Source organism: Bradyrhizobium sp. Kon56, assembly GCF_055807635.1.
Map to the genome: position 1 here is coordinate 1 of NZ_JBVVOU010000001.1, position 57671 is coordinate 57671.

Genomic DNA, 57671 nt, shown 5'->3' on the forward strand with positions numbered 1-57671 from the left:
TTCACCGCCGTCTCCTCCGACGGCACCGCCAGCCAGACCGTCACCGTCACCATCAACGGCACCAACGACGTGCCGGTGATCGGCGGCGTCTCCACCGGTTCGGTCACCGAGGACGTCTCGGTTGTCGCCGGCAACATTTCGACCAGCGGCGCGCTCACCATTGCCGACGTCGACCAGGGCCAGTCCAACTTCACCGCGCAAGCCAGCACCGCCGGCAGCAACGGCTACGGCACCTTCACGCTCGCCGCCGACGGCAGCTGGACCTACAGCGCCGACGACAGCCAGACCGCGATCCAGCAGCTCGGCGCCGGCCAGTCGATCACCGACTCGTTCACCGCCGTCTCCTCCGACGGCACCGCCAGCCAGACCGTCACCGTCACCATCAACGGCACCAACGACGTGCCGGTTGCGGACCTCAATGGGCCGACGCCGGGAAATGACACGACCGCTTCATTTACCGAGCAGACGCCCCTGGTGGTTGCGCCTTCGGCGACGATCATTGACATCGACTCGGCGAACCTGACCTCATTGACAGCTACCTTGACGACGCGACCCGACGGCAACACGACCGAAGCGTTATCCTTGACTGCGGCGGCGACGGCGGCCGCCGCTGGTCTGACCGTGAGCTATACCCAGACCACCGGGCTACTGTCGGTTACCGGCTCGGCTTCAAAGGCTACCTACCAGACCATCCTGGACGGCATCGTATACAGCAACACCAGCGATACGCCGACCAGCACGTCGCGCACAGTGAACGTGGTGGTCAGCGACGGGATTGACTCCAGCGTCTCGCACAGCATCGCCATCAGCGTCGCCGCCGTAAATGACGTCCCGGTCGTGGACCTCAACGGGGCAGGAGCCGGCAACGACGCCACGGCAGCCTTCACCGAGCAGACGCCCCTGGTGGTTGCGCCGTCGGCGACCATCACCGATGTCGACTCGGCCAATCTGACCTCAATGACGGCCACCCTGACGACACGGCCCGACGGCAACACGGTCGAATCGCTGTCCCTGACTGCGGCGGCAGCGGCGGCCGCGGCAGGTCTGACCGTGAGCTATACCCAGACCACAGGGGTACTGTCGGTTACCGGCCCGGCTTCAAAGGCCACTTACCAGACGATCCTGGACGGCATCGTCTACAGCAACACCAGCGACGCGCCAATCACGACCAGCCGCACGGTGAACGTGGTGGTCAATGACGGCACCGACTCCGGCGTCTCGCACAGTGTCACCATCAGCGTCGCCGCCATCAACGACGCCCCCATCGCGGTGAGCGACAACTATATCCTGGATACCAGCGTCGGTAACACGTTGACTGTGCCCGCAGCCGGTGTCCTTGCCAATGACAGCGATCCCGACAGCACGATCACGGCGGTGAAAGACACAAACCCGACCCACGGAACGGTGACGTTGAGTGCAAATGGCTCGTTTACATATACGCGAACCGACACCTCTTTCTTGGGCACGGACAGCTTTACTTACCACGCGACGGACGGCTCGCTTTCCAGCAATCTGGTGACTGTAACAATCACGCTTGCAGGGAGCGTGAGTGGGCATACGATCAATTTCGCAAACGGTGCTGACGATGCGAACTTCGCCAACACTACTTTCGACTTTAACGCACCGTCGGCACCCGGCAATTGGTCGATATTGATGGGCAATGGCGGCGATACTCTGGTCACGGCGTGGAATCACATTAACGGGACCACAACTTACGACGGCGGGAACGGATCTGACACCGCTACGCTGGTTTTTTCTTCGAGCCAACTCGAGCAGATCCTGTCCGATACAACCAATCGTGGACTGGATGGAACTGCAGGTAGCTTCGAAAGTGAACTTCAAGATTATCTCGACGGAAATGTGGGGTCGGGGTCAGCGTCCAACCAGACCCTCACATTGGGCGCTTCGAGTTGGGCGGCGAATGTAACCAACACATTCGAAAATGCCGCCTTAGCTATCGCAGTCGCCAGCGGTGGATTCGTCACCTACTCGGCGATTGGATCGAATCTTCCCGATCTCAACGCCGGGGGAGCGAGTGACAAGACCTTGGTAGGAAGCTCGGCCGGAGAAGCTCTTTCCGGCAACACTGGTAATGACATTCTCGTTGGCCTCGGCGGCGACGATACCTTGAATGGCGGAAATGGCTCCGATCTGCTTCTCGGAGGTTCTGGGAACGATACGCTGACGGGTGGAGCTGGCATTGACGTTCTGTCGGGCGGCACTGGCAACGACACGTTCAGATATACGGTCGCCACCGATTCAAACCATGCCGGCTTCGATACGATCACCGATTTTGCGTCGGGATCCGATAAAATCGCGGCCACCTCAGGGTTTGCGGTCACATCGATTGGCACATCATTGGCCACGGCGACGAGCTCGGTCGCGGCGCATACGTTCGCCTGGTTCGTCGATACCGCAAACAACCAGACGATCGTCTACGGGAACGCCACGAATGGCGCTGTCGCCGGCGGCAGCGCCACCCTGCTGGAAATACACCTCGCAGGGGTGACGTCATTGCCTGCCACCGATTTTGCGACGGGAGTAGCTCCGGCCGGCATCGCCGGCGAGCAGATCAACCTTGGTCTGACCGATCCCTCGTCGGACCTGAACGACCTGATAACGGTCACAGTCAGCGGTGTTCCGTTGGGGTGGAGTTTGAACGCGGGGACGAACGAAGGCAACGGCACCTGGACGGTGCAAACAAATGATGTCCGGTCGCTAGCAGTTACCACGCTCACCGACTTCGCGGGTGCGGTTGTCCTGAACGTTGCCGAAACGTGGACGGAGGCAGACGGCAGCACGGGAACCAGGGTTGTTTTCGACAATATTGAAGCTTACGCGGCCGGTTCACCAATCTTCGCCATTTCGGGCGACGACAACCTGACCGCTTCGAGCGGCAACGACTTGCTCGTTTTCGCTCAACCGATTGGCCGGGATACGATCTACAATTTTGACACCGCGCACGACCAGATCGATCTGGTCGGTTATGCCGAGTTCACCGGCTTTGGCGACATTCAGGCGCACACGGCCAATGACAGTAACGGCAACGCGGTGATCTCAGCGGGAGAGGGGCAGTCGATCACGCTGCATGGCATCGATGCGAATTCGCTCACCGCGAGCGACTTCATCTTCGATCAAACGCCGGTCACTGAAAACGCAGGCCACATGGTGATCGCCGATGGTGCAATCCTGCCGCTCTCCGGCATCATCGACAATACCGGCACGATCGAGTTGAAATCGACCGGAAGCGGGACGGAGCTTGAGCTGATCGAACACGGCATCACGCTCCAAGGTCATGGGCAGGTCATTCTGTCCGACGATAGCGAGAACGTGATCACCGGAACGGTCTCCGACGTCACGCTGACGAACGTGGACAACACGATCTCCGGTGCCGGCCACCTCGGCGATGGGGTGATGGTGCTGGTCAATGAAGGCACGATCATCGCCACCGGCACCAATGCGCTCGACATCGATACCGGAGCTAACGCCGTCACCAACACCGGCACGATCGAGGCAACCGGAACCGGTGGACTGGAGGTCCACAGCGACCTCATCAACACCGGCGTGTTGTGGGCCAATGGCGGCAACGTCACAATCGATGGCAATGTCAGCGGTAACGGAACGGCTCAGATTAGCGGTTCGGCCACACTCGAATTCGGAGCGGCCTCATCTGCGCATGTCACGCTTGATGCCCAAGCGACCGGGACAATCGTGCTCCATGACTCCTTCGACTTTAGCGGGGTCGTGTCCGGATTTAACGGGGATGACCACCTGGATCTCCTCGATGTGGCATTCGGGGCCGGCACGACCGCGAGCTATGTCGCAAATCAGGCTGGTGCTGGAGGAACCCTGTCGGTGACCGACGGAGTCCATACCGCCAATATTACCCTGTTGGGCCAGTACGACCCCGCGGGCTTCCAAACCGAGGCAGACAAGAACACGGGAACGCTCATCAGCTACCACGACCATCTGGCCTGATGCGCTGCGGGGAAATGGGTCGGGGCCAATGTTGCGGCCCCGACTTTGGATTACGGTGTGATTTTGAAGAGGGGCGGATTTTCCGCTGATCTGTGTGAGTACTCCGTTCAAAAGACCCGACGAACTCCGGCGTTTGCTGCAAAGCTGCCGGGGCTATTTCGTCACTGCCGCGGTCTTCAGCTTGGCGATCAATCTGCTTTACCTGGCCGGGCCGCTCTACATGCTGCAGGTCTATGACCGGGTGATCTCAAGCGCCAGCGAGATCACGCTGCTGATGCTCACGATCGCGCTGTTGATGGCGTTTCTGGCGCTGGCAGGGCTGGATGCCGTACGCGCCCGCGTGCTGACCCGCGCCAGCATTCGCCTCGACCAGACGATCGCGGCGCGCGTGATGACGGCGATCATTCATCGCTCCGCTGGCGCCGGCGGCGCACGCAGCCAGCTGCTGCGCGATTTCGACACCTTCCGCCAGTTCGTCACCGGCATGGGGATCCATGCGATCTTCGATCTGCCCTGGGCGCCGATCTACATTGCCGTGATTTTTGTGCTGCACCCGTTCCTGGGGGCGTTCGCATTGGGCTGCTCCATCCTGCTGATTCTTATGGCCCTGTTTAACGAGTGGCGGGTCAAGCTGCCGTTGACGGAGGCCGGCGAGGCGGCTTCCCGGAGCTACAGCTTTACCGAGATGAGCCTGCGCAATACCGAAGTGGTGCGGGCAATGGGCATGACCGAAGGGCTGCTGAGGCGTTGGGCCCGTGATCGCACCCGCATGCTTGAACGGCAGGTCTCTGCGAGCGATCGCGCCGCCACCATGCAGAGCATCATCCGTTTTCTGCGGCTTGCCATGCAGTCGATGATACTTGGCCTGGGCGCCTATCTCGTGATCGAGCGACTTGCAACCGTCGGCGCCATGTTCGCCGCGAGCATTCTGCTCGGAAGAGCCCTGCAGCCGGTAGAGCAGATCGTTGGATCCTGGCGCAATCTTGTATCTGCTCGTGGAGCATTCCTGCGCATCCGCGAGCTCTTGAAAGCCGATCCCCAACGGGAGATCGGTTTGACGCTGCCGCGCCCGCAGGGCCGACTCTCGGTCGAGGGGCTCTCCTATGTGCCGCCGTTTGGTTCGAAGCCCATCCTGCGCGGGGTATCGTTCGCAATCGAGCCGGGCGAAGTACTGGGCATCATTGGTCCTTCGGGCGCCGGGAAATCCACGCTTTCGCGTCATCTGGTCGGTGTGCTTGCGCCATCTGCTGGCGCGGTGCGACTGGACGGGGCGGACGTCTCGAGCTGGATCAAGACGTCACTCGGCCAGCATATCGGTTATCTCCCCCAGGATATTGAGCTGTTTGCTGACACTGTTGCCGTCAACATCAGCCGATTCCAGGAGGGCGAAGATAGGGAGGTGATTCTGGCGGCGCGGATGGCGGACGTGCACGAGATGATCCTGCGCCTGCCGGATGGCTATGATACGCAGGTGGGAGAAGGCGGCGCCATACTCTCGGGCGGTTATCGTCAGCGTATTGGTCTTGCCCGCGCCATCTTCGCCAATCCGAGCCTTCTCGTGCTCGACGAGCCGAGCTCCAATCTCGACGCCGAAGGAGACGCCGCGCTCGCCGATTGCATTCTTCAACTCAAGAAGCGCGGCACGACGGTGGTGATTATCTCCCATCGGCCGGCCACCATCGGCGTGGCTGACAAGATCCTGGTGCTGCGTGAAGGCGTCGTCGAGATGTTCGGACCGCGCGCCGAGATCCTGGCCCGTCTGACGAGGCCCGTACCGATCCACACGGTCCGCGAGACGACGGGTTAGGACATGGTCATGGCGCTGATGGAGTTTACAAGCCGGTCGAAACCACGCGCATTAGCGCCGAGCTCGACGATTGATCAATTCAGGAGCGGTGCACCGAGCGACTCGATTCGTCGCGTAGCACTCGCGGGATGGCTGATCATCGCCATCTTTTTCGGCGGATTCGGCACCTGGGCGCTGACGGCACCACTCAACGGCGCCGTGGTTGCAAATGCTATCGTAAAGGTCGACGGCAACCGCAAGAGCGTTCAGCACCTCGATGGCGGCATTGTCAGGGAACTGCATGTCCGAGAAGGGGAGCGGGTGCTGGCAGGCGATCTCCTGATCGTTCTGGACGATACGCAGGTCCGTGCCGAGTATGAGGTGCTCACACAACAATATGCCGTGCTTCGTGCGACGGAAGTACGGCTCCTGACGGAGCTCGATCATGGATCCGAGCTGACCATGCCGGCCGATTTGAGGGCGCGCTCTGATGACCGCTACTTTAAGAGCGTATGGACCGGTCAGCTCAATCAGTTCGACAGTCGGCGAGCATCGCTTGACGGGCAACGAAGCGTCATTCGCGAGAAGATCAACCAGCTTGGCTCGCAGATTGTGGGCGCCGAGGCACAGGTCAAGGCCTTCACCGATCAGATCAACTCGGTCCGCAACGAGGCAAAGGATCTTGCGCCGTTGGTCGAACGGGGCCTGATTGCGCGTCCGCGAATTCTCCAGCTGGAGCGGACGGCGTACGGTTTGGAAGGCCAGATCGCCGATACAAAAGCTAGTATCGCGAAGGCCCGCCAGGCCATCGCCGAGCAGGAGCAGCAGATCGCCCAACTCGATAATGATCGGATGACAGATGTCACCAAGGACTTGCGTGACACGCAGGCCAGATTGCTCGAGGTCATTCCGAAGGCGCTGAGTGCAAAGTCGGTCCTGGGTCGCATGGAAATTCGGGCGCCCTATACCGGCCGGGTGGTGGGATTGACCGTGTTCGCCGTCGGCGGCGTCATCCAGCGCGGCGACAAGATCCTCGACATCGTACCGGCCGAGGACGCACTCACGATCGAAGCCCAGGTTGCGGTGGAGGACATCAGCGACGTACATCCCAATATGCGCGCCGAAGTCCATCTCACCGCCTACAAGCAGCGCATCGTCCCGATCATTCACGGCGACGTCATTCAGGTTTCGGCTGACCGTCTCACTGATCCCAAGACAAATGCGCCGTACTACACGGCCTTTGTCCGGATTGATCAAGGTGAGTTGGCGGACATGCCGAACATTCGCCTGTATCCTGGGATGCCGGCGACCGTCATGATCCCGACCGTTCAGCGAACTGCGTTTGATTACATCGTCGGGCCGCTCGCAATGTCATTCAATCAGTCGTTTCGGCAGAAATGAAGGAGAGAAGGCAAGTGATAGAAGAGGCATTAGCAACGGCGCCGATCCGCGTAGGGAGGGACACATGCCTCATCCCGAAAGCCAAGCTCGCTCATCCACACAAATGGCGGCGAAAACCAAAGGGCGAACGAGAGGCGCGCTATGAAAGGTATAATGTTTTTAGAGCCATCGACAGCGCTTACCGCGTGGGCAACCTCAACGTTTGTTGATGGGGCCAGTGCATCCCTTCGGGTTTCCGAAATAGTCCGCATCCCGTGATCTCGGCTTGACCGAATTTCCGCTCGAGTAATGTGATCTATTGGAGTCCGCTCCATTTCATCGGCACGTTGCTGGATAGCGGCTGCAATAAATATCGTGATGGTCCGGTTTTCCCTCGCTGATCGCCAGATTTCCACGTTGCGTGCGGATCGAATGGCCTTCTGCGCCTGTTGCTCGCGCTAGGTGCCGACGCGCAGCAACGCGGATTGAGCGACTGGACGCCGCCGCATTACGCTGTAAGTCTTGATGACGGCGACGCAGTCGAGCCTCTGTTTGAAAACGGCCCAGACGTCGAGGCGCGAATCCGAATTGATGATTGCGTCAGGCCAGTGCAACTGACGGAATCATGCGGCTGCAAGGCAGCGATCAGTGCGATCGGAATCTTCGGAGGGATCACCTCGCCCGTCGTGGACAGACGTGTTGCGTCGCGCGCACGCACGTCGCGAAATCTGCTCCCTGCGCGCTGGCCTGGTCGCAGAATCGCTCGATCATATGTGGGTGGATCGACAGGTTGATGCAGCGCCATAGCTGATCATCATCAAGATTAAAAATTTCCGAATAATCAAATTATACCATCGGTCGCCCGTACTATTCCGGTGAATTTTACCGACTCTCAGCCGGCGCTCTGCCTGGGATTAGATCGGGGGCGCAGCTATCATCCTTGTATCACAACGTTTTTGCCGGTTTTTGATTTTCATGACGGCTCGTTTCGTGTCCGGTTAATTCAAAATGGCATTATATATTAAATGTTGACGATAATAAACGTTTAATGGATAGTTTATCGCTGGCGGGGCCGGACATAAATCCGCGGCCGCTGGAAAGTTGCCGAGGTGTCTGCAAATTCATCTTTGAAAGAAGGGATTCTTCCAATGCTGCGTTATTTCATCAAGACCACGGAAGCCTTGAAGCGTCTGCGCACGGACCAGGACGGCGTCGTGTCGTTCGAGTACATCATCGTCGCGGCTTGCATCATCGGCGCAGTGGCTGCGGCGTTCGGTACCGGAGCTACGGGTGCCATCGGGACGGCACTGTCCGGCGGGATCAGCGCTATCGTCACCAAGTTCAATGCGGCCGTGTAATACGGCTATCTGACTAGGAGGGGGGCATCGGAATGTGCCTCCCGCTTCAGTTACACCCCGGTAGCAGCACCGCAATGACTGCCAGGGTTAGCAGTTGTGGTTCAGTCGAGAGAAGGAGTGTTCCATGTTGAAATATTACAATAGGACCACGGAAGCCCTGAAGAACCTGCGCACGGATCAGGACGGCGTGGTGTCGTTCGAGTACATTATCGTCGCGGCTTGTATCATCGGCGCAGTGGCTGCGGCGTTCGGTACGGGAGCTACTGGTGCCATCGGGACGGCGCTGTCTGGCGGGATCTCCGCTATCGTCACCACTTTCAATGCGGCCGTGTAATACGGCTATCTGACGCCGGAGGGGCATACGGAGTGTGCCCTCCGCTTCTTAATGTCTTCATGTGACCCACTTTAAGTTTGTTGATGTGTCCTCGCTTTTTGAGGCGTGCGTTTGATGAGCTGGATTGTTGCGGTAACTTCGTTTCTCGAAATCCTGTTGTTGCTCTATGTCGCAACGATCGATGTCGCGACACGATTGATCCGAAATGAGATCTGTCTGGTGCTGGCGCTCCTCGGGATTGTCAGCCAACTTGCCGTCCCGATGCAACTCGTCGAATCAGTGATCGCCGCGACGATCCTGTTCCTGCTGCTGTTTATGATTTACCAGTGGGGATGGATCGGCGGCGGCGACGTCAAGTTGCTGGTCGCGTTGGCGATCGGTCTCCCGCTGACCGGCGTGATTCAGTTGCTGACTGTGACCGCGCTGGCGGGCGGCGTTCTTGCCCTGGTGCATCTGGTCATGCGCCTCCTGCCATATCCCAACCTGGCGCCCGCCGGATCCTCGCTCGCCCGCCGCGTCTACGCCATAGAGCGTTGGCGCCACTTGCGACATGCGCCGCTGCCCTACGGGGTTGCCATCGCGTGCGGGGGAATCTGGACCGTTTTGAGCAAAGGACTTTGACATGTCATCCGCTTTGCGTCTCTCGATCATCATGGTGTTCTTCTTCGCGGCGGTCGCGCTCGGGCTCATCGCCTACAACATGAACCTGCCGAAAGCACAGGCCCCGGTCGCAGTCACGGAGAACACTCCGCCGCCGCCGCCTCCGACTGTCGGATACTTTGTCGCGGTACACCCGCTGCCGAGAGGGACGCTGGCCCGCGACGAAGATTTCAACATACGAGCGGTGTCGCCGGACAGCGTTCCGGCGGGGGCAATCCTCGATACGCCCGATGCCAGGATCGGACTTCGCGGATCCCTGGTTCGTAACTTCCTCGACACCGGCGCGCCCGTTACATCAAAGGACGTACTGCGTCCGCGCGAACGGGGTTTCCTCGCCAGCGTCCTGGCGCCGGATAGCCGCGCCATCAGCATCAACGTTGACGCCGCGTCCGGTGTCTCGGGCCTGATCTCGCCGGGTGACTATGTGGATGTTGTGTTGACCCAGCAGCCGACGACGCCAACAGGCGAGAAGCAAGATCCGGATCACCACCACGGCGCGCTGAGCGAAACCGTTGCTCATAATGTTCGAATTGTCGCGATTGACCAGGAGATCGTGCAAGGCGGCTCGGCCAGCAACTCCACGGCCGGCAAGGTCGCGCGCACCGTATCGCTGCAGCTTGCGCCCGAGCAGGTCAAGAAAGTCGTCATCGCCGCACAGCTCGGAAAGCTTTCCCTGGCCGTACGGTCAGCGGTCGATCGACAGGATACAGGGGAGACGGACGCGACGGTCGTGATCTATTCACGCAATAACAGCACGAAATACTCGGTCAGGAAAGACGATGCGGGGAATACGCGCACGGCGTTGGTTGGCGATGCGTCGCTGGCAATTGCTCCGTCAGCGTCGGTCGCGTCGGCCGTGTCGTCGCGTCAGTAAGGGGAGGCAGTGGTGATCGCTAACATAGCAGTAGTCAGTCCGCCTGAAGAAGCTGCGTCTGTTGTAACGCGCAACCGGATCGTCTGTTTCGTCAATGACGAGCTTAGCGCAGCGGCTCTGCGCAAAGGCCTCGAGGGTAGCAATTTATCGATCAGGCGCGGCACGATCCGTCATGCCATACGGATGCTCGAAACCGACACCGAGCTATCCGCGTTGGTGGCGGACATCAGTGGAATCGATGATCCATTTTCCGAACTGGAAAGGTTGGCCGCCGTCTGCCCACCCGATGTCCGGGTGGCTCTGATCGGCGAGAGCAGGGAGATAACCTTCTACCGCGAGCTCATGGAAATCGGTTTGAGCGAGTACCTTCCGAGGCCACTCACGCGCGATCTGGTGTTGCACCAGCTACGTCCGAAACTGCTTGGCGACGTGGCGCCCGGTGCGGCCGATCGTGGCGGGCATGTGATCTCGATCTGCGGCGCTCAGGGGGGCGCCGGCGCAACGAGCATCGCGATCAATCTCGCGCTGCAGCTGGCCGAGACCACCAAGGCCAAGGTCGCGCTGCTCGACCTTCATCTACAAAACGGCGAAACAGCCGTGATGCTGGGTGTTCGGCCTGGGCCAGGGCTGCGCATCGCTCTGGAAAACCCGATGCGGGCGGATACGTTGTTCCTCGAACGCGCGGCGATTGATATCAACGAACGAGTTTGCCTGATTTCCGCCGATGAGGAGTTGGACGCGCAGCTCGACATCACTGAAGCGGGAGTGAGACACGTGTTGGGTCTGCTCCGTCAACGGTTCAACTACATCGTTGTCGATATACCAGTCCCGTTTCCGCCATCCATCCATCCGGTGATCACTCTTTCCCGGCACGTGCTGGTGCTGCTGGAAGCGGAGGTGACCGGACTTCGCAATGCCCGTGCACTCCGCACTGCCGTCACCAACATCGCCGGTAAGGATCGCGTGTTTACTTTGCTCAATCGTGCCGATCGTCCCGGCGGCCTTCCCAGGGCGACGATTGTCAAGGCCCTGGGCGCAGAACCCGACATGGTGATTCCCGATCTCGGGAAGGGGATGACCCAGGCGGTCAATCTCGGAATTCCGGCTCTCAAGCACGTACGAGGATTGCGACGTCACCTCGTCCCAATCGTCCGGGAGATCGCAGGCGTCGGTGCCGAACGGAAGGGATGGTTGAGGAGGCTGCTCGGGTGACGAAAAAATTTGGTAGGCGCGAAGACGACACGCCAGCTCGTTTGCCTGCATTGCCACTAAGCTTGCCTGCATTGGCGCCGAGCATGCCTGCTCCGAGCTCGCCTGCAGCTGCGCCAAGGCACGACGAACCTTCTACCCAGCGGCCGGCGATGCCGGCTTTGCTGCGTGAACGGGTCATAGAGCAGATTGAGCCATCGGTGGCCGCAACGGTTTCGCGTGATGTTCTTCGGCGGCAGATTGAGGAAATCATCCATGGAATCGCCAACGAGGAGCGGCTCGAACTGTCAGGTCGCGAGCAGTTTCAGCTAGCGGACGAGATTGCGGACGACATGACCGGCTACGGGCCGCTCCGTCCGCTTCTGCTGGATCAATCAATCAACGATATCATGGTCAACGGACCGAGTAACGTTTACGTCGAGCGACACGGCAAACTGGAACGGATCGCGGTACGATTCCGCGACAATGATCACATCGCATCCGTAGCACAGAAGATTGCAGCGCAAGTCGGCCGGCGCGTCGACGAATCCAGTCCGATGGTGGATTGCCGCCTGCCGGACGGCAGCCGGGTCAACATCATCTTCCCGCCGCTAGCGATCCACAGCCCCTGCATCTCCATCCGAAAATTCCCAAGCCGCCGTTTAGACATGGCCGGGATGATCCAGAACGGCTCAATGACCGCGGCCATGGGACAATTGCTGGAGATTGCCGGTCGGTCCCGGCTCAATATTCTGGTCTCTGGCGGTACCGGTTCCGGCAAGACGACGCTGTTGAACGCCATGAGCCAATTCATTGATCACAGCGAACGCATCGTCACCATTGAGGATGCGGCGGAGTTGCAGCTTCAACAGCCGCACGTGATCAGCCTGGAGACCCGGCCTCCCAGCCTCGAAGGCACAGGGCAGGTGACACAACGCGATCTGGTGTGGAACGCCCTGCGCATGCGTCCCGACCGAATCGTCGTCGGCGAGGTGCGCGGCGCCGAAGCGTTTGACATGCTGCAAGCGATGAACACCGGCCATGACGGTTCGATCTCCACGGTGCATGCCAACAGCGCCCGCGACGCACTGACGCGCATCGAAAACATGGTGCAGATGGGGCAGCCAAATCTGCCGCTGCGGGCGATCAGATCTCAGATCGTGGCTGCGCTGGATATCGTCGTGCAAGTAGAACGCATGCGGGATGGACAGCGTCGCGTTATCCAGATCAGCGAGGTGATCGGGCTGGAAGGCGAGGTGATCACCACCAACGACATCGCGGCATTCGAGTACGAACACGAGGATATTCACGGACGGATATCGGGCACCTACAGGTCCACCAACGCAGTCCCAAAATTCAAAAGCCGTCTTTCCTATTACGGGCTTGATCGAGCCTGGGCCGAAGCCATGAGGCAGCTGTAATGCCGGAGTTCCTGACCACAATTGACCTGGTGTTCCTGGTCGGCGCGGCAGCCGTTGCGCTGTGGCTCGACGCGGCACAGCGACGCATGGATCGGCAGGTAGCAAAAGCTCTGCCGGTTTCAGATACGGCGACAATGCCCTCCATTCGTCGTTTGGAGGCCGGGTCCCGATGGTCGTTTCTCTTCCGCCTGATCGATTACAAGCCCGGGATCGCCTATGTCTGGCACCCCGCGTATGTGCTGCTTGCCGGCGTGATCGCCGCGGCAGCAATCCTGTATGCCAATAGCGTGCTGCAATTCTCCAACGTCTATGCGTATCCGGCGGCGGCAATTGTAGGGCTCCTGATGGTGCGGGGCCTGTTCGGCTGGCAACGACGTCGTCTCGCCAATCAACTGTTTCGACAGCTGCCCGACACGATCCAGCTGGTGACAAGTACCGTTCGATCCGGGCTGCCCGTGACCGAAGCATTTCGCACGATCGCGCGCGAGATGCCGCAACCGACGGCTGGACAGTTTGCCATCGTATGCACCGAGGTGAGTCTGGGAAGACCTCCCGAGGAGGCTGTCGAAGCCATCTACCGGCGAACGCAAGTGACGGAGTATGGGATCTTTGCGGTCACACTTGCGGTGCAGCTGAAGGCAGGTGGCAGTTTGACCGAAACCTTGCAGACACTGGGAGATACGGTGCGGCAGCGCGTCGCGCTGGCTGCTCGCGCGAAGGCGCTGGCCGGCGAGGTGATCTTTTCCTCACGCGCGCTTTCGCTATCGCCCGTTGTCGTGGGTGGATTGCTATACTTGATCAATCCGCAAACAGTCGATCTGCTGATCTACGATCCGACGGGAAACAGGCTTCTGGCTTACGCCGCAGCCTCGGTGATTATCGGGTCCCTTGTGATCCGCTGGATGGTCAGAAGGGAAACAGAACTATGATCCTTGGTCTCAGTCTGGTGGCCCTTGCCATAGCGCTTGCGACCGTCACCGCGGTCCTGATGATCCACGAGCTACACATTCATGCGTTGAACGTGCGGGTGTCAAACGCCGTGCTCGGCGTTCCCAGTCGGTCGGCGCCGTTCAGGGATGTGACCGGCTGGCTTTCGTCACTCGGTATGCGGTATCGGCGCTTCTACTCCGCGGAAAATCTGGACCAGCTCCGGACGATCGTTCAATCGTCGGGTTTGAATCCTCATCGCACAATGTCGATCTGGATCGGCCTCAAAACCGTGAGCATGTTCCTGTTTCCGATCACTGCCTTGCTCGTTGGGCAGCTTTTCGGCAAGCCGCTGACCGATGTGCTGGTCTTCAGTCTCATCGGCGTGGTGATCGGCATCATGGGGCCGCGGTTGATCCTTTTGGTGCTGAGGCGGCGCTTCAATGCCGCCATCCGGCTAGGCACGCCCGACATGATCGACTTGCTGGTTGTGTGCAGCGAAGCGGGAATGGGTCTGGAGAGCGCGCTGGAACGCGTGGCGGACGAAATGAACCAGACCAATCCTGCCATGGCCCGGGTCCTGTACGGACTTCTTGATGATCTCAGGATACTGCCAAATCGCAGCGAGGCTTTCGAGAAGCTGGCATCGACCTCGGAGGGCCTTCGCCGGTTCGGCACCATGGTCAGCCAAAGCCTGCAATACGGCACGCCGCTGGCCCAGGCTCTGCGCAGTATCGCGATCGACCTCCGGCGTGAACGTATCACCAATTTGGAGGAACGGGCACACAAGCTGGGCGCCAAGCTGACCATTCCGATGGTGTTGTTCATGCTTCCCGCGATGTTCATTATACTAGGCGGAAGTCCGTTTCTGCACCTGATCCGTACATTCTCCAGCTTCGGGATGTAGTAAGCCATGAGCACGGTTGCCCTGTCGACAAACTGGTCTTACGAGCGGATGATGCAGCTGCTCGGCAGCATGTGGTTCATGTTGCTTGCACTCTGTGCCGCCATCAGAGTTGGGTCATTGACCGATCCCTGGCCATCGCTTGTGTCAAGTTTTTGGCTTGCCATCTTCTACATGCTCGTGGCGGTGTTGATCATGACCAGGCCACCGGCGAAGGCGCGCGCAGATGGGGTGCTGCCTGGAATAGCCGCATTCGTCGGCTCCTATTTGCCATGGACGATCACCTTCTTCGGCAAAACCGAGCAGGCGTTGCCAAATTTGGTGGCCACCGCTTGCGTGCTGATCGGCATGATCATGATGCTTGTCACCATCCGACACCTGGGGCGGTCGTTCAGCCTGGTGCCACAGGCGCGTTCAGTGGTGCAAAGCGGTCCCTATCGGTGGATCAAGCATCCGCTCTACCTCGCAGAAGAGATCGCGATTCTGGGTGTCGTGCTGCAATATCTGACACCACTCACGGTGATCGTACTGGTCCTGCATATCGGCGTTCAGGTCTGCCGAATTCTCTACGAGGAAGACCTGCTTCGGCGCACTTGCCCGGAGTATTCCAGTTACGAAGCGACGCGTTGGAGATTGGTCCCTTATGTTTGGTGAGCGGCCATGCGTGGCCGAATTGTCATGGACATCGTTCAAATTGCTCGTGCTCGGAGCAGGCATCGGGACCTGGTAAGTGTCCCTCAAGGCGGGCGCGTGCGCCGTCGAAAGTCCTTCGTCGCGGATCGGCGCGGCGCCGCCGCGTTTGAAATGCTGATCGTTTTCCTTTTCCTCGGTGTGAGCCTGCTTCTGCCGCTCGCCGACGTTGCGGCCGCCGGCTTTCAGTTTGTATCCGCTTGGGAGGCGGTGCGCGCCTTCGGGCAGAGGATCCAGTACGACCCGCCACCGGACGTTACGAACTGGGCGAGCTGGAAGTCGGCACTCCCGACGTCGGTTGCTGGTTATCCCATCAACAATCTCCAGGTCCTCTGCGGTGATACGATGACTGCCTGCACCGCAGCCAACTCTGGTTCGCCCAAGTACTATTCATACACGACGACCGTCACCGTGGCGCCCATCATCCTGACCACGGTGTTGTGCGCGAATTCCTGTTCATACACACTGCCTTACTCGCAACGATTTCAATAGGAGTGGTCGATGCGTAGCTTGCTTCGCTCTCGCCGTGGCTCCGTCGCCTTCGCAACCGTAATCGCCCTGGTGCCGCTGATCGGAGTGGTCGCACTCGGGGGTGAGGCGGGATCCTGGTACGTTACCAAGCAACACGCGCAGAATGCCGCCGATGCGGCAGCGGTTTCGGGCGCCATGCAGCAACTATGCATATCGAACGCACCTTGCGCGGTTACACAGACAGTGGACTATCGCGCCAAGCAATCCGCAGCAGCCAACGCGTTCTGCAATGCGGGCAGCACTGCCTATCCCGGCTCCCAATGTAGCACCAGCCTTCCGGTGGGAGTCTCGCAGACCGTCCAGATTGCTTCGCTCACGTCATGGAACGGGTCGGCTGGAACTTACGTTCAGGCCACTGTGAGCCAGCAACAGCCCGCATACCTGGCCAAAGTGCTTGGGTTGACCACTGTCAATATACCCGCGACAGCCGTGGCCTCAGTAAAGAGCGTGCTGTTTCCGCCCTGCGTTCTGACATTGAAGGGCTCCATCAGTTTCCAAGGCAGTCCGAACATCAATGCGCCGAATTGCGGCATGGCCTCTAACAGTACGGCCAAGGATGCAATAAACTTCACCGGCGGCGGGATGACCATGAATCTCGGTTCGCTATCGACCGTCGGCGGCTGCACAGGTGCCGCGTCGTTCTGTAACACGGCGTTGAAGTATTTGCCGGCCCCGACAACCAATCCCTTCTCTGCTCTCGACGACGCCCTCACCACGTTGTGCGGGGCGAACCCGACCCTCCCTGCCAAATGCGGTCTACCGAAATGCTCAGGATCGGATCTGGTCGCTTACACGGCTGCCACCCCGTGCACGAATGACAATACCTCGACGAAGGGCAATACCGCTTTCAACTTGGTTTCAGGGGTCTCGGTGTACTTCATATCCGGTACTCTGTCCCTCAAAGGCGGCTCCTCGATCACCTGCAACAGTCCATGCACAGGAGTGACCTTCATTCTGCTGCCGGGTGCTTCGATTGACACGAAGGGCGGCGGGACGCTCACCCTCAAGGGGCCGGCAACTGCCCCGAGTGCCTCGTCGCTTCCCGCGGCCCTTCAGTCCAGCGCTGCATTATTCCAGTACATGTCCATGTACGATGTTTCAGCGTCGCCGGTGCAATTCGGTGGAAACAGCAACATCACTCTCACGGGAAACATCTACGCGCCGAACGCAGATGTGACGTTTCAGGGCAATCCGACGATTGCCGTAGGTGGCACAGGCGACAGTTGTGGCCAGTTGATCGCCAAGTCAATCGCGTTCAACGGCAATGCGACCTTTGACACCACAGGGTGCCCATCGCAGACAAAGCTGCCTAAGAGCCAGTATGTCCAGTTGGTGCAGTGATGAGAAAGCTCGATCAGCGTGGCGTGGGGGCGATGGAGTTCTGTCTCGTCGCTCTGCCTCTCTTCATCTTGATGTTCACCATTTTCGACCTGGGGCGATACGCAATCACGATGCAGTCGTTGCGGGCGCTCGCGAATGCCGGAGCTCGGACCTGGATGATCAACGATTGCTACGTGAGTAGTGCGATCAGCAAGACGACACCAACCTGTGCCGGTGATCCCCTGCCATCCGCAGCGGCAAAGCAAACCGTTGCCCCAATGATCGGCGGTCTCTCGCCGACGTTGAGCACGACCGCGGGAGCCAACGTACTTACCGTTACGGCATCTGTATCGAGTTTCAACATGATCATGCCGATCTGGGGCACAGCATTGAACGCGCCGAGCGCGTCGACGACCATCCCGTTCTAGCACTTTCCCAGGCATAAAGCCGATGAACACTCGACGAGCCCACAGCGATGGCGATCGTGGTCGCGATGATGGCGGATGTGAAACCGCGACAAATGCCACCATGACAGCATCGTTGCCGCAGGCGGTGATGCCGGCCCAATATTTGGCACTGGTCGCGATCTTCCAGTGGCCCTTGGCTTGGGCAATCATTTGCCTTCTGCTTGCAGTCGATCTTGTGTGGGCCTCGCAGGTTGGGTTGACAATGGGTGGGGGCGAAATCAAGGCCGGCCTGATTGGTGCCTTGCTCGCGCTCTCCGTTGCATTCCGTCGCCGTGATCGCGGTATAGCGAAACTGTTCGAGGCAATTGCTTTGTACCTCGTTTCCGCCGCCGCGGGTTCAACACTGATGTACCTCGCTGCTAGTTGCGCATTCCCTCTGCAAGACGTGATGATGGAGCGGCTGGACCGAGCGATTGGCTTCGACTGGTTAGCTTGGCGCCAAGCATTGCTCGACCAACCGATCCTAAGCGGTCTGCTGGTAGTGGCCTACAACAGCATGTTTCCGCAACTCGTTCTTTTGTTATTCTGCTTTTCTCCAACGGGCAGGTCCGCACGTATCGGAGAGCTGCTGCTTTTGGCGGGCGCGACCATGGTGCCGACGGCGCTGATCTCGGCGATTTGGCCCACGCTGGGACCGTTCGCCGTGCACGGCGTTGGCGACGTTACTTATTTGCGAGATCTGCTGGCACTGCGTGCATCAGGACCTTGGCATTTTGAGTCGGTGGTGATGCAAGGCATCGTGACGATGCCATCGTATCACACGGTTATGGCCGTGCTGCTCACCTACGCCTTTCGCCGCACCGGCCTGGTCGGATATGGGATAGCAACGCTGAATCTGGTGATGCTGCTTTCGATCCCCCCGATCGGCGGGCATTATCTGGTCGATGTGCTCGCCGGCGGGGCACTGGGGCTCGGGGCGATCGCCGTCCAGCGGGCGACTCGGCATGCAATGAAGCGAAATCTGTTCGGCCTTTGGCGCGAGACATTGTTCGGAAGGTCCTCGATTTGGTCCGCGGTTCCGTTCAAGCCTGCACGAATTTCTGCGCAAACACTCGCCGTAAAATCCGGGCGCCTGCATGACGCGCGAGATGAAACCTGATGGGCAACATGCATTTCATCGGGAATATAGCGGGCGCGACTGCGTGTTGCCGCGGGGCGCTGTTGACGGAGCAGTCGCTGATTATCCATGTCCGGCCACCCGCAATGAGCAAGACGACCCCAACCTGTAGCGGTGACCCGCCACCATCCGCGGCGGCAAAAAAAGCGTCGGCCCAATGCTCGGCGGTCTCGCGCCGATCGCCGAGCACGACTGCGGGAGCCAACGCACTTACCGTTGCGGCATCAGATCCGGGCTTCAGCATGATCATGCCGTTCTGGGGCACAACACCGAACGCGCCGAGCGCTTCCACGACCATTCCCTTCTAGTGGGTCACGATTCGGGAATGCAATCAAGCGGTAGGGAGGGGGACCTGCCCTTCTGAGGGATTGCCGAAAATCGAGAAGGGTGATTGGCAGGCGGGAGCGGCGGGAACCCTCCCGAAGCGCCTGCGCCGCAGAGTAGTTCCGCGGGGATGGGAAAAAGTGGTGCACGCTGGCAACATCGGATGGTTTTCTCTGCTGTTGCGGCAGTGCGATAAGGCTCTCTCCTTGCAAGCAGGCGGCATGAGGGAAATGATCTTGAACCGCATCTTGCGGCCGGCGGAAAACGGGGCGTGTCCTTGGTGAACTGAAGCCGGACAGTAACGGATTTGTAGTGGGACGGATTGTAAGCTCTACGGCGTGTTGCGCGACGGAGAGTGTCAATACACCGCAGACGTAGATTTACGGGGATAGTCGCGGGTCGCGGCGAGGGGGAATCGAAATGGGATTCGGTCGCATTTCGAACGGGGAAGGGCGCAGGCTTGTCGCCTCGAGCGTGATCGCACTCGGTGCTGCGCTTGTCCTTTTCAATTCCGTTGACCGCGCCGCGGCAGCAGATCGGAAGGGCACCTCCGGCGGCGTCTTCGTCAGCGAGATGAACGACGTCCAGCGGGTCAAGGTGGTCGTCAACAAGTCACGCACCTTCAAGGTTGACACGGCTTTTGCGACGATCGTCGCGGGTTCGCCTGATATCGTCGATGTGAAGTCGCTGAGCGACCACATGATCTATGTCCAGGGCAAGCAGACCGGCACCACCAACGTCATTCTATTCGACAGCTCGATGAAGCAGATCGGGATCCTCGACGTCGAGGTCGTGATCGATACCGGAAATCTGCAGCAGAACATCCGGTCCAGCACCGGCGGGCAGGGTATTCGTGTCTCTGCCTCCGAGGGGCAGGTGGTGCTCAGCGGAACCGCCGCCGACGCGGTGGTGGCTGAGCGGGCCATGGCCATCGCCACCAGCACCGTGGCGAAAGGGGGCGTGGTCGTCAACGCCATGAGCGTCGCTGCGCCGCAACAGGTGATGCTCGAGGTGCGCTTTCTCGAGGTCAATCGAGATGCCGGTCGTAATCTGGGCGTCAACCTTTATGCGGCGAATGCCAATGGTACAAATGTAGGGAATACGGGTCTAGGCGCGGCGACGGCAGGTCGGCAGCCAATTGGTGGCGTCAATGGCGCGGTCGGCTCTCCTCCGACCGGCAGCCTTCCGGTCCTCGGAACGATCGGAACGCTCGTCGGCACCGCAGGTGGTGTATCACCTACGCCGTTCGGAAGCTTGTTGACCAGCATCATTCGGACATCCAACGGCGGCTCGGTCGACCTGCTGATCTCTGCGTTGGAAACCAAAGGATTGGCTCGCCGGCTCGCGGAGCCGAACCTGACCACGCTGTCCGGCGATTCCGCGCGTTTCCTGGCTGGCGGGGAATTCCCGGTGCCGGTGGCGTCTACGGCCGGGACCGCAGGATTGGTTCCAACCGTGACCATCGAATTCAAGAAATTCGGCGTCGAGCTGGCGTTCGTTCCGACCGTGTTGTCGCGCGGCGTGATCAACCTTCGAGTCGAGCCGTCGGTCAGCGAGCTTGATTTCTCCAATGCGGTGCAGATTGCGGGGACGGTCATTCCGGCGTTGAGCCGACGCGACGCGCGCACCACGGTCGAGCTGCGCGACGGCCAGAGTTTTGCCATCGCCGGCCTGCTCCAGACCCGCAACCGGCAGGACGTTTCGCAGTTGCCGTGGATCGGCTCGGTGCCCGTGATCGGAAGTTTGTTCAGCAGCAAGTCGTACCAGCAGCAGGAAACGGACCTCGTCATCATCGTTACGCCGCGCCTGGTTGCGCCGGCGGCACCCGGTCAGCAATTGGCGTCTCCGCTCGACTCGCGCCTTCCGGCCAACGACGTCGATTTCTTTCTCAATGGCCAGATGGAAGTCCGCAAGCGCTACAATGACTACGTCAATTCCGGCGGCGACGTGAAGGGTCCGTACGGCCACATCATCGCTCCTGAAGTCAGGGCGCCCATTCCGGCGCCGGCCGCTGCTGCCGACCAGCCGGTCGTTAAGACCCTCAACTAGCGGAGCGAGAGATGGCCATAAGGTATCTGGTTCTGTTCGCGCCCTTTCTGCTCGGGGGATGTTACGGCCTCGCAGGTCATGACGAGATGGACCGCTACTTCCAGCGTTCGGATACCATCACGATGACCGCCGGCGATGCCAAACAGGTCAACGCCGTCACCCACACCATCCATCCCTGGCCGCGAAACGTGGGTGATCGCAGGATTGCATACGACGCTCGGCGGGTGGGTGCCGCCGTCACGCGCTACGGCAAGACGCAACAGCCGGTGGATCAGCTTCCTGATATCTCGCCTGCGACGAAACTGCTGGGCCAGCAGCCTCCGATCACCCAGAATGTCAATATCGACGGATTGCCGCCTGGATCGAACGCTGGAGTATCGGTGCCGGTCGGCGGCGGGCTAGGAACCAGGTGAAGGAGCCAAAGGGGCTTAGCTTTGGACAATTCGACCAGGATATTTCAACGAGTGCGCCGGGCCAGGCGGGGACAAGGGTTATGCGGCGCATCATCTTAATGCTGATCTATTGCTGCTTGGGGACCGCGCTTGCGGGGTGCGACCAAACATTGAGGGAGGCCGCCATCGTGGCTCCTGTGGATGCGCCGGGCGGAGACCCCGTGCAGGAGCCGACCGACGTCAAATATTACCCCTCGGACGAACCGGTTCGGCTGGGATTAGAGCATTTCAACCGCGGCAGTTACGGGATCTCCCAGCGCTATTTCAAGGACGCCGTCGAGAAATCGCCGAAGGATTTGACGGCCTGGATTGGGCTCGCAGCGAGCTATGACCGGTTGCGTCGTTTTGACCTGGCTGATCAGGCCTATGCTCATGCGATCCGGCTGGGAGGCGAAACTGTTCAGCTACTGAATGATCAGGGATATTCGTACATGCTGCGCGGCAATCTGAACGCGGCGCGGCGAAAGTTCGAGAAGGCTTATTCGCTCGATCCCGGCAATCCGGTCATCGCCAATAACCTCGAGCTTCTCAATGGCAGCCGGCGGTTCATTGAAAGACCACCAAACAACCAGCCATAAGCAATCGACCGGATACTGCGATCACGGCCAGTTCTCGTCAATTTGGCCCAATCACAGCATCAGCGTGACGGCTGCCGCTGCGGATGATGACAATGATGCCATTGCGAACGGTAAATCGCGCGCCGAGCAGTTTCCGCACCTTCTCCGTGATCGGAAAAGGAAAGGGCACGGCTTCTCCTCCGACGGGATCGCCGACCTTGATCGTCTCAGTTGCGGAGCCTGCAACTGGTGCAGGCTTGATATAGTCTCGGATAAGCTGAATCTCTTCACGTGATAGGATGAGCGGAGCCTGGTCAGGACGGGTCTCCGACGGCGGCTTGGATGTTTCACTGCTTGCTTTTTCACGTATCTCATTGGTGCTTGCGATCTGATCGAGCCTGGCTACGCGTAGCTTGAGCGCGATGATGTCACGTTGCAGTGCTGCGATCTCCAATTTGCGCGCGTTGGCCTGCATGAAGACAATGATCGCGCAAACGCAGCTGACGACAAAGCCGACGCTCAGCAATGCGATCAACCACCGCTCAAAGTTTCCCATCGACCGTCCGGCCGTCCGGGGGAGTTGTTCGCGCTGGAGATGGCTCCGCCAGATGCGGCGTGCTCGGTGCATCCAGTCGGTAGAGCCCGTTACGCTTGCCGCCGGCCGGCCTGACCCAAAATGCGCGGGCGACGAGGCGGCTTCCTCTCGAGCCGGATCAACTAACGACGCCGTGTCGACTTGCTCAAGCTCTAGATCCTCGGGGACGCGATCCTCCGTAGGCAGATGAGCGGCAGGGTGGAAGGGATCCATCTGCTTATCGAGCCGGCCCATCTCCATTCTCCGTGGAGCCATCTATCAACTTCAGCAGTTCCGCCGACGCGGATAGAATAGGGTACACGAGGATTGGGTCAATCGGAACGAAAAAGGCGCCAGGCCGCGCCGTGAACCGTTCTGAGGATAGCTTCAGGAGATAGGGCACCAACAGATGCCAAGGTTCGCCCCGCGAATGCACGTTCCGACCACGCGGACCATAGACAGTGCAATGAGGCACCATGTCGTGCGACGAATGCCCAATTTCAGCTGGTTAAGCCCAGGGTGCGACCGGTACGTTATTGGTTGTTCTACCGCTGTGGCTGTCTCTTAATGAGCCGCTTTATCGGGTTCTTCAGACGCTTACGCCAAGGCGCTTGCATGCGTGATAGCGCGCGCCATGACTAAGCGAATCTGAAGGGCAGCTGCGTTGCTCGATCGATCGCTAGCTGGCCCCTTTTCATTTGGAAACACTAGCCAACCTACTGAAATTACTGGAGCGTGTTTCGACCATTTTTTCCAATGCGCCTTGAAATCACTATATAATCGAGCAGGTTTTGATTCCGCCATTCGGAGGTTCGATCCCTCCCGCCCCAGCCAGCGCTTAGCTCTCGGCGCTTACTCGGTCGCTTCCATATGGTTTTGGTCCACGACCCGCAGCGTCCGTCGCACCATGCCCTCGACAATGACCGCCGATTCGCTTGGACGCAGATGGATCGCCGTGGACCTGAGCAGCCATGGCAACACCGCCTGCTCAAGCCGCTCCTCATAGGCGTGGCGCATCATGTCGAATGCCATCAGGCCCGGACCCGCCAGGATGACATGGTGCGGCCGCAGCACGGATATCGTTGCTGCGACCGCCTCGGCGAGCGCGCGACCCGCCTGCAGGAATAGGTGCTCGAGACGCGGATCGCCGCCCAGCGCGCGCTCGCGCAACAGGGCCATCTGTCCCTCCGATGGCTGCTGCGAGTCCGCCGGCGGCAGATCGAGAAAGGTGCGGGCGTCGCGGTAGAGCGCGTAATCGGCAAGATAAGCCTCGATGCAGCCGCGCTGGCCGCAGCGGCATTGCGGCCCGTCCGGCGCCAGCTTGACATGGCCGATCTCGCTGCCGGCGCCCCAGCGTGCTTCACCATCGGCAACGACGCCCATCCCGATGCCGTGACCGACCATGATCGTGGCCGAGAGGCCTTGCGCCAATGCCGGTTCGGCGGCCGTGAGGGCGAGCGCGACCGCGACAGCGTCGTTCGCCATGACGACATCGACGCCGAACGCCTGACGTATCGGCGTCGCCAGATCGACTTCGGTGATCGACAGCGCGGGACTCCACAGTGTCGTGCCGGTGTCGACGTTCACGATGCCTTGCAGCGCAATCCCGATTCCCAACAGCCGATGGCGCGGCGTCGCCGTCGCATCGAGCAGCGCATTGATCTGCGCAATCACGAGATCGCGCAGCGCGCCTGCATCGAGCGCGCGCGTCGACAGTGCAAGTCGCGACTGCGCGACGCCGGAGCCCCGGAAATCCGCGATCAGCGTCTCGATCAGGTTCATGCGCACGGAGACCGCGGCGATGCGCCCGAACTCCGGATTCAGGGTCAGCAGCACGGCCGGCCGGCCGCGGCGGCGGCCATTCAGCCCGTCCGCATCTTCTTCCTCGCCGTCCTCGGACCACGGCGTTGCCGCCGTCTCGCTCTCACAGAGTAGCTCTTCTGCGATCAGCCGCGACGTCAGGCCGGAAACGGCCGGGAAGCTCAGCCCTGTACTCCGGGCGAGCGCCACGCGCGGCAGCGGCCCTTGGCGTCGCAAGACATCGACGAGACGGCCGCGGTTGGATTCACGGGCGGTGTTTGACACGCGTCTGGACGGCTCAATTTGGTCAACCATGCTGCCTCTTTAATTCATCAGGTAAATTTAATTGAGGGATGGGATGCGTGTGTGACCGGAAAAGCACAATCGGATTCGGTTTTCAGCAGCCATATTTACTATTATCGTACCATCTGTACTATTTAGACTTGAAGAAGGGGCAAGTACATCCTGATCCGGCTGGTTTGCCCTGCGACATTTGTTCGCGACGTAAATAAAAGATAGCGCATAAGCGCTGTGAAACCCTGAACGGGGTGGCCCAAGGGAGGTGTACATGAACGAATCGCTGAAAAAACTAATGGTGTCGCTGTTTGCGACCGCAGCTGCGCTGGCCATCGCCACGGGGGCGGCGCAGGCCCAGCAGAAAAAGACCATCGCGCTGGTCACCAATGCCGCGGCCGATTTCTGGACGATCGCCGGCCGCGGGCTCGAAAAGGCTCAGAAGGAGCACCCGGAATACGACATCCAGTTGATCGTCACGAACGAAGCGACGGCGGCGGGCCAGCGGCGCGAGCTGGATGACCTGCTGGTGCGCGGCGTCGCCGGCATCTCCATCTCGGTCGACGATGCGCCGCACGCAACCGAAGAGCTCAACAAGGTTGCGGCCAAGACCGTGTTGATCACGACGGATAGCGACGCGCCGCAGAGCAAGCGTCTCGCCTATATCGGCACCGACAACGTCGCGGCCGGGCGCCAGGCAGGCGAGGAGATCAAGAAGGCGTTGCCGAACGGTGGCAAGATCGCGCTGTTCGTCGGCACGATGGACGCGGACAACGCCCGCGAGCGGGTGCAGGGTATCAAGGACGCGATCGCCGGCACCAAGGTCGAGCTGGTCGACGTGTTCACCGACCAGGTGGACTTCGCCAAGGCCAAGGCGAACATGGAGAACGTGCTGGTCAAATATCCCGACATCGCGCTGTTGTCCGGCCTCTGGAGCTACGAGACTCCGCTGATCTATGACGCAGTCAAGGCGGCGGGCAAGGCCGGCAAGGTGAAGATCGTCGGCTTCGACGAGGATCAGCGCACGCTGCGGGGAATATCCGACGGGACGATCGAGTCCACTGTCGTGCAGCAGCCGTACGAGTTCGGGTATCTCTCCGCCATCAACATCATCAAGACGCTGAACGGCGACAAGTCCTGGATTCCGGCTGATAGCAAGCTGATCGTGCCGACCCAGGTGGTCAGCAAGTCCAACGTTGCGGAGTTTACCGCTCATCTGAAGGAGCTGCTGAAGAAGTGACTTCAGCGTGCTTCACGGCCCGGCCGCCGCGGTGGCCGGGCTTTGGGCGGGAGGGAAGCGGAGACATGGCAGAGACACTGCTGGAGCTCAGCGGGATCAGCAAGACCTATCCCGGGGTCAGGGCGCTCGACGACGTCAATCTGCGCGTCTATCGCGGCGAAGTGTTGGGTTTGATCGGCGAGAACGGCGCCGGCAAATCGACGCTGATGCGCGTGCTGGGTGGCGTGATCGCGCCGAGCGAAGGCGTGATCCGCATCGGCACCAGCGAGTATGCCCGAACCACGGTGACCGAGGCGACGCGGGCCGGCATCGCCTTCGTGCACCAGGAGCTGAACTTGTTCGAGAATCTCGACGTCGCAGCCAACGTGTTCATCGGGCGCGAGAAGCTGATGGGCGGGCCGCTGAAGCTGGTGGACAATGCCGAGATGCGTGCTCGGGTGACCCCGCTGCTGGAGCGGCTGGGTGCCGATTTCGCGCCGGATACGCTGGTCGAAGACCTCTCCATCGCCGAGCGGCAAATGGTGGAGATCGCCAAGGCGCTCTCGATCGACGCCCGCGTGATCATCATGGACGAGCCGACCTCCAGCCTGACGATCTCGGAGACCGAACGGTTGCTGGAGGTGATTGCCGATCTGAAGGCGCACGGCATTTCGGTGATCTATATCTCTCACCGGCTCGGAGAGATCATGACCTGCGCCGACCGCGTCGTGGTGCTGCGTGACGGTCGCACCGTGGGAGAACTGGCCCGGAACGAGCTAAGCCATGCCGCGATGATCCGGTTGATGATCGGTCGCGACCTCAAAGCGCTGCATACCCCGCCGAAACAGGCGCCGCAGCCGGGCGGCTGCGATATCGTCGGCGTCGTGACGTCGGCCTTTCCCGACCGGCAGGTTGATCTTTCCGTGCGGCATGGCGAGATCCTGGGACTGGCGGGGCTCGTGGGCGCTGGCCGCACTTCTCTTGCCCGCGCCGCCTTCGGCATTGACCCGCTGCTGGGCGGCGAGATCAGGATCGACAACGCACCGGTCGCTGTCGCATCGCCGCGCGACGCGATCAGCCAAGGCATCTATCTGGTGCCGGAGGACCGCAAGAAATCCGGGCTCGTGCTGGAGCTGCCTATCCGCGAGAACGTGACGCTGGCGAGCCTGCTGGATCATGCGCGGATGTGGCTGGTCAGCGGCGCGGCCGAGCGCAAGGTCGCGAAAGAGCAGGTGAGGCGCCTCTCCATCAAGGCGCCAAGCATCGATATGGAGGCCGTGACGCTCTCCGGCGGCAACCAGCAGAAGGTCGTGCTCGGCAAATGGCTGTCCATGCAGCCGCGCGTGATGTTCTTCGACGAGCCGACCCGCGGCATCGACGTCGGCGCCAAGGGCGAGATCTACGCGTTGATGCGCGAGCTTGCCGACCAGGGCGTCGCGATCGTGATGATCTCCTCAGACATGGAGGAGGTCATCGGCGTCTCCGACCGCGTGGCGGTCATGCATGAAGGCGGCGTCAGCGGCGTGCTCGAGCGGGAGCAGTTCAGCGAATACAACGTGTTGCGACTGGCCATGGGCCAGGCGCTGGAAACCGCGGAAGCGGCCGCGCCATGATCAGGAAAGAGCTCGGTCTGGCATTGCTGCTGGTGGTGATCGCCGCCATCACGGGCGCGATCAATCCCGCCTTCCTGTCGCTGGTGAACCTCTTGAACATGGCCAATCTGATCGGCCTCTTCGGTGTGTTCGCGCTCGGCGAAGGGCTCGTGATCATCACCGGCGGCATCGACCTGTCGCTCGGCTCGATGTTTGCGCTGCTCGGCGTCGTGTTCGTCGATCTTCTGACGACCTACCAGGTGCCGTGGCCCCTGGCGCTGCTGGCAGTGCTGCTGGGCGGGCTGGTGCTCGGCGGCATCCAGGGGTTCCTGATCACCCGCCTGAAGATGCAGCCCTTCATCGTGACGCTGTGTGGGTTGCTGATCTATCGCGGCGCCGCGCGCTATTACACGAGCGATTCGACCCGTGGCTTCGGTTACGGCGACGAGGCGGCGACACTGAGCAACATCGCCTCGGGCAATTTGGCGGGAATCCCGAACACCTTCATCCTCCTGATCATCCTTGCGCTGATCCTTGGCGTGCTGCTGCACCGCTCGGTCTACGGGCGCTGGCTTTATGCCGTCGGCAAGAACGAGGAGGCGGCACGCTTCTCGGGCATCAACACCAATATCGTGATCGCAACCGCCTATATCATCAGCGGCGGACTCGCCGGAGTTTCGACGGTCTTGTTCGTGTTCTACACGAACTCGGTGTCGCCGAGCTCCTTCGGAAATTTCTACGAGCTCTACGCGATTGCGGCCGCCGTGCTGGGCGGGTGCAGCCTGCGCGGCGGCGAGGGGTCCATTCTCGGTATCGTGCTGGGCACGGCGCTGCTGCAGGTGCTGCAGAACCTGGTGAATATCCTGGGCATCCCGAATTCGCTGAACTTCGCGGTGATGGGCACGGTCATTCTGATCGGCGTGTTGGCGGATCAGCAATTGCAGGCGCGACGGCGGCGCAAGCTGGCACTGACCGGCGTCGCCCGCACCGCGCCGAAATCGACATTGGCGGAGCAAGTCCAGGGCGCGTCACCGCGCCCCGCGGATGCATTGCCGGCGAGAACGGTTGATCGGGCATGACAGATCCACGCTCCAGTTGACACAAGGCTGCCTGGTCGGCGGCCGCTGGGGGAGGGAGCGCGTTCCAGGCTCGAGGGCTTTGGGCAGGGGCGTGAGGCGAAACAAGCAAAGCCTGAGACGGCGGGAGGACGAGTAAAATGTTGCGCAGGTTTATGAACACCGCAGGGGTGTGCGGTGTGGGGATTGCTTTCTCATCGCTGTTTTGCGGTGGAGTGTATGCGGCCGACTTTTCGACGAAAGCTGCGCCTGTTCCGTATGCTACGGCTGACGACTTCTGGACGAGACCGTATCTGTTCGGCGATCTCGGCAGGACCAGGCTGAAGGAGCAGGGCATCGACATCGGCCTGACGCTCGGCAACGAATCCGTCGGCAACGTCTCGGGTGGAAGCAGGAACACCGCAGCCAACGCCGGCCAGTTGTGGTTCGGCGCGAAGCTGGACATGGGAAAACTCGCCGGCATTCCCGGCGGCACCGTCGGTCTCACGCTGGTCGACCGCTTCGGCAAGAATCTGAATACCGAAGCGGACATTCCCGCCCTGCAGCTGACCAACGAAGTGTTCGGCCGCGGCAATATTCTGCGCCTGACGCAGCTCTATTACTCGCAGAAGCTTTTCGATGACCGCCTTGAACTCAAGGGCGGCCGTCTTCCGGTCGGCTCCGACTTCTTCTTCGGCCTGTGCGAGTTCATCAACCTGACCTTCTGCGGCGGTCAGCCCGGCAACATCCAGGGCGGCTACATCTACAATTGGCCGGTGAGCCAGTGGGCCGGTGTCGTCCACTACAAGATCGCGCCGGAATTCACGGTGTCGGTCGGTGTCTACGATGCCAATCCGGGTTACCTGACGACGTCAGACCCGGGCGTCTACTTCTTGCCCGGCATTCCCGCCCCGAACCCCGCCAGTGGCGTGATGGTGCCGGTGGAGTTGGTCTGGACGCCGAAGGGCCCCTTGACCGGGACCTGGAGACTCGGCGGCTGGTACGACAGCGCCTCGTCCATTGATGGCGGCCTTCCGGGTGTTATCGGCACCATCCCGGGCGTCGGTGGTGTGCCCGATCAAAATATCAGCGATCAACGCGGCCGCTACGGTGTCTACGAATCGATCCTGCAACGATTGACCGTTGACGGTCCCGGTGCGGTAGGTTGGTACACATTCCTCAATACGACCGTCGCCGATCACCGGACCTCGTACCAGGATTACCAGATCGCCCTGGGCTTCAGGCATACCGGAACGTTCTCCTGGCGTCCCCAGGACGAAGTCGGCTTCGCGGTCGGCACGACGCACGTGAACACGGCTGCCCTCAGTCCGAACGCCGGCGGCAACGAAGTGCCGCTTGAAGTCTGGTACGGATGGCAGGCGACCGGCTGGCTGAACCTCAAGTTCGACGCTCAGTATGTCATCAATCCCGGTGGGCGCGGCTATAACGCGGCGGGCGTGAAGACCGACAACGCCGTCGTTCTTGGCATGCGCACCGAGGTCCACTTCTGACGGGACGCTCACCCGTCTGATGCGAAAGGTGGGGCATGCCCGTCCCACCGGAGCGCACGCAACGTGTGGCGGCTCCACTCAGCGGAGCCGCCCGGGACTTGGTTATCACCTATCCCTCGTATTGATCCGGTCCCATCGCCCAAGACGCCTGATCGTGACCGAACGCGTAATTGCGGTTGTTGATCGCCGGATTGCGATTGACCATCGGCCGCATGAACATCGGGTGGGTGGCGCTGCGCACCTCGTGCTCGACCGTGAACAGCGGCTTGCCGCTGTCGAGATCGACGATGTCGCAGAAGCGGTACTGGTACTGATTGTCCTCGCGCGAGATCAAATCGCGCGCCAGCAGCTTGCGGTAAGGGCCGGAAAAATCGGTGATGTACATCTGCACATGGTGGCCGTCATAGTCGCCTTGCGGCCGATCGGTCTCGCGAAACAACAGATGCTGGTCGCGGCCGGTCTTCACGGCGGCAACCGTACCGTCGCCGTTCCGTAACTCGGATGGCATGCCCATGATCTCGGGGTAGAAGGCGCAGATGCGAGCGGCCGATCCCACCGGCACGTCGAACTCGACATAGGGAACGCCGAGCGCGACACGGCCGAAGCGCGCGGCGTCGGGCTCGTAGCAGCGCAGGCGGTTGCCCCACGGACAAATCGCCTCGACATGGTCGTTATGCTCGGCGAAGGCGAACGCGGTGCCCTCGAGCTTATTGGCGACCGACGCCAATCGGGCCAGCAGCGCCTCGCGGCCCGCGATGACGAGTCCGACATGACCGCGCAGCACCTGCGGCCGGCCGCTCGGCAAATGAAACTGGCTCCGTCCGGCGTTGATCCACATGTTGGTGTCGGACACCATCAGATACGGATCGCGGGTGAGCCCGAGACCTGCGACATAGAACAGCGTGGCGAGGCGCTGGTCCGGGACCTGGATGTTGACGTGCTCGAAATGGATCGCGTTGCCGAGATCTTCTTTGGATCGATCGAATTGTTGCGGCATGGACGGGGCTCTGATGGGGGAGGGACAGGTCCATACTAGAGCACAATTTCCGCCAGTCGAAATGATTCGCCGATCACATCTCGAGGGTGGGGCATGGCGTCCATTGCCACCTTGCCGCAAATGCCAATCCCTGTAAGCTGACAAAAAGCACAAAGGAAAGAGATCGATGGGAGGGGTTCTGGCGGGCGTCCGCGTTCTTGATTTCGGGCGCTATATCGCGGGGCCCTATTGCGCGACCTTGCTGGCCGAATTCGGCGCCGAGGTCATTCGCGTGGAGAAGCGCGACGGCAGCGAGGATCGTTTCGTGGCGCCGGTCGGCGAAACTGGCGAAGGCGCGCTGTTTCTTCAAGTCAACCGCAACAAGAAGTGCCTCACGCTCGATCCGATGAAGCCGGAAGGACAGGAGGTGATGCGCCGCCTGATTGCGACCGCGGACGTGGTCGTCGCCAATTTGCCGCCGCAGACCTTGGGCGCGATGAAGCTCGACTACGATTCGCTCAAGGCGATCAAGCCGGACATCATCCTGACGACGGCCACCGCGTTTGGCGGGCCGGGGCCATGGTCCGACCGTGTCGGCTTCGACGGTGTCGGCCAGGTCATGTCGGGCTCGGTGTACATGACGGGCGCCGGCGATCCACCCTACCGGGCCGCGGTCAACTGGGTCGATTTCGGGACCGCGCTACATTGCGCGTTCGGCACGCTCGCCGCACTGATCGAGCGCGGCAAATCCGGGCGCGGGCAGATCGTCGAGGGCGCGTTGCTCGCAACCGCCTTGTCCTTCACCAACGCGACGCTGATCGAGCAGGCCGTCATCAACGTCAATCGCGTGCCGACAGGCAATCTCGGCCAGACCGCGGCGCCCGCCGACATCTACCGCACCAGGGACGGCTGGGTGCTGTGCCAGGTCACGGGGCATCCGCTGTTCAAGCGCTGGGCGAAACTGATGGGCGAGGAGGAGGTCTGGCTGAACGATCCGCGCTTTGCCGACGACATCAGCCGCGGCAACAATGGCCCTGTCATCAGCGAGCGCATGGCGCGCTGGTGCGCCGAGCGCACCACGCAGGAAGCCGTCGACACCCTGGGCAAGGCCATGATTCCGACCGGCCCCGTGCTGAGCCCGCAGCAGGCGCTGGATCATCCGCACGTCCGCGCCGCCGGATTCATGCAGGACGTCGACTATCCAGGTCTGCCGAAGCCCGCACCGGTGGCACGCGCCGCCGTCCGCCTGTCGGAAACGCCCGGCGAAATCGCGATGCGCCCGCCCACGCTCGGCGAGCATACCGATCTTATCCTGACCGAGCTCGGCTACGACAAGGCCGCGATCGCGGCGCTCCGGCAAGGCGGCATCGTCTAGCGGTGAACAACGGCACCTGCACGGCGGCTTGCCGTCGTGATCGCCGCGCGTTGCCGCACGCTGAGCAATTGCTTCAACGCCTGTGCATCGGCCGGCGCCGCGCTCTTCTGGTCGTTGTCGAAATAGACGTAGACGTCGCAGCCCTGCCGCTTCCAGGATTTGATGCGCCGCGCCCATTGCGCCAGCGTGGGTTTCGTATAGTGCCCGTGATAGCGCCCGCTGGGCCCGTGCCCGCGCACATAGACGAAATCCGCCGTGCGCTTCCATGGCGCGGGCGCGTCGTGATGATCGGACAGGCACAGCGAGATGTTCTCGTCGGCCAGCATCCGCAAGATGCGCGGCTGATACCAGCTCGGATGACGGAATTCGAAACTGTAACGCCGCTTCCGCGACAACAGCTTGAAGAAGCCGGCGAGGCGGTCCGCGTCGGCCTCGAATTGCGGCGGGAGCTGGAACAGGATCGGGCCGGCCTTGCCGCCGAGCCGTGAGATGCGATCCTCCAGCAGTTCGAGGCTGTTCACCGAGCGATCCGACAGGCGCTTCCAGTGCGTGATGAATTTCGAGGCCTTCCAGGCAAAGACGAAATCGCGGCCGGTCTGCTCCCGCCAACCCTCGACGGCCTCCGGCGTCGGGGTGCGGTAGAACACCCCGTTCAGCTCGGTGGTGTCGAACTGTCCGGCGTAGTAGCTCAGCTGCTGCTTCAGCGTCACGCCCTTGGGAAAGAACGGGCCTCGCCAGGAGGCGTAATGCCAGCCGGAAGTTCCGATCAGAACGCGCGCCATGTTCGACGTGTCCATCCATTGCGATTTGCCGGATGGGAACGTCCGTGCGGCCGATACGTTGCTCGTGAGCTTGATCAACGCAGGACCGGAACCGATGTACGCGCTGTTCGAAGGCAACAAGCAGATCGGCGATCCCTTTCCGACGGAGAAGGAGGTGTGGGAAGCCGCCTTGATCGAGGGGCTGGTAACCGACGTACCGGTCGCGGACGAGGAGGGCGGCCGCCTTCTGCCCGCCGGCTATCACGTCGCGCAGGTCGAGGAGACGTTCGAGCCGAAGCCCGGCTGGAAGTTGCCGCGCGAGATATCGTGAGCGGGCCTAGTTCGAGGCCAGCGCCGCCTTGGCGACTTCCGCCATCCAGCTCGATGCCACCGGCAGGATCGCGTCGTTGAAATCATAGCGCGGGCCGTGCAGCTCGGCGCCATCCCGCAATTCGCCATTGCCGATCCAGACGAAGGCGCCCGGACGCCGCGAGAGATAGTGGGCAAAATCCTCGCCGGCCATGCTGGGCGCGAGGTCGCGCCGCAACTCGGCCCGTACCGTGTCCGCCGCGAGGCGCGCGAGATCCGCTTCTGCCGGCGTGTTGATGACCACGCCGACGCCAATGACGATCTCGGGCGTGACCTTGACGCCGAAGCTCGTGGCAATCCCGGCGCAGATCTGTTCGATCCGCGCCAAAACGGTGTCCTTCACCGCATCGCGATGGTAGCGCAGCGTGCCGCCGATCGAGACGCGTCCGGCGATTTGGTTGCGTGCCGTGCCGCCTTCGAGCGTGCAGAGCGAGAGCACGGCGGTGTCGAGCGGATCGACGCTGCGCGAGACGATCGATTGCAGCGCCACGATCAAATGGCCGGCCGCCATCACCGGATCGCGCGTCAGATGCGGCATGCCGGCGTGACCGGCATGGCCATCGATGGTGATGGTGATGCGCCCGCCGGAGGCCATGACGACGCCGTCATGGACCGCGATGGTGCCGGCGGCGAGCCCCGGCCAGTTGTGAAAGCCGAACACCCGTTGCATCGGAAAGCGGTCGAACAGCCCGGCCGCGACCATCGCGCGCGAGCCGCCATAACCTTCCTCGGCCGGCTGGAAGATGAAATCGACCGTCCCGCTCCAGCTGGTGTCGGCGGCGAGCAGCGCGGCCGCGCCGAGCAGCGAAGCGGTATGCCCGTCATGGCCGCAGGCATGCATCACACCGGGGTTTTGCGAAGCGTAAGCTAGCCCCGTATCTTCGGTGATCGGCAGCGCATCCATGTCGGCGCGCAGGCCGACGCGGCCCTGGGCGTGGCCGCGCGTCAGGGTCGCGACGATGCCGTGACCGCCGATGTTGGCCTCGAAGGAAATGCCGAGCTCGGTGAGCTTGTCCTGCACGAAGGCCGCGGTGGCTTTCTCCTGGAGCGACAGTTCGGGATGCGCATGCAAATGCCGGCGCCACGCGGTCAGTTTCTGGTGCAGCTCGGGGATCAAGGCGGGAATCTCTCGGCTTGTGTGTCGGCGTCGACACCATAGCCGAATAACCGCAGCTTGCATCAAGCCTCAGCGAATGCCTCGCGTGCAGCAACGCGCTCCCGTCTACGCCGACAGCTTCGCCAGCCCGTCCCAATCGAAGCTGATGCCGTGGCCGATACGGTCCGGCGCGAGCGCAAGCCCGTCCTGCAGCACCAGTGGATGCTCGATAAATTTGTCGAGCCCAAAACCGTGCGCCTCCAGATACGACCGGTTCGGGCAGGCCGCGAGCAGGTGCACGGTGACGTCATGCGCGCCATGGCTGGTGACGGGCAGGTTGAACGCCTCCGACAGCCGCCCGATCTTCATGAAGGCGGAGACGCCGCCGCAATTGGTGACGTCAGGCTCGGGATAGGACACCGCGCCCGCGACGATGTAGTTCTTGAACTCCCAAAGCGAACGTAAATTCTCGCCCGCCGCGATCGGCACGCCGCCGGCCTGCATGATGCGAGTGTGGCCCGCGACGTCATCGGGAATGATCGGCTCCTCGAGCCAGGTGAGGTCATACGGTTGGAACGCGCGGGCGGCGCGGATCGCTTCCTCGACCGTCCATTTCATGTTGGCATCCACCATCAACGGAAAGCCGTCACCGAGATGCTGTCGCATCGCCGCGACCCGCGCCACATCCGATTTGAGATCGGGGCGGCCGGCCTTCATCTTGATGGCGCGAAAGCCCTTGCTGAGATTGCCGTCAGTCTGCGCGAGCAGTGCATCGACGGAGAGATCGAGATCGATGCCGCCCGCATAACACGGCACGCGCGCGTCGAATCCGCCGAGCAACTGATACAGCGGCAATTGCGCGCGCCGCGCCTTCAAATCCCACAGCGCGATGTCGAGTGCCGAGAGCGCCAGCACCGCTGGCCCGCCGCGCCCGCCATAATGCAGTGCCCACCAGACCTGGTGCCAGATCGCCTCGGTATCATCGGCCTCGCGGCCTTCGACGAGCGGCGGGATCTCGCGCTTGAGGATGTCGGCGACGGCGCCGCCATTGCGTCCGACCGTGTAAGTGTAGCCGACCCCCTCGGCGCCATCGGCATCCCGGATGCGGCAGGTGATCAGCTCGAACGCCGCCATGTCGCCATGCATCGAGTCCGACAGCGTGACGGGAAGGGGGATCCGGTAGAATCCGGTCTCGATGGTCGAAATGCGCGGCATGCGGCCTCCCTGCGTTTTCTTTGCAGGCTAGGCCGACGCGCACCGCCCGGCAAGCGCGCGCCATGCAAGGCAGCTCACCGCATCGTCGCGAGCTGCACGGCCAGCGCGCAGGCGCGGTCGTATTCGTCGAGATTGATCCACTCGTCGATCGTGTGCACCTCGTTCTGGCCGGCGCCGAAGGTCACGGTCGGAACGCCGTGGCGGACCATCCAGTTGGCATCGAGGCCGCCATTGGCGGTGCGCACGTTCGGGGTGCCGCCGACGGCGGACACGGCCTCCACCGCGCGTTTGACGACAGGAAGGTTGTCCTTCATGCGGAACGGGAAATAGTCGGTCTCGGCCTTGAACTTGACCTTGCCGGACTTGCCTTGCGCGTTGGTGACTTTCTTGGCCGCCTTCTCGAACGCGGCCTTGTAGGCTTTTGTGATCTCCTTGAAGAACTTTCCGTCATGGCTGCGGCTTTCGCCGCGACATGGACGTAGTCGGTGACGACGTTGGTGGCGTCGCCCGCAGGCCTTCCCTCGCCGCCGGTGACGGGGCCGACATTGCTGGTGCCTTGCTGCTTGCGCTTGACCACCTTGCCGAACCAGCCGCCGGCCTTCACGTCGGCGAGCGCAAGCGCGAGGATCATGGTCGAGGAGATGCCGCGCTCCGGCGCGACGCCGGCATGCGAGGCGCGGCCGAAGATTTCCACGGTCCAGCGGTCGGCACCCACGGCGCCGATGACGACGTTGGAGGCCGAGCCGCCGTCATAGTTGAAGGCCATCACCGGCGAGCCGAGCTCGTCCAGCTTGACGTGGCGCGCGCCATAGAGCCCGCTCTCCTCGCGCACGCAGAACAGCAGCGTGATCGGCGGATGATCGAGTTGTTGCTTTTCGAGCTCGGCCGCCAGCGTCACCAGCACGCCGCAGCCGCAGCGATTGTCGCCGCCGAGCGCGGTCTTCGCATCATTGACGATCTTGCGACCCGACTTTTTCGGCTTGGCGCCGGCGCATAGCGGCACGGTATCCATGTGGGTCATGAACATGATGCGCGGCTGGTTGTGCAGCGCGCCGCGGCCGGGCAGGTCGACGATGAGGTTGCCGGTCTCGGTCGGCACCGGAATGCGGGTATTGGCGTCGTCGAGCCGGATCGCTTTCGCCGGCACGCCGCTCTCCTTCAGCGCAGCCGTGAGCTCACGCCCGATCGCGGCCTCCTGTCCGGTGACGCCCTCGACGGCGAGAAAGCGCAAGAGGCGGTCGGCGGCGGCTTTGGTGTCGACAGGCATGAGATGTCCCCTTGATGCAGGGCTCTACTCTATCGTCGGTCTTGGCGAGGTATAGACCAAAAAGATCAGCGCGCCGATGCCAAGCATGGCTGCCATGAAAAGCAGCACCGCCGGCAACCCTGCAAACGCCGCCACCGCACCGGTGATCGATTGCATCAGCGCCGCGCCGAGGAAGAAGGCGAGGTTGATCGCCGCGAGCGCCTTGCCCGCAACTTGGGCGTCGACCAGCTGCCGCGACATGCCGAACAGCAGCGGCTGTGCGGAAGTGGCAAGCCCGATGAGCACGAACAGCACGAGGTCGTATTGCGGCGGCATCACCGCAACACCAGACAACACGGAAATGGCATAGCGCGGGGCCCCTAACGCCATCAGCGCCAGCAGCAATGCCCCGACGAGGTGCGTTCCCGCCACCAGCGCGCGGCGGCGTCCCAGCCTGCGGTCGATCATGCCGATGACAAGCGGACCTGCGATCATGGCCAGCGTGAACGCGCCGAGCTGGTTGCCGGCCTCGACCCGCGACAATCCCTTGACCTGCATCAGCCACGGTCCGCCCCACAGGCCGCGCAGCACCAGCGAGGTCGCAAGCGACACCAGGGCCAGCGCGATCAGGCCGCGCAAGGGCCGCGACAGTCCGAGCCTGAGCACCTCGATCATCTGCGACAGCGGCGAGGACTCGTCCTTGTGCTCGGCCGGCTGGCTCGGCACCAGCAGGAACACCGCGAGCGCCACGGCGACGCCGCCGAGCGCCGAGATCCAGAACCCGGCGCGCCAGCCGCAAGTGTCGACCACGAAGGCGAGCGGACTCGACGACAACAGCATGCCGATATTGCCGATCGAGAGGATCGCGCCCGACCACAGCCCAAAGCGCGCGGCCGACAATTGCTTGGCCGCCAACGTCATCGGGCACATCAGCATGCCGGAGGTGGCAATGCCCAGCAGCACCTGCCCGATGGCGAAGCTTTCGGGTCCCGTTGCGAACCCGGACGCGATGGCGCCGACCACGGTTCCCGCGAGCAGGCTCAGCGACACCGGCCGCACGCCAAAGCGGTCCATCGCCGCACCGACCGGGATCTGCGCGGCCGCAAACGCGAACGGGTAGACCGAGGTGAGGCTCGCCAGCGCCTGCGGTTCGATGCCGAAATCCGCCGCCATCAGGTCGAGGCTGACCGCCGGAATGGTGCGCAGCAAGGTCGAGAGCATGTGCCCGCAGGCCAGCGCAAGCAGCGCAAAGATCAGCGCGCGGGTGGCTCCCGCGTCGTGGGTGGCGGCGGTGGTCATGGGCGTTGCGTCCCGGCAAGGTTTCGGGTGGGGTTACATGATTGACGGGTGCATGCCAACATCGGGACCGCCATGGCCGCAATGTCGTGGATGCACAAGGCAACGGACGCGCAAGATCCTAAACGTGCAAGGCTAGTGACATCATGTATCTCGGCATCGACCTCGGCACCTCCGCCGTCAAAATCGTTCTGGTCGACGACGCGCAGCGCGTGGTGGCGAGCCGCAGCCGGTCACTGACGGTCTCCTCGCCGCGTCCCGGCCATTGCGAGCAGGACCCGGCACAGTGGATCGAGGCGACGTTCGCGACGCTGGACGCGCTGAAGGCGGATCACGCGCGCGAGCTGGCCGAGGTCGAGGGCATCGGCCTGTCCGGCCAGATGCACGGCGCGACGCTGCTCGACGCCAGCCACAGGCCGTTGCGGCCGTGCATTCTCTGGAATGACGGACGGTCCTTTGCGGAATGCGCCGAGCTGGAGCGGCGCTGGCCCGCCTTGCGGACCACGACAGGCAACAAGGCGATGCCGGGATTCACCGCGCCAAAATTGCTGTGGGTCGCCAGGCACGAACCGGAGATCTTCGCGGCGACAAAACTCGTGCTGCAACCAAAGGCCTATCTGCGCCTGGTGCTGACCGGCGAGGCGATCGAGGATGTCTCAGACGCCTCGGGTTCGCTGTGGCTCGATGTTAGCAGCCGCGATTGGTCGGATGAAGGACTCGCCGCGACCGCGCTATCGCGCCGGCAGATGCCCCGTCTGGTCGAGGGCTGCGCGCCGGCTGCACGGCTGCGGAGCGAGTTGGCGCAGCGCTGGGGCATGACCGGGCGGCCGATGATCGCGGGCGGGGCCGGCGACAATCCGGCGGGAGCCATCGGCATCGGCGCCATCAATCACGGGGCAGCCTTCATTTCGCTCGGAACCTCCGGCGCATTGCTGGTGCCGACCGAGACGATCGCGGCCAATCCGGAGCGGGTCGTGCACACGTTCTGTCACGCCGTCCCCGACAGGTGGATTCAAGCCGGCGCGATCCTCTCGGCGGCATCGTGCCTGGCCTGGATCGCGCGGCTGTTGGGGATCCCTGAGACTGAGCTGCTGGCGCCGCTCGGGTTGCGCCCGCGGGCGCCGTCGCCGGTCAGCTTCCTGCCGTACCTCTCCGGCGAACGCACCCCGCACGATGACCCCGACGTGCGCGGCATGCTCGATGGGATCAGTCACGCCACCGATCGTGACGCGATCGTGCAAGCCGTGCTCGAAGGCGTCGCCTTCGCGCTTGCGGATTGCCGGGACGTGCTGGCCGAGACCGGATTGGTGATCGCGGAGGCGGATGTCATCGGCGGCGGCTCACGGTCGCGGTTCTGGCTTTCGGTGCTGGCCAATGTCCTGAACGTGCCGGTGCATTGCTTTGCCGACGGCGAGACGGGCGCGGCGTTCGGTGCGGCGCGGCTTGGCCGCCTCGCCGTCACCGGTGAGGCGATCGACGCCGTCTGCACCGCGCCACAGCGCGTCGAGACCTTCGAGCCCGACGGCGCGCTTGCGCAGGCCTATGCCGAGCGGCTGCCGCAATGGCGCCGCCTGTACCGGCCGCGGCGCTGATCGCGATACGCGATGATGTGGCGAAGAAAAGGCATCACGCGCGGGATCGGTTCCGTCTGCAAAAGATAAAAGCAGCGCCGGACCGTTGGTCGGTATGCCGGAGGTATTGCCCTGCGCCACAACCTTTTGTTTAATGCTTGCGCGCGCGCCAGGGACCAACGAGACGCGGGTGAGAGTGCGATGCCGCCGTCGGCGCATCGGGGAGGTGTGATGAGCGAGCCCATCCTCGAGATGCGCCGGGTCTCTAAATCGTTCTTCAGCATCAAGGCGCTGCGCGACGTCGACCTCACCGTCTACGCGGGCGAAATCCACGCTTTGATGGGCGAGAACGGCGCCGGCAAATCCACCCTGATGAAGATCCTGTCGGGCGCCTACCGGCCGGACCCGGGCAGCGAAATCCGCATCGACGGCCAGCCCGTGCAGATCAGCGGTCCGCTCGGCGGCCGCGCAGCCGGCATCGCGATCATCTATCAGGAACTCTCGCTCGCCCCCAACCTGAGCGTTGCGGAGAATATCTATCTCGGTCGCGAGGTCTCCCGCGGCGGCTTGCTGGCGCGCGAGGCGATGCAGGCCGGCGTCGGTCCGATCCTGGCGCGGCTCGGCGCGGATTTCACGCCGCAGACGCAGGTCGCCAATCTCTCGATGGGCCAGCGCCAACTGGTCGAGATCGCGCGCTCGCTGCACGCCCGCTCCAGGATCCTGATCATGGACGAGCCGACCACCGCGTTGTCGGCCGGTGAGAGCGAAAGGCTGTTCGCGCTGATCCGCCAGCTGCGCGCCGAAGGTCTCGCCATCATCTACATCTCGCATCGCATGGACGAGGTCTATGCGCTCGGCGACCGCGTCACGGTGCTGCGTGACGGCACGCTGGTCGGCTCGCTCGACAAGGCAGACATCCGTGCCGACACCATCGTCCGGATGATGGTGGGACGCGACGTCTCGTCCTTCTACAAGAAGGAGCATGATCCCAGGAACGATCCCAACGCGCGCTCGGGAGCTCCCGTGCTTGCGGCCGTCGACATCGCCGACGGCAGGCGCGTCAAGGGATGTTCGCTGACGGTGCATGCGGGCGAGGTGGTAGGGCTTGCCGGCCTGGTCGGCGCCGGCCGCACCGAGCTTGCGCACCTCATCATCGGCGCCGCGCCCATGATCTCCGGCCATGTCGAGATCGACGGGCGCGAGGTCTCCATCCGCACGCCCGGCGAGGCGCTGGACGCCGGCATCGCCTATCTCACCGAGGACAGGAAGGCGCTCGGCCTGTTCCTCGACATGTCCTGTCTCGACAACATCAATCTCGCGGTGCTCGGCCGCGACGCGAAATTCGGCGGCATCCTCGATCGCGACAAGGCCCGCGACCGCGCCAAGCGCGCGTTCGCGGGGCTCGGCATCCGCGCTGCGAATGTCGGTGTTCCCGCTGGCGGGCTCTCGGGCGGCAACCAGCAGAAAGTGCTGCTGTCGCGGCTGCTCGCGATCGGCCCGAAGATCCTGATCCTCGACGAGCCGACGCGCGGCGTCGACGTCGGCGCCAAGTCCGAGATCTATTCGATCATCGACAATCTCGCGAAGTCGGGCACCGCGGTTCTCGTCATCTCGTCCGACCTGCCCGAGATCATCGGCATCTGCGACCGCGTCATCGTGATGCGTGCAGGACATATCGCCGGGCAGATCCGGCGCGACGCGACATCGCCGCTCAATCAGGAGGAGATCATGGCCCTCGCCACCGGAACGGAGCAGCTCGATGCCTGAGAACGGCGCTTCCGCCAACACCGCCCCCGCCAAAGCCGTCCCCGTCGCGCCCGGTCTTGCCGCCGCGCAGGAGACGAAGCGGCAGCGGACGCGGATGATCATTCGCGCGGTCGGCATGCTGCCGGTGCTGCTGCTCTTGTGCATCGGCTTTCACGTGCTGTCGGACGGCCGCTTCTTCACCGGCCAGAACATCGGCATCGTGGTGCAGCAGTCCGCGGTCAATACCGTGCTGGCCGCAGGCATGACCTTCGTCATCCTCACCGGCGGCATCGACCTGTCGGTCGGCTCCATCTTGGCGGCGGCGGCGATGGCCGGGCTGATCATCTCCAAATTTCCAGATCTCGGGGCGCTGTGGTTGCCGGCCGCGGTGCTCACCGGCACCGTCTTCGGCATTCTCAACGGCGGCTTGATCGCGCTGTTGCGCCTGCCGCCCTTCATCGTCACGCTGGGATCGTTGACCGCCGTGCGCGGCGCGGCGCGCCTGCTCGGCGCCGACACCACGGTGTTCAATCCGTCGATCCCCTATGCCTTCATCGGCAACGGTGCTCTGACCCTCATTCCCGGCGTATTGTCGATTCCCTGGCTCTGGGTGATCGCGTTGCTGGTCATCCTGGTGTCGTGGCTGGTGCTCAAGCGCACCGTGCTCGGGGTGCACATCTACGCGGTCGGCGGCAATGAGAGCGCGGCGCGGCTCGCCGGCATCAAGGTCTGGGCCGTGTTGATTTTCGTCTATGGCGTGTCCGGCCTGCTCGCGGGCCTCGGCGGCGCGATGCAGGCAGCGCGCCTCTACGCCGCCAATGGCCTGCAACTCGGCCAGTCCTACGAACTCGACGCCATCACCGCCGTGATCCTGGGCGGCACCTCCTTTGTCGGCGGCATCGGCTCGATCTGGGGAACGCTGGTCGGCGCGCTGATCATTGCCGTGCTGTCGAACGGCCTGATCCTGATCGGCGTGTCCGACGTCTGGCAATATGTGATCAAGGGTCTGGTCATCATCGGCGCGGTGGCGCTGGACCGCTATCGGCTGCAGGGCTCGGCTCGGACTTGAGAGCATGATCCGAAAAAGTGCGAAGCGGTTTTTCGAAAGGATCATGCTCAAACAAGGAGCATGAAAATGCAGCCGGCACCGCGCCGTCATGTTCATTCCGTCACGGCAACTGGTCGCCGCGCCGGAGCTTCAAACAGACCAGGGAGGAAGCCAATGTTGAAGTCGATCTCGCTTGCCGGCGCCGCGATGGCGCTCGTCCTGAGCTCCGCGCCGTCCTACGCCAAGGAGCTTAAGTCGATCGGCATTTCGCTGGGCTCGCTCGGCAATCCGTTCTTCGTCGCGTTGTCGAAGGGCGCCGAGTTCGAGGCCAAGAAGACCAACCCCAACGTGAAGATCACGACGGTGGGCTTCGAATATGATCTCGGCAAGCAGGTCACCCAGATCGACAATTTCATCGCCGCCGGCGTCGACCTGATCCTGCTCAACCCTGGCGATCCCAAGGCGATCGGACCAGCGATCAAGAAGGCGCAGGCCGCCGGCATCGTCGTCGTTGCCGTCGACACCGCGGCCGAAGGCGCCGACGCCACGGTGACCACCAACAACGTCCAGGCCGGCGAGATCTCCTGCCAGTACATCGTCGACAAGCTGGGAGGCAAGGGCGACGTGATCATCGAGAACGGCCCGCAGGTCTCCGCGGTGATCGATCGCGTGGTCGGCTGCAAGAACGTGCTCGGCAAGAATCCCGGCATCAAGGTCCTGTCCAGCGACCAGGACGGCAAGGGCTCGCGCGAAGGCGGCCTCACGGTGGCGCAGGGCTATCTGACCCGCTTCGCCAAGATCGACGCCATCTTCGCCATCAACGACCCGCAGGCGATCGGCACCGACCTCGCCGCGCGCCAGCAGCAGCGCACCGGCATCGTCATCACCGCGGTCGACGGCGCCCCCGACATCGAAGCGGCCCTCAAGGACCCGCAGGCGACGCAGATTCAGGCCTCCGCCTCGCAGGACCCGTTCTTCATGGCCCGCCGCGCCGTGCAGGTCGGCGTCAGCATTCTCAACGGCCAGAAGCCGGCGTCCACGGTTGAGCTGCTGCCGTCGAAACTCGTGACGCGCGACAATGTCGGCGAGTACAAGGGCTGGACCTCGGATCGGTCGCAGTAGCGGGCGAGAGGCGGCCGGCGCCGGATGCGGCGCTGGTCGGCTCGCGTGGCACCAGCGGAAGATGTGGCAGCGATCCCTGCAGGATGGCCCCGTTCGCATATCACCAAAGCGGCCTGCGGAACCCGCAGGAGGTCCGGGTCTCCTTGTCGGCGCCGCGCATGCGGAAGGCGGTTTGCCAGCATTTTCGCGCGTAACTTAACGTATACTTTAGAGTCCACTGCCTATTGTAGGTTGCAGAGGATTCCCGATGACCTTGAGCCCTTCTTCCGCCGCCACCACGTTGGGTCGCCTAGCCCGGGACGAGCGCGGCAATATCGCCGTCATCTTCGCCATCGCCTTGTTGCCGGTCTTGTCATTCGTCGGCGCTGCGATCGACTACAGCCGCGCCGCCCACGCCCGCACCGCGATGCAGGGTGCGCTCGATTCGGCCGCGCTGATGGTCGCCAAGAACCTGTCCGATGGGAAGATCACGGCTGACCAGGTTCCGACCGCTGGCGCCGCTTACTTCGCCGCACTCTATACCCACACCGGCAGCCAGAACGTCAAGGCGTCCGCCACCTACACCGCCAACAATAGCGGCAAGGGATCGACGGTGACGATGGCGGCGTCGGGCGAAATCAAGAGCCAGTTCATGCAGATTGCCGGCTTTCCAACCCTCGACTTCAGCGTCGGCTCGACCTCGACCTGGGGGAACAACCTGCTGCGCATCGCGCTGGTGCTCGACAACACCGGTTCCATGGGGGGCACCAAGATCAGCAACCTGAAGACCGCATCCAAGAACCTTGTCGACAAGCTCGGGGCGCTGGCGAAGACCCCGGGCGATGTCATGTTCTCCGTGATTCCGTTCGCGAGCGCCGTCAACGTCGGCATCGACAAGGTCTCGGCCACGTGGCTGCGCTGGGATCTATGGGACCCCAGGTCGGAGGATTCCTCCAGCAACTCCTATTGCAGCAGCGGACGGAGCTCCTGGTACACGATGGCGATGTGCAAGGGGCATGGCTACACCTGGAGCCATTCCGTAGGCTCGCCTTCAACTTCGAACTGGAACGGCTGTGTGACCGACCGCGATCAGAGCTACGACGTCTCCGACGCATTGCCATCGGCGCTGACAACGCAATTTGTCGCCGACCAAGACCCGTACTGCCCGGCCAAATTGCTGGCGCTGACCAGCACAGCCAGCACCGTCAAGAGCACCATCGACGCGATGTCGGCGAACGGCGGCACCAATCAGACCATCGGGCTGCACTGGGGCTGGCTGTCGCTGCTGCAGCAAGCGCCGCTGAACGCGCCGGCCGAGGACGTCAACAACGTGTACCAGCACGTGATCATCCTGTTCACCGACGGCCAGAACACGGTCAATCGGTGGAACGGCGACGGGTCCATGACCTCGTCCTCGACTGAACGCGGCAAGATCGACACGCGAATGGAGGCTCTGTGCACCGCCGTCAAGGCCAAGAACACGACCATCTACACGGCGAGCGGCTCGGCAAACTTCTTCATGCTGAGCAACCCCAGCGAAATCGACGCCGCCTTCACCCAGATCGGCACATCCATTTCCAAGCTGCGCGTTTCGAAGTAGCCCCACATATCCATTTTGCTTGAGATTGGCCCGGGGAAGCAAAGGCTGAAACAGCAGGCAGAGCCCGCCAAGGGCGAAATCGCATCCTCACGTGAGCGCCAACGCGCGTCACATGTTGGCTCGGCGGCTGACCTTCGCGCGAGCGATCGTGACGTCCGTTCGCGAGCTAGACCGGACCGTCGCTCATGGAAAGCGGAAGTCGCAGTTGACCCGAAGCGGACGTGAGCTCCCTCGGAGCCTACGGTCAGCCGATGATTCAATGCGAACACGCGTAGTCAGATTTGATGAGCAGCGCGGAACCCATCGAGTCCAACACGCTGAATTTGTATAAGCCAAATTAAACAATCATTAGATGAGCATCAGATATTGATGCTCCAGAAGGGGTCAGGGATCCCGAACGATGCGATAGATGGACAGAGTGATGCGAAATGAAGGCTTTGTCTTTGCCGTCCTCAATGCTTATCGGTTCAGCGAAATTCTGCGCTTGTGGATCGCAATTGCGATTGTTGCAGCCGTTGACCTCGTATGGCTTCGCGCCGCTGGGATGACGATGGCTATCGATCCGACGCAAGCGATTGCGTTCTGTGCTGCTGCTCTTCTCTCCTTTGTTTACACGAGGTTGAGGCCGGATCGGCGTATCGCTGAGCTTGCCACGGCTTTGGCTCAGATCATTGCCTTTACGGTCGTGGGCGCGATCCTGAGTTATCTAACCATCACGGCAAAGTTTCCGTTGGTCGATTCCCAGCTGGCCGGTGTCGACACCCTGCTGAGACTGAATTGGCTGGCTTTCTTTGAGTGGGTTGAGGTCAGACCAATTATCAAAGCGGTCCTCGCAGTCGCGTATCACAGCTGTATGCTGCAGGTCGCCATCTTGTTGGTGTGGCTGAGTGCGTGCGGGCGATTTGAAAGGATGCGAGAGTTTGTTTGGCTGTTCGTAACATCGCTCCTCGTGATTCTTCCGATCTCATGGAGACTGCCGGCAGCGAGCGCATGGGTCTACTTTGGCGTCGTCGAACGCGTCGACGCGTATCATTTGATCGATTTCAACGCACTCCGAAGCGGCGAGATGACACGCATTTCGTTGACGCACGTGAATGGTCTGATCACATTTCCTTCGTTCCACGCTGCGCTGGCCACAATACTTATATACGCCAGCCGAGGCGTGAAGATGCTTTTCCCACTATACCTTGTCTTGAACTTGCTGATGCTTGCTGCAACACCTACTGTAGGCGGCCACTATTTCATCGATATCATCGCCGGTGCGGGCATCGTTCTCTGCCTCGCTTGCCTTCGACAGCTTCGCTGGGGCGTTTTGTTTGCGCGATGGAACACCTCGCCATCGCACGCGGCCGGATAGTCATCCACGCTCTGCAAGCGACAGAGCGATTTGTCTTGGCAGAGGTCATCAAACGACAAACAGATTGAAGTTCGCTTGTGGCCCGAAGGCGAAGGTCGCCATCGCCTGCGGTACACCGGAGCGGGGGCCAGCCGACATCGAGAACACGCGGGCAAACCGACGCGAATGACCCGGAACGGACATCGCCCGGGTCTGGTCGATGTCGCCGGCGCGCCCGGTGTAGTGGCACCCCCATCTGGCCCGAAACTGATCTATCGCAGCGCCCGGCGTGGACCGCTTTGACCAACCATCGACATTGCATTGCCGAGAATTTTGGCTTTAGGCTTGGGCAACGTGTCAGGAGTTGCGCGCATGGGCGGGGACACAGGTAGCCTTTTCTTGTCGGGGGGCGGCGAGATGGGCGCTCTCACAAGAGCGTTTGACTGGTCAAAAACATCGCTCGGCTCGCCGGAAGCGTGGCCGCAAAGTCTTCGGGTCACGGTGCGGCTCGTTCTTACCTCACGCCACCCGATGTTCATTTGGTGGGGACCGGACCTCATCCAGTTCTATAACGATGCGTATCGCGAAACGATGGGTCCCGAGCGGCATCCGAGCGCCTTGGGCGCGGGCGGCCGTGAATGCTGGGATGAAATATGGGACATCATTGGTCCCCAGATTGAATACGTCATGGCAGGTAAGGGGGCGACGTGGCATGAGGATCAATTGGTGCCTGTAACCCGCCACGGTCGGCGCGAGGATGTCTGGTGGACGTACAGCTTCGGTCCAATTGACCTTGAAGATAAAGTCGGCGGCGTACTCGTTGTCTGTAAAGACGTCACCTCCGAGCACATGGCAAGGGAAGCCCTGAAGCTTATCAACGAAGAGCTAAAGCACCGGTTCAAGAACACCTTTGCTGTGCTTGGTGCTGTTGCCAGCCAAACATTTCGTGACGTATCGAGCCGCGCCGATCTTGAAAAGTATAAGGCACGACTTGCCGCGTTCGGACGAGCACACGCCTTGCTGACTGCGGCGAATTGGGCTGCTGCCCCACTTCGAGATGTCGTCAACACCGCCCTGAGCCCTTACAGAACAGGCGAAGGCCGGATTACGACGTCCGGTCCTCCGCTTGTTCTCGGATCGCAACAGGCTCTCGCCCTTTCCTTAGCGGTTCACGAGCTCGCCACCAATGCAGTAAAGTATGGCGCTCTGAGCGTGACAAGCGGCCGGGTGTCCATCGTGTGGTCAACCGAAGGTCAGGCGGGTGATCAAAAATTCGTCTTCGTCTGGCAAGAATTCGGCGGTCCATCTGTGTCGGAGCCCGCCGATAAAGGCTTCGGTTCGCAACTCATTTCGGGGGCGCTGGAATACGACTTCAGAGGGTCGGTTGCGGTGTCCTATGAATCGACCGGACTCACTTGCCGCCTCACGGCTCCGCTCGAAAATCTGGAAATGTCACCACAATAGTGGGAGCTTTTACCCGACCCATGTTGACTGCCGCGAGGACGAGGAGCCCCTCACGGGCCCGCCGTCATGTCGGGTCCTGTCCACCGGCGCCTCGCCGGTCGCGATCCCGATCCTTAGATCGCATTGCTCCATTGGAGTTGCGCGAACGCCAAGTAGCTCAGGAATCTCCTCGCGCAATTCTCCGATACGTTCGATCATTTCCAGGGAGGCGAGGCATGCAAGGCGGGCATGATCGGCCTCATCGACGAAAGGTGGGTCCCAATAAGCCATGATGCCGTCGCCGATATACTTGTCGATGATCCCTCGGTTGTTCCGGATTGGTTCGGACATGACCGAAAGGCAGTGGTTCATGACCTTGACGAGACCTTGCGCGGTCACGCCTTCGCTAAGGCTGGTGAAGCCCTTCAAGTCGCAGAACAACACAGTCATCACCCGGCGCTGGCCTTCGGCGGCCGCCAAATTTGGGTGATCGATCAGCCTTCAACGACGCGCAGATCGATGTATTTTCCGAATGTTTCCTTGATGCGTTGGTTGTTGCGCAATTGCACAATCATTCGATTGAAGGCGGCAGCCAGTTGTCCGATTTCGTCAGTCGCCCTTACATCGATTGATTGATCGAGCTGACCCGCTTCCACCGCGCGGGCACCTTCAAGCAATAGTCGGACAGAGCGAATGATGCCGCCGCTGACCAGATTGGCGAAGATCAATCGACGATCGCGGCAAGCAGCGTCACGATGGCCGAGGTCAGCGCCACCTGGGTCTGTTTCGACCTCACTTTTGCGATAGCCCCCTCGCTGACGGTCAGCATACTCAATCGAATAGCACTGACCTTCTCATCCAGTCGTCGCGAACAGCGTCTGCTCGCGCAAGGCTGCGTCTCGCCGCTGGAAAGTCTCTCGCCTCAAGGTGTGAAAGTAGCTCTCTGGTCTCCTGCTTCAGCTGGCGGCGAGTATCGTCCAGATTTTCAATCCGGTTGTCCATGCGCGCCAGGGCTGCGTTGTCCGATGGTGTACTTGTGTCTTCAATGATCGAATTGATCAGTGTCCGCGCGGCTTGCGCTTCGCTTTCGACCTCGGCTCCCTTCTCGTTGTAGAGCTCCAAGCGGGCTCTATATCCGAGCACATCGGGCGGCTCCTGCATCTTCGCGATCACCATGCGGCGGAGCCCGAGGCCTCGTTCGAGCGATAGAGTATTGATCCGTGTCAGACGGGGCGTTGATAGGTGCGTAACGTGCAGAGAGCTCATCAAGCAGGTAGCCGACTCGCCTGACCATCGCGATCGATAGGACCGACGTCACGAGCATGAGGATGATCAGTCGACAGCGATTGCTACAATTCGCTGCCGGATTGACTGCTTGATCGTCGATCCGGAGAATTTTTTCAGTCCGTTAAGAGCGAGGATCCGTTGTCTCGTGCTCCGTAGAGGCATATCCGACGTACTCACAGTCGAGCTTCCATTCGGTCAGCCCCGTCAGGCGGTCCAACTCCATTCATTCTTCAGTCAGGCTGAAATCGAAAGTTTCGGCAGGCGGGTCTTGGTGAACAGCCCCGAACTGGCTCAGCGGCAACTTTATCGTCACCGAAGAGGAGTAAAGGTCTGTGAGTTCGAGTTTGAGCTGTTGGCCGGCTTCCATTTGAGCCGCCACCGTTGGTTCAATTCCACGTGCTGCGATGCAGATGTTGGTGAGACACCAGGTGAAAGGAACCTGGACAGGACTGCCTTGATCTACCGTCACCTTGACTCCCTGCTGCAGATTTGCCCCTTGCGGAACGAACAGCTGCAGGCGAGCGGGACCGTCAGCTCGTTCGATCAGATCGACACGGGCCACGACCTGATCGAGATCGTCCGTGGCGGTTGACGTCGATCGGCATATGTTGGTTCGATCGGATGAGGCGAAACAAAGCTTTTTCCAGGTTGAGAAATGGATGTTCTCAGGCAGCCGCAATCGTGGCGGCTTCGACGGAGGCTCCCGCTGGGCAGAAGGGCCGTTGACTGGCTGCCCAAGCGGCGGAGCGGTCGCTGAATGCTTCTCCAGAAATTGCGATACCAAGGGCGACCAGATCGGCACCGCGTCGGCGAAATCGATCATGAAGTGCCCGTCGGTCCCAAAGGACGGGAGCATACGATAATCGGCATTTCCGCCCGCTTCGACAAAGGCCTGATGCATCCGCATCGTCAATTCCGGACCGAAGTAGCTGTCGTTTTCCGCGTAGATCCAAAGCATCGGTGCGCGTGCGGTACGGCCGAATTCGCTGGTGGCGGCAACGAGCTTGTCGGGAGCACAATTGTTGTTGGGTTTGCCGTCAACTCGGCCTCCGCGTCCCGCTGCAAAGGTAATGATGGCCTGAACTGATGACGGGTTTAGGCTCCCAAGAGCAATCGAGCCCCATCCGCCGCCCGACTGGCCAACGACGATGACCTTACCCGGCTGTATCATCTTCTTCTTGCTCATGTAGTCGATGACCCACTCGTTCAGAGTGGCGATGGCGAGCCCGGAACCACGGAAGTTTGGGTTGTCGCAGCTACCGACGTGGGCAAAGACGGCTCCGTAGAGACCCTGATCTTTATCATCGAGACTGCTGGCCCCGTACCTGATGGGCGAGATGACCACATAACCGCGACGTGCAAACCAACGTGCCGCGTCCCGATACTCGATCGCCGGAAACATCGTCCGCTGGTTGGCTTCCAGCGAAATTCCATGGTTCATAACCACTAGCGGAAACGGACCATCTCCGACCGGCCGTACCAGGAAGGCAAGCACCGGCAGTGGAAACGGCAGCGCCCAAATTTCCTCTTGGATTACTTGTCCCGCAGTTCGGTGATCTGCCGCGGCTGGGGAATGGACTGCCGAGGGGAAAGCCAGCAAAAGAAGAATGGCCAGCAAGTGCTTCAGCATCTTCTTTCTCCGACGATCTGGTCTGGGTCTGACGCTAGGTCTCGGAGGCAGGAATCCGTTGATTTGGATCAAAGCGACCAACGGCAAGTTCCCGACGTCGTGCGGCTTAGTGGCCTAGCAAAAAAAGCGTCGTCGGAAACTCGGATGAGCGTGCACGGCCTTTCATGCGGCTCCTGGCTTTTTGACGGCCTTAGGGGCTGTTTCGAGCTTTAACCCCGCCGCCGCTATCGTCGTTGGTCTGCTTGTGGGCCTGAAGGCGAAGTATCCGGCACGCCGGCAGCTAGGGCCATAGCGGACATCGAGAATACGCGGGCAAATCGGTGCGAATGACCCGAAGCGGAGCACCTTGAAAGTGAGGTCAAGTCATAAATCCGGGCATGAAGCATCGGACGCGCGGATGGCCGTCTATGTAATGCCTCCAGACCATTGTACGGCCGAAGCGGTTTGGTTCTGTGACAACCGCACCGTCAGGTACGAGCACCCATTCGCCATCGATGAGGACGCGGTAACGGCCCCGACTGGACTCCCAATCGGCATCGGACACTATGTATCCGTCGGCATCAGTACAGCACTTTCCAAATTCGCTCTGCAAGCTTTCAAACCAAGACTTCAGCGGAGAGTGGTCGTATCGGCCATCGTCGCGTGCAAGGACCGGCGTCAGTAGCAACGCTGAACCCAGCAACGATGCCGCAAGTTTCGCTGGAAACATCTGTTTGCCTCCGCGATATTCGCCGGCCGATCCGCTGGCTTGGTGCGGCTTAGGCTGGCAACCCGGAAACTAAATCCGTTGCAACTGCCGCTGACGATCCTCGATGCTGTGATGGGACAGTTCATTCCCATCCCCACTGAGGTGAGTCCGGAAATTCGAGCGAAGGTTCAAATACGACAACGCTTCAACTAAAGGTCAGTGCAGCTGCTTCTTTGGCCTAGCCTGCCCTTAGCCGACCTCTGGGCTGGCGCCGAACTTGTCCGCTCATGACGGCGTAGCCGACCAAAGCCCTCACAGACTTAAGGAAATGACCCACGGTGCATGAGTCTGCACGGCATCTGTTGCGGATCTCCACAACCGCGTTCGTCAACGACGATTGCGATCTACGGTGCATCGCCTTTATGGCCTATTCGGCAACTCGCGACAGCTCCGCAAGGAGCTTCAACGCATCATTCAGCACGGCCCGATCCCGCGCTCGTTCAGCGGCCGCATCACCCGTGAATTCGCCATGCGTCCGCGCATTCTGATTTCCCTTCGGCGCGCCTGATCTCCGTGCGCCGCCGTGCATGCGGCAGCGAGACTTGCCGTGCACTGCAGGCGCGCGGCAGGCGAGGCCGCTGCGCGTCCCGGCGCCGCAGCGCGGGCTCGTCCACATCGCGCCGGTGTTGCGGATGTGATCGCCGCTCATGCATTGCTGCCCTGTCTGGATTCGGCCCGTTCGTATTCGCCGGCCTCACGCGGCGGGACCAGTCCTGCGGCTGCCGCAGCGTGCGGCTCCGCGACGATCATGCTGGCGTGCTGGGTCACGTTGCCCACGATCGCCCTGCCGCCGTCCTGCACCGACAAGTTCCGGACCGTGATCGCGCGCTCGCCGTTGTTGCGGTGGCGGCTGAGTGCCTCGATCTGGCTTGCGAAGGTGCGGGCCAGCCGGGTCAGCGCGCGTGTGAGGCTCTCCTGCTGCGGAATGTCGTCGGTGAGGGCGAGGCGGCAGGCAGAACGCATCGTTGCGGCGTGAACGGACACCATCTGCACTGCGAGCATGGCCTCGATCGAGTCCTTCGGCGCGATGCTCTTCACCAGCGAGATCATGAAGGCGAGATTGGCTTCATCGGGCTTCCGTCCGGTCACGCTGGCCTTCACCAATTGCTTGAGGAGACCATGCAGCGCGTCGCGATCGGCGGCGCCGAGCGCCTCCGCCAGCAGCCGTTCGCCGGCTTGGGGGTCGGCATGGCGGATCGCAATCCCCCGCTTGTAGAGCTTGATCCGCGGGCTCGCGTCGGGGCCGCTGCGATCGTTTGCCGCAACCGGCAGCGTGCTGTGGCGTTTGGCAGATGTCGTCATGTGCTGTGTCCTTTGCCCGCGCGGGCTCACTGCGCGCGACATCGATCGCTCGCTGCGCGCTTATTTGATTTTCGAGATGTTGATGAAGGGCTTACGCGCAATCGCCGCGCGACGCCCCGTGGTCGGGCGGCGTGGACGCTGACGATTGTTGCGATGATGGTATTCTGCCGGTGTTTTGCCCGACGTGTCAAACGAAGATTGCGAAGCGCGCAATCCTTGTTCGTGCAAATCCTCGTTCGTGCAAGTCCTTGATCTCGCAAGCGTCGGCTACTGTGCATGGGGTTGTTTTTGCGTTTTTTTGTTTCGAACCGGCTCCGACCTGCCGCGCGACGGAATGCCGGCTTGCAAACGCGATTGCGAAATCCGGCGCGGCCGCTCATCATGATCCGCGAATGCGCCGCGGCCCGCAGAAGTGGCGCGATTCGTCTGGGGAGAGAACGAATGCAACGAACGCTTCGCCTGCTGGCGATCGTCGCCGGATTGTGCGTGACGACGGAGGCCTTCGCGCAAAAATATCCGGTGCGGCCGGTCAAGATCATGGTCGGCTTCAGCGCGGGCGGCCCGGTCGACCTCGTCGCGCGCATCGTTGCCGATCGGCTGAGCAACAAGCTCGGACAAGCTTTCGTGGTCGAGAACCGCGCCGGCGCCAACGGCATGATCGCGGCCGGTGGCGTCGCGCGTGCGGAAGGCGACGGCTACACGATGCTGGCCTGCAACTCCTCCACCATCACGCTCAACAAGACGCTGTTCAAGGATATCCGCTACGACCCGGAAAAGGACTTCGCGCCGCTCACCACCGTCGTGTCGGCGCCGCTCGTGCTGGTGGTCAATCCGGAGAATCCCAGGACGGCCAACATCAACACCGTCGCCGATCTCGTCGCCGCGGCAAAGGCTGCGCCCGGCGCGCTTGCCTACGGCTCGGGCGGCAACGGCAACCTTGCCCATCTCGCCATGGAGCTGCTCAGCGAGAGGGCCGGCGTCAAGATGATCCACGTGCCCTATCGCGGTGGTGCTGCGTCCGAGGTCGGTATCCTCGCGCAGGAGGTCCTGGCAGTGTTCGATCCCTTGTCCGCCGTGCCGCTGGTGAAGGCCGGCAAGCTGCGCGCGCTCGCGGTGTCCTCCGCCGAGCGGCTGCCGGCGTTGCCTGATGTGCCGACCGTCGCGGAAGCCGGCTATCCCGGCTTCGACATCTCGTTCTGGGTCGGCTTCTTCATGCCGAAGGCAACCCCCGCGCCGACGCTCGAGATGCTGCACCGGGAGATCGTCGCCGCAGCCAACGATCCGCTGTTACGGGAGCGGCTGGAGACGCAGGGCGTCGTCAGCGTGCTGAGTTCGGCCGACTACGCCGCCAAGATCGCGAAGGAGATCAAGGAACTCGCCGAAGTGGTGGCGGCGGCGAACATCAAGGCGGAGTAGGGCGTCTGCTTGGCGTGCTGCCGGCCACCTGAGCCAGCCGCTCGAGCAGCGGGCGCTGTCCTGCGTTGATCTTCTCGTGCGCTGCTGCGAGCGTGAACCATTCGGCACGATCGACCTCCGGGAAGGTCTGACGTTTGCCGCTGCGTGGCGGCCATTCCATCTCGAATGTGTTGCTGCGAATGCTGCGCAAATCGACGTCGAACTCGGCCGCGAACGCGGTGACGATCTTGCCGCCGCGCTGCCTGACCTGGCCAAGCGAAGTCAGCGGCGTGGACAGCTCAAGCCCAAGCTCCTCGGCAAACTCCCGTCGCGCGGCGGTTTCTGCGTCTTCGTCTGCGTACTCGCCCTTCGGAATCGACCATGCCCCGAGGTCCTTGTTGCGCCAGAACGGTCCTCCGGGATGAACGAGCAGAACCTCGAGCTCCCCGCGTTTGCGATAGGCAATGATCCCGGCGCTTTTCGATGGCATCGCAGGTTCCGTTCAGGCGGCGCATTCGGCCGGGAAAAAGTGGAACAGACGCTTTTAGCGCAGGTTAATAGCCAACGCTTTGACCGAACAAGGGAGTGAACCATGATCCGCCTGTTGGCAACGACCGCCTTAGGGCTGGTGCTGGCGAACGCCGCCTTTGCGCAATCGCCAAGCAGCAACACCAAGTCTGAGCAAACGCCGCAATCCCAGTCCAATTCCGCAGCTCCGTCCAACACGTCGCCGTCTGGCGCGGCACAAACACAGCAGTCGCCATCGCAGCCGCAGCAATCATCAACGCCCGGAGCGTCGACACAGAATACCCAGGCGACCACTCCGTCTTCCGGATCGGCCAATTCCGGCTCCGGGACCAACGCCACCAACAGCGCGGGCACGTCCTCGCGGCCGCCCAGTGGTACGGCAAACTCCAACGCGGCCGGCAACCAGCCCGCCTCGCAGCAGAGCGCCAATCCGCCGGCGGCGAACTCGAACCAGACGCAGGATCGCTCCAACCCTCCGTCGAACAATACCAATCAGGCGCAGCAGGCGCCTGGTTCATCTGGTACCAACCAGGCCCAGCAATCGCCAAACACGCCGAGCAGCAATCAGGCGCAAGACCAGCGGACCGGTGCCAATTCACAGGCCGCCGCCCGCACTGACGTCAACCTCAACAAGCAGCAGGAGACCAAGATCAGCGCGTCCATCTCGCATCTCAACGTGCGGCCGCTGACCAGCGTCAATTTCTCGCTCAACGTCGGCACGGTGGTGCCGCGCGATGTCCAGCTATCGACGCTGCCACCCGATGTGGTCGAGATCGTGCCGCAATATCGCGGCTACAGCTTTGCGCTGGTGAAGGATGAAATCGTCGTGGTCGATCCGGCGACATACAAGATCGTAACCGTGCTGCCGTACTCGGGACAATCCACCGCGACAACGACGACCACGCGTGAGCGCAGCGCCAGCAAGTTTTCGGATCGCGATCGCGAAGTGATCCGCAAGCATGCGAAGACCCGCACCGAGGGACGGAGCGAACGACAGACCACCGGCAGCACCGCGCGGTCCGAAATCCATGTTGGTGACCGCGTTCCCGAGAGTGTCGAGGTCGAGGAATTCCCGAGCACCGTCTATCGGGACGCGCCCGACCTCCGCGAGTACCGCTACATCCACCGCGATACGCGGACCTATGTCGTCGAGCCCCGCGAACGCCGCATCATCGAGGAGATCGACTAGTTCGCGGCCACTGGAAGCCGCTCCATAGAGCGGCTTCCGGATTTGCGCATCAGCCCGAAGATCGTTCGCGCGCTGCAAAACGGATGGCGCGGGCCTTCGCGCTCTTTCCCGCCGCACGCGCGGCGATCATGCTGCGTGCCTTGCCGTGGGTGTTCTTCCGGATCAGAGACGCGAGCCGCTTGCGTGCGTGGCTGGCGGTCAATCGCGCCGCCAGTTGCTCGGCCTTGCGAATGATGGTGGCGACCGAGGGCGTCAGGTTCACCGGAACCCAGGCGACGTCCTTCGTCTTGGACAGGCTGCCGATGCCATCGCAGGGTGCTTCGCGCGGCAGGTCGATCCGGATCGCGAGGGCTTCCGCGCGTTCGGTCCAGTCCTCGGCCCTGGTGCCGGTGATGATGCGGACATAGTCGCGTGTCTCACGCGGCAGCTCGCTCTCTTTGGCGAGCCATTTCTGGATTCGGCCGGGACCTGCGTTGTAGGCGGCTGCGGCAAGGCCGAGATTGCCGAAATCGTCGCGCAGCTTGCGCAGGAACTTGGCGGATGCCGGCAGCGCCTTCATCGCATCGAACGGATCATCTAGCCCGACCTCCGCTGCCGTTTCCGGCATGAACTGCGCGACGCCCTGCGCGCCGGCCTGGCTGACCTCGTTGGACTTGAAGCGGCTCTCCTGCCAGATCAAACGCGCGAAGAACGGCACGGGAATGCCGCTGGCTTCGGCAGCTCCGCGAAGCGCGTGGCAGAAGCGTTCCGTCGGCGAAACCGGCGCCTGCGCGACGGGTTCGACCGTATCCGGCGGCTCGGGGGTCTCCTCATAGGCCGCACGCGCATTGGCGAGCTCGAGGGCCTGCACGCTTGCAAGGAACAGCTCGACCACCGGAACAAGTGACGAGGCCTGAGTGTTTTGAAGAACGGCGTGATCGAAAGCTGATGGTTGGCGGGACGCCGACGGATCGAAGTCGCACATCAGAATCATGAACGCGGCGCACGCCGCGACGACAAATCGCATTGCTGGAGCAACCTCGAACTGTGGGTGAACGGCCAGCGATGCGCC

General features: G+C 61.9%; 50 protein-coding genes and 1 pseudogene. 34 read left to right on the plus strand and 17 right to left on the minus strand.

From position 1 onward, the window contains the following. The 19 genes from AC0L3B_RS00005 to AC0L3B_RS00095 all read left to right on the plus strand — a co-directional run. The coding region (locus AC0L3B_RS00005) for a beta strand repeat-containing protein (protein ID WP_473351665.1) at window positions 1-3978 on the plus strand (3978 nt) is incomplete at its 5' end. Between the two features lie 94 nt (window positions 3979-4072). Then, window positions 4073-5785, plus strand: coding sequence for a type I secretion system permease/ATPase (locus AC0L3B_RS00010; protein ID WP_473351666.1), 1713 nt, complete (start codon window positions 4073-4075; stop codon window positions 5783-5785). Between the two features lie 9 nt (window positions 5786-5794). Continuing rightward, complete coding sequence (locus tag AC0L3B_RS00015) at window positions 5795-7165, plus strand: HlyD family type I secretion periplasmic adaptor subunit (protein WP_473351667.1); 1371 nt, start codon at window positions 5795-5797, stop codon at window positions 7163-7165. 1127 nt (window positions 7166-8292) lie between these two features. Further along, window positions 8293-8502, plus strand: a complete 210-nt coding sequence (locus tag AC0L3B_RS00020; protein ID WP_473254034.1) for a Flp family type IVb pilin — start codon at window positions 8293-8295, stop codon at window positions 8500-8502. A 124-nt stretch (window positions 8503-8626) separates the two neighbouring features. Then, entirely contained in the window at window positions 8627-8836 is a 210-nt protein-coding gene (locus AC0L3B_RS00025) for a Flp family type IVb pilin (protein WP_247474748.1), read from the plus strand. Between the two features lie 114 nt (window positions 8837-8950). Further along, on the plus strand, window positions 8951-9457 hold the full coding sequence (locus AC0L3B_RS00030; protein WP_473351668.1) for an A24 family peptidase: 507 nt from the start codon (window positions 8951-8953) through the stop codon (window positions 9455-9457). 1 nt (window position 9458) lies between these two features. Continuing rightward, window positions 9459-10370, plus strand: a complete 912-nt coding sequence (cpaB, locus tag AC0L3B_RS00035) for a Flp pilus assembly protein CpaB (protein WP_473351669.1) — start codon at window positions 9459-9461, stop codon at window positions 10368-10370. A gap of 12 nt (window positions 10371-10382) precedes the next feature. Next, window positions 10383-11582, plus strand: coding sequence for a CpaE/TadZ family protein (locus AC0L3B_RS00040; RefSeq protein WP_473254029.1), 1200 nt, complete (start codon window positions 10383-10385; stop codon window positions 11580-11582). A 149-nt stretch (window positions 11583-11731) separates the two neighbouring features. After that, window positions 11732-12979 (plus strand): CpaF family protein, encoded by a 1248-nt coding sequence (locus tag AC0L3B_RS00045; protein ID WP_473351682.1) that lies wholly within the window; start codon window positions 11732-11734, stop codon window positions 12977-12979. Beyond that, window positions 12979-13908, plus strand: a complete 930-nt coding sequence (locus AC0L3B_RS00050; protein WP_247474744.1) for a type II secretion system F family protein — start codon at window positions 12979-12981, stop codon at window positions 13906-13908. Before AC0L3B_RS00045 ends, AC0L3B_RS00050 begins: the two co-directional genes overlap by 1 nt. Further along, the gene (locus AC0L3B_RS00055; RefSeq protein ID WP_473351670.1) at window positions 13905-14813 is read left to right on the plus strand and encodes a type II secretion system F family protein; all 909 of its coding nucleotides are present in this window, start codon (window positions 13905-13907) and stop codon (window positions 14811-14813) included. Before AC0L3B_RS00050 ends, AC0L3B_RS00055 begins: the two co-directional genes overlap by 4 nt. Before the next feature lie 6 nt (window positions 14814-14819). Next, on the plus strand, window positions 14820-15464 hold the full coding sequence (locus tag AC0L3B_RS00060) for a methyltransferase family protein (protein WP_473351671.1): 645 nt from the start codon (window positions 14820-14822) through the stop codon (window positions 15462-15464). 24 nt (window positions 15465-15488) lie between these two features. Beyond that, window positions 15489-15992, plus strand: coding sequence for a hypothetical protein (locus AC0L3B_RS00065; RefSeq protein WP_473254025.1), 504 nt, complete (start codon window positions 15489-15491; stop codon window positions 15990-15992). A 9-nt stretch (window positions 15993-16001) separates the two neighbouring features. Beyond that, complete coding sequence (locus AC0L3B_RS00070) at window positions 16002-17372, plus strand: pilus assembly protein TadG-related protein (protein WP_473379870.1); 1371 nt, start codon at window positions 16002-16004, stop codon at window positions 17370-17372. Then, window positions 17372-17779, plus strand: coding sequence for a TadE family protein (locus AC0L3B_RS00075; protein ID WP_473351673.1), 408 nt, complete (start codon window positions 17372-17374; stop codon window positions 17777-17779). Before AC0L3B_RS00070 ends, AC0L3B_RS00075 begins: the two co-directional genes overlap by 1 nt. Window positions 17780-17879: 100 nt before the next feature. Continuing rightward, window positions 17880-18917 (plus strand): phosphatase PAP2 family protein, encoded by a 1038-nt coding sequence (locus AC0L3B_RS00080; protein ID WP_473379871.1) that lies wholly within the window; start codon window positions 17880-17882, stop codon window positions 18915-18917. Window positions 18918-19679: 762 nt separating this feature from the next. Continuing rightward, complete coding sequence (locus AC0L3B_RS00085; RefSeq protein ID WP_473351675.1) at window positions 19680-21308, plus strand: type II and III secretion system protein family protein; 1629 nt, start codon at window positions 19680-19682, stop codon at window positions 21306-21308. 11 nt (window positions 21309-21319) lie between these two features. Further along, window positions 21320-21721, plus strand: a complete 402-nt coding sequence (locus AC0L3B_RS00090; protein ID WP_473254018.1) for a hypothetical protein — start codon at window positions 21320-21322, stop codon at window positions 21719-21721. 80 nt (window positions 21722-21801) lie between these two features. Beyond that, on the plus strand, window positions 21802-22338 hold the full coding sequence (locus tag AC0L3B_RS00095; RefSeq protein WP_473351676.1) for a tetratricopeptide repeat protein: 537 nt from the start codon (window positions 21802-21804) through the stop codon (window positions 22336-22338). A gap of 37 nt (window positions 22339-22375) precedes the next feature. Here the strand turns inward: AC0L3B_RS00095 and AC0L3B_RS00100 are convergent, their stop codons facing one another. After that, entirely contained in the window at window positions 22376-23146 is a 771-nt protein-coding gene (locus AC0L3B_RS00100; RefSeq protein WP_473379872.1) for a hypothetical protein, read from the minus strand. A 597-nt stretch (window positions 23147-23743) separates the two neighbouring features. Continuing rightward, window positions 23744-25006, minus strand: coding sequence for an ROK family protein (locus AC0L3B_RS00105; RefSeq protein WP_026233544.1), 1263 nt, complete (start codon window positions 25004-25006; stop codon window positions 23744-23746). A gap of 253 nt (window positions 25007-25259) precedes the next feature. On the opposite strand from AC0L3B_RS00105, the gene AC0L3B_RS00110 reads away from it, so the two are divergent. From AC0L3B_RS00110 to AC0L3B_RS00125, 4 genes are all read left to right on the plus strand, one after another. Next, entirely contained in the window at window positions 25260-26225 is a 966-nt protein-coding gene (locus tag AC0L3B_RS00110; RefSeq protein ID WP_085352214.1) for a sugar-binding protein, read from the plus strand. Between the two features lie 65 nt (window positions 26226-26290). After that, window positions 26291-27817: a sugar ABC transporter ATP-binding protein gene (locus AC0L3B_RS00115; protein WP_473379873.1), complete on the plus strand. Its 1527-nt coding sequence runs from the start codon at window positions 26291-26293 to the stop codon at window positions 27815-27817. Beyond that, window positions 27814-28875, plus strand: coding sequence for an ABC transporter permease (locus AC0L3B_RS00120; RefSeq protein ID WP_473379874.1), 1062 nt, complete (start codon window positions 27814-27816; stop codon window positions 28873-28875). The genes AC0L3B_RS00115 and AC0L3B_RS00120 overlap by 4 nt, the downstream gene beginning before the upstream one ends. Before the next feature lie 137 nt (window positions 28876-29012). Beyond that, window positions 29013-30362 (plus strand): carbohydrate porin, encoded by a 1350-nt coding sequence (locus tag AC0L3B_RS00125; protein WP_473379875.1) that lies wholly within the window; start codon window positions 29013-29015, stop codon window positions 30360-30362. Window positions 30363-30471: 109 nt separating this feature from the next. Here the strand turns inward: AC0L3B_RS00125 and AC0L3B_RS00130 are convergent, their stop codons facing one another. Next, on the minus strand, window positions 30472-31359 hold the full coding sequence (locus AC0L3B_RS00130) for a VOC family protein (RefSeq protein WP_085352053.1): 888 nt from the start codon (window positions 31357-31359) through the stop codon (window positions 30472-30474). Between the two features lie 166 nt (window positions 31360-31525). Here AC0L3B_RS00130 and AC0L3B_RS00135 point away from each other — a divergent pair, with 166 nt between their 5' ends. Further along, window positions 31526-32713 (plus strand): CaiB/BaiF CoA transferase family protein, encoded by a 1188-nt coding sequence (locus tag AC0L3B_RS00135; RefSeq protein WP_018458263.1) that lies wholly within the window; start codon window positions 31526-31528, stop codon window positions 32711-32713. On the opposite strand, the gene AC0L3B_RS00140 is transcribed toward AC0L3B_RS00135, so the two are convergent. Next, entirely contained in the window at window positions 32710-33495 is a 786-nt protein-coding gene (locus AC0L3B_RS00140) for a DUF72 domain-containing protein (protein WP_473379876.1), read from the minus strand. The genes AC0L3B_RS00135 and AC0L3B_RS00140 overlap by 4 nt on opposite strands. Between AC0L3B_RS00140 and AC0L3B_RS00145 the strand changes: the two genes are divergently transcribed. Next, window positions 33494-33805 (plus strand): hypothetical protein, encoded by a 312-nt coding sequence (locus AC0L3B_RS00145; RefSeq protein ID WP_018458265.1) that lies wholly within the window; start codon window positions 33494-33496, stop codon window positions 33803-33805. The two genes, AC0L3B_RS00140 and AC0L3B_RS00145, sit on opposite strands and share 2 nt — an antisense overlap. Window positions 33806-33811: 6 nt before the next feature. Here the strand turns inward: AC0L3B_RS00145 and AC0L3B_RS00150 are convergent, their stop codons facing one another. From AC0L3B_RS00150 to AC0L3B_RS00165, 4 genes and pseudogenes are all read right to left on the minus strand, one after another. Further along, window positions 33812-34960, minus strand: a complete 1149-nt coding sequence (locus AC0L3B_RS00150) for an amidohydrolase (RefSeq protein ID WP_247565034.1) — start codon at window positions 34958-34960, stop codon at window positions 33812-33814. Window positions 34961-35065: 105 nt separating this feature from the next. Continuing rightward, window positions 35066-36154, minus strand: coding sequence for a mandelate racemase/muconate lactonizing enzyme family protein (locus AC0L3B_RS00155; RefSeq protein ID WP_085352056.1), 1089 nt, complete (start codon window positions 36152-36154; stop codon window positions 35066-35068). Between the two features lie 74 nt (window positions 36155-36228). Continuing rightward, window positions 36229-37421 (minus strand): annotated as a pseudogene (locus AC0L3B_RS00160) (M20/M25/M40 family metallo-hydrolase). 24 nt (window positions 37422-37445) lie between these two features. Continuing rightward, window positions 37446-38699 carry an MFS transporter gene (locus AC0L3B_RS00165; RefSeq protein WP_377827755.1) on the minus strand — a complete coding sequence of 418 codons (1254 nt, stop codon included), beginning with the start codon at window positions 38697-38699 and terminating at the stop codon, window positions 37446-37448. A gap of 143 nt (window positions 38700-38842) precedes the next feature. Here AC0L3B_RS00165 and xylB point away from each other — a divergent pair, with 143 nt between their 5' ends. From xylB to AC0L3B_RS00200, 7 genes are all read left to right on the plus strand, one after another. Next, window positions 38843-40288: a xylulokinase gene (gene xylB / locus AC0L3B_RS00170; RefSeq protein WP_473379877.1), complete on the plus strand. Its 1446-nt coding sequence runs from the start codon at window positions 38843-38845 to the stop codon at window positions 40286-40288. A 210-nt stretch (window positions 40289-40498) separates the two neighbouring features. After that, window positions 40499-42034 (plus strand): sugar ABC transporter ATP-binding protein, encoded by a 1536-nt coding sequence (locus tag AC0L3B_RS00175; RefSeq protein WP_473379878.1) that lies wholly within the window; start codon window positions 40499-40501, stop codon window positions 42032-42034. Further along, window positions 42027-43082, plus strand: coding sequence for an ABC transporter permease subunit (locus tag AC0L3B_RS00180; RefSeq protein ID WP_018458272.1), 1056 nt, complete (start codon window positions 42027-42029; stop codon window positions 43080-43082). Before AC0L3B_RS00175 ends, AC0L3B_RS00180 begins: the two co-directional genes overlap by 8 nt. A 153-nt stretch (window positions 43083-43235) precedes the next feature. Continuing rightward, window positions 43236-44183: an ABC transporter substrate-binding protein gene (locus AC0L3B_RS00185; protein ID WP_018458273.1), complete on the plus strand. Its 948-nt coding sequence runs from the start codon at window positions 43236-43238 to the stop codon at window positions 44181-44183. 247 nt (window positions 44184-44430) lie between these two features. Then, the gene (locus AC0L3B_RS00190; RefSeq protein ID WP_473379879.1) at window positions 44431-45762 is read left to right on the plus strand and encodes a TadE/TadG family type IV pilus assembly protein; all 1332 of its coding nucleotides are present in this window, start codon (window positions 44431-44433) and stop codon (window positions 45760-45762) included. A 409-nt stretch (window positions 45763-46171) separates the two neighbouring features. Continuing rightward, on the plus strand, window positions 46172-47119 hold the full coding sequence (locus AC0L3B_RS00195) for a phosphatase PAP2 family protein (protein ID WP_085352062.1): 948 nt from the start codon (window positions 46172-46174) through the stop codon (window positions 47117-47119). A 396-nt stretch (window positions 47120-47515) separates the two neighbouring features. After that, on the plus strand, window positions 47516-48562 hold the full coding sequence (locus AC0L3B_RS00200) for a sensor histidine kinase (RefSeq protein ID WP_473379880.1): 1047 nt from the start codon (window positions 47516-47518) through the stop codon (window positions 48560-48562). A gap of 9 nt (window positions 48563-48571) precedes the next feature. Here AC0L3B_RS00200 and AC0L3B_RS00205 read toward each other — a convergent pair whose 3' ends face one another. The 7 genes from AC0L3B_RS00205 to AC0L3B_RS00235 all read right to left on the minus strand — a co-directional run bounded on the left by AC0L3B_RS00205 (window position 48572) and on the right by AC0L3B_RS00235 (window position 53508). Continuing rightward, window positions 48572-49021, minus strand: a complete 450-nt coding sequence (locus tag AC0L3B_RS00205; protein WP_473379881.1) for an adenylate/guanylate cyclase domain-containing protein — start codon at window positions 49019-49021, stop codon at window positions 48572-48574. A gap of 14 nt (window positions 49022-49035) precedes the next feature. Further along, window positions 49036-49269 carry a HAMP domain-containing protein gene (locus AC0L3B_RS00210; RefSeq protein ID WP_456652541.1) on the minus strand — a complete coding sequence of 78 codons (234 nt, stop codon included), beginning with the start codon at window positions 49267-49269 and terminating at the stop codon, window positions 49036-49038. 103 nt (window positions 49270-49372) lie between these two features. Beyond that, the gene (locus AC0L3B_RS00215) at window positions 49373-49717 is read right to left on the minus strand and encodes a hypothetical protein (RefSeq protein WP_456652540.1); all 345 of its coding nucleotides are present in this window, start codon (window positions 49715-49717) and stop codon (window positions 49373-49375) included. A gap of 334 nt (window positions 49718-50051) precedes the next feature. Continuing rightward, complete coding sequence (locus tag AC0L3B_RS00220; protein ID WP_473379882.1) at window positions 50052-51458, minus strand: invasion associated locus B family protein; 1407 nt, start codon at window positions 51456-51458, stop codon at window positions 50052-50054. Between the two features lie 358 nt (window positions 51459-51816). Beyond that, window positions 51817-52167, minus strand: coding sequence for a hypothetical protein (locus AC0L3B_RS00225; RefSeq protein ID WP_039799972.1), 351 nt, complete (start codon window positions 52165-52167; stop codon window positions 51817-51819). A 406-nt stretch (window positions 52168-52573) separates the two neighbouring features. Further along, window positions 52574-52855 (minus strand): HGGxSTG domain-containing protein, encoded by a 282-nt coding sequence (locus AC0L3B_RS00230; RefSeq protein ID WP_085362219.1) that lies wholly within the window; start codon window positions 52853-52855, stop codon window positions 52574-52576. Next, entirely contained in the window at window positions 52852-53508 is a 657-nt protein-coding gene (locus tag AC0L3B_RS00235; protein WP_247394644.1) for a hypothetical protein, read from the minus strand. The genes AC0L3B_RS00230 and AC0L3B_RS00235 overlap by 4 nt, the downstream gene beginning before the upstream one ends. A 441-nt stretch (window positions 53509-53949) precedes the next feature. Here AC0L3B_RS00235 and AC0L3B_RS00240 point away from each other — a divergent pair, with 441 nt between their 5' ends. After that, on the plus strand, window positions 53950-54924 hold the full coding sequence (locus AC0L3B_RS00240; protein ID WP_473379883.1) for a Bug family tripartite tricarboxylate transporter substrate binding protein: 975 nt from the start codon (window positions 53950-53952) through the stop codon (window positions 54922-54924). On the opposite strand, the gene AC0L3B_RS00245 is transcribed toward AC0L3B_RS00240, so the two are convergent. Further along, window positions 54911-55393, minus strand: a complete 483-nt coding sequence (locus AC0L3B_RS00245) for an NUDIX hydrolase (RefSeq protein ID WP_085352065.1) — start codon at window positions 55391-55393, stop codon at window positions 54911-54913. The genes AC0L3B_RS00240 and AC0L3B_RS00245 overlap by 14 nt on opposite strands. A 102-nt stretch (window positions 55394-55495) precedes the next feature. On the opposite strand from AC0L3B_RS00245, the gene AC0L3B_RS00250 reads away from it, so the two are divergent. Then, window positions 55496-56620, plus strand: a complete 1125-nt coding sequence (locus tag AC0L3B_RS00250) for a DUF1236 domain-containing protein (RefSeq protein WP_473379884.1) — start codon at window positions 55496-55498, stop codon at window positions 56618-56620. A gap of 49 nt (window positions 56621-56669) precedes the next feature. Here the strand turns inward: AC0L3B_RS00250 and AC0L3B_RS00255 are convergent, their stop codons facing one another. After that, window positions 56670-57626, minus strand: a complete 957-nt coding sequence (locus AC0L3B_RS00255; protein WP_473379885.1) for a lytic transglycosylase domain-containing protein — start codon at window positions 57624-57626, stop codon at window positions 56670-56672. Window positions 57627-57671 lie beyond the last annotated feature (45 nt).

Excerpts from the sequence above, each read along its gene's own strand:
- AC0L3B_RS00015 (WP_473351667.1), top strand. The coding sequence starts at position 5,795 with ATGGCGCTGATGGAGTTTACAAGCCGGTCGAAACCACGCGCATTAGCG.
- AC0L3B_RS00020 (WP_473254034.1), top strand. The coding sequence starts at position 8,293 with ATGCTGCGTTATTTCATCAAGACCACGGAAGCCTTGAAGCGTCTGCGC.
- AC0L3B_RS00025 (WP_247474748.1), top strand. The coding sequence starts at position 8,627 with ATGTTGAAATATTACAATAGGACCACGGAAGCCCTGAAGAACCTGCGC.
- AC0L3B_RS00030 (WP_473351668.1), top strand. The coding sequence starts at position 8,951 with ATGAGCTGGATTGTTGCGGTAACTTCGTTTCTCGAAATCCTGTTGTTG.
- cpaB (WP_473351669.1), top strand. The coding sequence starts at position 9,459 with ATGTCATCCGCTTTGCGTCTCTCGATCATCATGGTGTTCTTCTTCGCG.
- AC0L3B_RS00045 (WP_473351682.1), top strand. The coding sequence starts at position 11,732 with ATGCCGGCTTTGCTGCGTGAACGGGTCATAGAGCAGATTGAGCCATCG.
- AC0L3B_RS00050 (WP_247474744.1), top strand. The coding sequence starts at position 12,979 with ATGCCGGAGTTCCTGACCACAATTGACCTGGTGTTCCTGGTCGGCGCG.
- AC0L3B_RS00055 (WP_473351670.1), top strand. The coding sequence starts at position 13,905 with ATGATCCTTGGTCTCAGTCTGGTGGCCCTTGCCATAGCGCTTGCGACC.
- AC0L3B_RS00060 (WP_473351671.1), top strand. The coding sequence starts at position 14,820 with ATGAGCACGGTTGCCCTGTCGACAAACTGGTCTTACGAGCGGATGATG.
- AC0L3B_RS00065 (WP_473254025.1), top strand. The coding sequence starts at position 15,489 with ATGGACATCGTTCAAATTGCTCGTGCTCGGAGCAGGCATCGGGACCTG.
- AC0L3B_RS00070 (WP_473379870.1), top strand. The coding sequence starts at position 16,002 with ATGCGTAGCTTGCTTCGCTCTCGCCGTGGCTCCGTCGCCTTCGCAACC.
- AC0L3B_RS00075 (WP_473351673.1), top strand. The coding sequence starts at position 17,372 with ATGAGAAAGCTCGATCAGCGTGGCGTGGGGGCGATGGAGTTCTGTCTC.
- AC0L3B_RS00080 (WP_473379871.1), top strand. The coding sequence starts at position 17,880 with ATGACAGCATCGTTGCCGCAGGCGGTGATGCCGGCCCAATATTTGGCA.
- AC0L3B_RS00085 (WP_473351675.1), top strand. The coding sequence starts at position 19,680 with ATGGGATTCGGTCGCATTTCGAACGGGGAAGGGCGCAGGCTTGTCGCC.
- AC0L3B_RS00090 (WP_473254018.1), top strand. The coding sequence starts at position 21,320 with ATGGCCATAAGGTATCTGGTTCTGTTCGCGCCCTTTCTGCTCGGGGGA.
- AC0L3B_RS00095 (WP_473351676.1), top strand. The coding sequence starts at position 21,802 with ATGCGGCGCATCATCTTAATGCTGATCTATTGCTGCTTGGGGACCGCG.
- AC0L3B_RS00100 (WP_473379872.1), bottom strand. The coding sequence starts at position 23,146 with ATGGGCCGGCTCGATAAGCAGATGGATCCCTTCCACCCTGCCGCTCAT.
- AC0L3B_RS00105 (WP_026233544.1), bottom strand. The coding sequence starts at position 25,006 with ATGGTTGACCAAATTGAGCCGTCCAGACGCGTGTCAAACACCGCCCGT.
- AC0L3B_RS00110 (WP_085352214.1), top strand. The coding sequence starts at position 25,260 with ATGAACGAATCGCTGAAAAAACTAATGGTGTCGCTGTTTGCGACCGCA.
- AC0L3B_RS00115 (WP_473379873.1), top strand. The coding sequence starts at position 26,291 with ATGGCAGAGACACTGCTGGAGCTCAGCGGGATCAGCAAGACCTATCCC.
- AC0L3B_RS00120 (WP_473379874.1), top strand. The coding sequence starts at position 27,814 with ATGATCAGGAAAGAGCTCGGTCTGGCATTGCTGCTGGTGGTGATCGCC.
- AC0L3B_RS00125 (WP_473379875.1), top strand. The coding sequence starts at position 29,013 with ATGTTGCGCAGGTTTATGAACACCGCAGGGGTGTGCGGTGTGGGGATT.
- AC0L3B_RS00130 (WP_085352053.1), bottom strand. The coding sequence starts at position 31,359 with ATGCCGCAACAATTCGATCGATCCAAAGAAGATCTCGGCAACGCGATC.
- AC0L3B_RS00135 (WP_018458263.1), top strand. The coding sequence starts at position 31,526 with ATGGGAGGGGTTCTGGCGGGCGTCCGCGTTCTTGATTTCGGGCGCTAT.
- AC0L3B_RS00145 (WP_018458265.1), top strand. The coding sequence starts at position 33,494 with ATGTTCGACGTGTCCATCCATTGCGATTTGCCGGATGGGAACGTCCGT.
- AC0L3B_RS00140 (WP_473379876.1), bottom strand. The coding sequence starts at position 33,495 with ATGGCGCGCGTTCTGATCGGAACTTCCGGCTGGCATTACGCCTCCTGG.
- AC0L3B_RS00155 (WP_085352056.1), bottom strand. The coding sequence starts at position 36,154 with ATGCCGCGCATTTCGACCATCGAGACCGGATTCTACCGGATCCCCCTT.
- AC0L3B_RS00165 (WP_377827755.1), bottom strand. The coding sequence starts at position 38,699 with ATGACCACCGCCGCCACCCACGACGCGGGAGCCACCCGCGCGCTGATC.
- xylB (WP_473379877.1), top strand. The coding sequence starts at position 38,843 with ATGTATCTCGGCATCGACCTCGGCACCTCCGCCGTCAAAATCGTTCTG.
- AC0L3B_RS00175 (WP_473379878.1), top strand. The coding sequence starts at position 40,499 with ATGAGCGAGCCCATCCTCGAGATGCGCCGGGTCTCTAAATCGTTCTTC.
- AC0L3B_RS00180 (WP_018458272.1), top strand. The coding sequence starts at position 42,027 with ATGCCTGAGAACGGCGCTTCCGCCAACACCGCCCCCGCCAAAGCCGTC.
- AC0L3B_RS00185 (WP_018458273.1), top strand. The coding sequence starts at position 43,236 with ATGTTGAAGTCGATCTCGCTTGCCGGCGCCGCGATGGCGCTCGTCCTG.
- AC0L3B_RS00190 (WP_473379879.1), top strand. The coding sequence starts at position 44,431 with ATGACCTTGAGCCCTTCTTCCGCCGCCACCACGTTGGGTCGCCTAGCC.
- AC0L3B_RS00195 (WP_085352062.1), top strand. The coding sequence starts at position 46,172 with ATGGACAGAGTGATGCGAAATGAAGGCTTTGTCTTTGCCGTCCTCAAT.
- AC0L3B_RS00200 (WP_473379880.1), top strand. The coding sequence starts at position 47,516 with ATGGGCGCTCTCACAAGAGCGTTTGACTGGTCAAAAACATCGCTCGGC.
- AC0L3B_RS00215 (WP_456652540.1), bottom strand. The coding sequence starts at position 49,717 with ATGGTGATCGCGAAGATGCAGGAGCCGCCCGATGTGCTCGGATATAGA.
- AC0L3B_RS00220 (WP_473379882.1), bottom strand. The coding sequence starts at position 51,458 with ATGCTGAAGCACTTGCTGGCCATTCTTCTTTTGCTGGCTTTCCCCTCG.
- AC0L3B_RS00225 (WP_039799972.1), bottom strand. The coding sequence starts at position 52,167 with ATGTTTCCAGCGAAACTTGCGGCATCGTTGCTGGGTTCAGCGTTGCTA.
- AC0L3B_RS00230 (WP_085362219.1), bottom strand. The coding sequence starts at position 52,855 with ATGAGCGGCGATCACATCCGCAACACCGGCGCGATGTGGACGAGCCCG.
- AC0L3B_RS00235 (WP_247394644.1), bottom strand. The coding sequence starts at position 53,508 with ATGACGACATCTGCCAAACGCCACAGCACGCTGCCGGTTGCGGCAAAC.
- AC0L3B_RS00240 (WP_473379883.1), top strand. The coding sequence starts at position 53,950 with ATGCAACGAACGCTTCGCCTGCTGGCGATCGTCGCCGGATTGTGCGTG.
- AC0L3B_RS00245 (WP_085352065.1), bottom strand. The coding sequence starts at position 55,393 with ATGCCATCGAAAAGCGCCGGGATCATTGCCTATCGCAAACGCGGGGAG.
- AC0L3B_RS00250 (WP_473379884.1), top strand. The coding sequence starts at position 55,496 with ATGATCCGCCTGTTGGCAACGACCGCCTTAGGGCTGGTGCTGGCGAAC.
- AC0L3B_RS00255 (WP_473379885.1), bottom strand. The coding sequence starts at position 57,626 with ATGCGATTTGTCGTCGCGGCGTGCGCCGCGTTCATGATTCTGATGTGC.